General features: G+C 42.3%; 35 protein-coding genes and 4 pseudogenes (1 of these 39 cut by a window edge). 26 read left to right on the plus strand and 13 right to left on the minus strand.

The window, feature by feature from the left end:
* Together AB4180_RS19950 and AB4180_RS19955 are read right to left on the minus strand one after the other, a co-directional pair.
* A protein-coding gene (locus AB4180_RS19950) for a hypothetical protein (protein ID WP_017098259.1) crosses the window boundary here: on the minus strand, positions 1-1,088 show its 5' portion. It extends 2,752 nt beyond the left edge of the window; 1,088 of the gene's 3,840 nt are visible here — the first part of the coding sequence; the start codon lies at positions 1,086-1,088; its stop codon lies off the left edge, out of view.
* A 2-nt stretch (positions 1,089-1,090) separates the two neighbouring features.
* Complete coding sequence (locus tag AB4180_RS19955) at positions 1,091-2,452, minus strand: site-specific integrase (RefSeq protein ID WP_157936319.1); 1,362 nt, start codon at positions 2,450-2,452, stop codon at positions 1,091-1,093.
* A gap of 255 nt (positions 2,453-2,707) precedes the next feature.
* Between AB4180_RS19955 and nrdD the strand changes: the two are divergent.
* Positions 2,708-3,976 (plus strand): annotated as a pseudogene (gene nrdD, locus AB4180_RS19960) (anaerobic ribonucleoside-triphosphate reductase); the annotation flags it as partial.
* 155 nt (positions 3,977-4,131) lie between these two features.
* Positions 4,132-4,602: an anaerobic ribonucleoside-triphosphate reductase-activating protein gene (nrdG, locus tag AB4180_RS19965; protein WP_012600613.1), complete on the plus strand. Its 471-nt coding sequence runs from the start codon at positions 4,132-4,134 to the stop codon at positions 4,600-4,602.
* Positions 4,603-4,716: 114 nt separating this feature from the next.
* Here the strand turns inward: nrdG and AB4180_RS19970 are convergent, their stop codons facing one another.
* Positions 4,717-6,144, minus strand: a complete 1,428-nt coding sequence (locus tag AB4180_RS19970; RefSeq protein WP_102249600.1) for an MATE family efflux transporter — start codon at positions 6,142-6,144, stop codon at positions 4,717-4,719.
* 90 nt (positions 6,145-6,234) lie between these two features.
* Between AB4180_RS19970 and AB4180_RS19975 the strand changes: the two genes are divergently transcribed.
* From AB4180_RS19975 to AB4180_RS19990, 4 genes are all read left to right on the plus strand, one after another.
* The gene (locus AB4180_RS19975; protein ID WP_102249599.1) at positions 6,235-7,083 is read left to right on the plus strand and encodes an AraC family transcriptional regulator; all 849 of its coding nucleotides are present in this window, start codon (positions 6,235-6,237) and stop codon (positions 7,081-7,083) included.
* Positions 7,084-7,326: 243 nt separating this feature from the next.
* Entirely contained in the window at positions 7,327-8,511 is a 1,185-nt protein-coding gene (locus tag AB4180_RS19980; RefSeq protein ID WP_102249598.1) for an amino acid aminotransferase, read from the plus strand.
* An 11-nt stretch (positions 8,512-8,522) separates the two neighbouring features.
* Positions 8,523-9,209, plus strand: a complete 687-nt coding sequence (locus tag AB4180_RS19985; RefSeq protein WP_102249597.1) for a RimK/LysX family protein — start codon at positions 8,523-8,525, stop codon at positions 9,207-9,209.
* A gap of 292 nt (positions 9,210-9,501) precedes the next feature.
* Positions 9,502-11,109, plus strand: coding sequence for an ABC-F family ATPase (locus tag AB4180_RS19990; RefSeq protein ID WP_102249596.1), 1,608 nt, complete (start codon positions 9,502-9,504; stop codon positions 11,107-11,109).
* A 240-nt stretch (positions 11,110-11,349) separates the two neighbouring features.
* Here AB4180_RS19990 and AB4180_RS19995 read toward each other — a convergent pair whose 3' ends face one another.
* The 3 genes from AB4180_RS19995 to AB4180_RS20005 form a co-directional block, all read right to left on the minus strand.
* Entirely contained in the window at positions 11,350-13,236 is a 1,887-nt protein-coding gene (locus tag AB4180_RS19995; RefSeq protein ID WP_017101870.1) for a methyl-accepting chemotaxis protein, read from the minus strand.
* 290 nt (positions 13,237-13,526) lie between these two features.
* Entirely contained in the window at positions 13,527-14,051 is a 525-nt protein-coding gene (locus tag AB4180_RS20000; RefSeq protein WP_009845348.1) for a hypothetical protein, read from the minus strand.
* A 112-nt stretch (positions 14,052-14,163) separates the two neighbouring features.
* Complete coding sequence (locus AB4180_RS20005; protein WP_102249595.1) at positions 14,164-14,571, minus strand: YgiW/YdeI family stress tolerance OB fold protein; 408 nt, start codon at positions 14,569-14,571, stop codon at positions 14,164-14,166.
* Between the two features lie 262 nt (positions 14,572-14,833).
* Here AB4180_RS20005 and AB4180_RS20010 point away from each other — a divergent pair, with 262 nt between their 5' ends.
* From AB4180_RS20010 to modC, 4 genes are read left to right on the plus strand one after another with little or no spacing between them, the layout of a single operon-like run.
* Entirely contained in the window at positions 14,834-16,300 is a 1,467-nt protein-coding gene (locus AB4180_RS20010; protein ID WP_102249594.1) for a cobyric acid synthase, read from the plus strand.
* Between the two features lie 57 nt (positions 16,301-16,357).
* Entirely contained in the window at positions 16,358-17,116 is a 759-nt protein-coding gene (gene modA, locus AB4180_RS20015; RefSeq protein ID WP_017102125.1) for a molybdate ABC transporter substrate-binding protein, read from the plus strand.
* Complete coding sequence (modB, locus tag AB4180_RS20020) at positions 17,117-17,815, plus strand: molybdate ABC transporter permease subunit (RefSeq protein ID WP_102249593.1); 699 nt, start codon at positions 17,117-17,119, stop codon at positions 17,813-17,815.
* Between the two features lie 5 nt (positions 17,816-17,820).
* Positions 17,821-18,927 (plus strand): molybdenum ABC transporter ATP-binding protein ModC, encoded by a 1,107-nt coding sequence (gene modC, locus AB4180_RS20025; protein ID WP_102249628.1) that lies wholly within the window; start codon positions 17,821-17,823, stop codon positions 18,925-18,927.
* Between the two features lie 460 nt (positions 18,928-19,387).
* Here modC and AB4180_RS20030 read toward each other — a convergent pair whose 3' ends face one another.
* Entirely contained in the window at positions 19,388-19,825 is a 438-nt protein-coding gene (locus tag AB4180_RS20030; RefSeq protein ID WP_017098271.1) for a DUF3069 domain-containing protein, read from the minus strand.
* Positions 19,826-19,977: 152 nt separating this feature from the next.
* Here AB4180_RS20030 and AB4180_RS20035 point away from each other — a divergent pair, with 152 nt between their 5' ends.
* Both AB4180_RS20035 and AB4180_RS20040 read left to right on the plus strand, forming a co-directional pair.
* The gene (locus AB4180_RS20035) at positions 19,978-20,928 is read left to right on the plus strand and encodes a diguanylate cyclase (protein WP_102249592.1); all 951 of its coding nucleotides are present in this window, start codon (positions 19,978-19,980) and stop codon (positions 20,926-20,928) included.
* Positions 20,929-21,029: 101 nt separating this feature from the next.
* Positions 21,030-22,016, plus strand: coding sequence for a Solitary outer membrane autotransporter beta-barrel domain (locus AB4180_RS20040; RefSeq protein ID WP_371694879.1), 987 nt, complete (start codon positions 21,030-21,032; stop codon positions 22,014-22,016).
* Positions 22,017-22,095: 79 nt separating this feature from the next.
* On the opposite strand, the gene AB4180_RS20045 is transcribed toward AB4180_RS20040, so the two are convergent.
* Positions 22,096-23,337: a GGDEF domain-containing protein gene (locus AB4180_RS20045; protein ID WP_012600626.1), complete on the minus strand. Its 1,242-nt coding sequence runs from the start codon at positions 23,335-23,337 to the stop codon at positions 22,096-22,098.
* A gap of 392 nt (positions 23,338-23,729) precedes the next feature.
* On the opposite strand from AB4180_RS20045, the gene AB4180_RS20050 reads away from it, so the two are divergent.
* From AB4180_RS20050 to AB4180_RS20090, 9 genes are all read left to right on the plus strand, one after another.
* Positions 23,730-24,098, plus strand: a complete 369-nt coding sequence (locus AB4180_RS20050; RefSeq protein WP_009845358.1) for a late competence development ComFB family protein — start codon at positions 23,730-23,732, stop codon at positions 24,096-24,098.
* 38 nt (positions 24,099-24,136) lie between these two features.
* The gene (locus AB4180_RS20055; protein WP_012600627.1) at positions 24,137-24,418 is read left to right on the plus strand and encodes an HlyU family transcriptional regulator; all 282 of its coding nucleotides are present in this window, start codon (positions 24,137-24,139) and stop codon (positions 24,416-24,418) included.
* A 299-nt stretch (positions 24,419-24,717) separates the two neighbouring features.
* Positions 24,718-26,265, plus strand: coding sequence for a Re/Si-specific NAD(P)(+) transhydrogenase subunit alpha (gene pntA, locus AB4180_RS20060; RefSeq protein ID WP_017101862.1), 1,548 nt, complete (start codon positions 24,718-24,720; stop codon positions 26,263-26,265).
* Between the two features lie 10 nt (positions 26,266-26,275).
* Positions 26,276-27,673: a Re/Si-specific NAD(P)(+) transhydrogenase subunit beta gene (gene pntB / locus AB4180_RS20065; RefSeq protein WP_009845361.1), complete on the plus strand. Its 1,398-nt coding sequence runs from the start codon at positions 26,276-26,278 to the stop codon at positions 27,671-27,673.
* Between the two features lie 346 nt (positions 27,674-28,019).
* Positions 28,020-29,492 (plus strand): sensor histidine kinase VxrA, encoded by a 1,473-nt coding sequence (vxrA, locus tag AB4180_RS20070; protein ID WP_017101861.1) that lies wholly within the window; start codon positions 28,020-28,022, stop codon positions 29,490-29,492.
* On the plus strand, positions 29,467-30,126 hold the full coding sequence (vxrB, locus tag AB4180_RS20075; protein WP_009845363.1) for a response regulator transcription factor VxrB: 660 nt from the start codon (positions 29,467-29,469) through the stop codon (positions 30,124-30,126). Before vxrA ends, vxrB begins: the two co-directional genes overlap by 26 nt.
* Positions 30,126-31,004 carry a DUF2861 family protein gene (locus tag AB4180_RS20080; protein ID WP_017098137.1) on the plus strand — a complete coding sequence of 293 codons (879 nt, stop codon included), beginning with the start codon at positions 30,126-30,128 and terminating at the stop codon, positions 31,002-31,004. Before vxrB ends, AB4180_RS20080 begins: the two co-directional genes overlap by 1 nt.
* Before the next feature lie 59 nt (positions 31,005-31,063).
* A complete protein-coding gene (locus tag AB4180_RS20085) occupies positions 31,064-32,221 on the plus strand; it encodes a conjugal transfer protein TraF (RefSeq protein WP_017101860.1) in 1,158 nt (385 codons plus the stop codon).
* Positions 32,222-32,262: 41 nt separating this feature from the next.
* Complete coding sequence (locus AB4180_RS20090; protein WP_004731009.1) at positions 32,263-32,415, plus strand: YoaH family protein; 153 nt, start codon at positions 32,263-32,265, stop codon at positions 32,413-32,415.
* A 764-nt stretch (positions 32,416-33,179) separates the two neighbouring features.
* Here AB4180_RS20090 and AB4180_RS20095 read toward each other — a convergent pair.
* Positions 33,180-34,460: a GGDEF domain-containing protein gene (locus tag AB4180_RS20095; protein ID WP_032499462.1), complete on the minus strand. Its 1,281-nt coding sequence runs from the start codon at positions 34,458-34,460 to the stop codon at positions 33,180-33,182.
* 501 nt (positions 34,461-34,961) lie between these two features.
* Here AB4180_RS20095 and AB4180_RS20100 point away from each other — a divergent pair.
* The 5 genes and pseudogenes from AB4180_RS20100 (at position 34,962) to AB4180_RS20120 (ending at position 37,801) form a co-directional block, all read left to right on the plus strand.
* Positions 34,962-35,156 (plus strand): annotated as a pseudogene (locus AB4180_RS20100) (hypothetical protein).
* A complete protein-coding gene (locus AB4180_RS20105) occupies positions 35,110-35,232 on the plus strand; it encodes a hypothetical protein (RefSeq protein ID WP_258186662.1) in 123 nt (40 codons plus the stop codon). The pseudogene AB4180_RS20100 and the gene AB4180_RS20105 overlap by 47 nt, the downstream one beginning before the upstream one ends.
* A 233-nt stretch (positions 35,233-35,465) precedes the next feature.
* Positions 35,466-36,452, plus strand: a complete 987-nt coding sequence (locus AB4180_RS20110) for a hypothetical protein (protein WP_102249591.1) — start codon at positions 35,466-35,468, stop codon at positions 36,450-36,452.
* Positions 36,453-36,543: 91 nt separating this feature from the next.
* Positions 36,544-37,290 (plus strand): KilA-N domain-containing protein, encoded by a 747-nt coding sequence (locus tag AB4180_RS20115; protein ID WP_102249590.1) that lies wholly within the window; start codon positions 36,544-36,546, stop codon positions 37,288-37,290.
* 145 nt (positions 37,291-37,435) lie between these two features.
* A complete protein-coding gene (locus AB4180_RS20120) occupies positions 37,436-37,801 on the plus strand; it encodes a hypothetical protein (RefSeq protein WP_102249589.1) in 366 nt (121 codons plus the stop codon).
* 110 nt (positions 37,802-37,911) lie between these two features.
* On the opposite strand, the gene AB4180_RS20125 is transcribed toward AB4180_RS20120, so the two are convergent.
* The 4 genes and pseudogenes from AB4180_RS20125 to AB4180_RS20140 form a co-directional block, all read right to left on the minus strand.
* Positions 37,912-38,967: an Abi family protein gene (locus AB4180_RS20125; protein ID WP_102249588.1), complete on the minus strand. Its 1,056-nt coding sequence runs from the start codon at positions 38,965-38,967 to the stop codon at positions 37,912-37,914.
* A gap of 447 nt (positions 38,968-39,414) precedes the next feature.
* Positions 39,415-39,591: a hypothetical protein gene (locus AB4180_RS20130; protein ID WP_167855760.1), complete on the minus strand. Its 177-nt coding sequence runs from the start codon at positions 39,589-39,591 to the stop codon at positions 39,415-39,417.
* Between the two features lie 24 nt (positions 39,592-39,615).
* Positions 39,616-39,900: pseudogene (locus tag AB4180_RS20135) on the minus strand (DUF3653 domain-containing protein); the annotation flags it as partial.
* 526 nt (positions 39,901-40,426) lie between these two features.
* Positions 40,427-40,819 (minus strand): annotated as a pseudogene (locus AB4180_RS20140) (transposase); the annotation flags it as partial.

Here is a 40,819-nt window from a genome sequence, read left to right on the forward strand (position 1 = left end):
TAGTCATTGTCAGCGAAGAACTCAAAAAGTGCTTCTTCATCCTGTTCGTACATAACCTCTTCAAGGTTGAATTGTGTAGCGGTGTTGAGTTGGAGCAGTTCAGATCTATAGGCATTAGTAATGGCGTGAGTATGACCAGATAGACTCTCCCGTTTATGACAGCCCAATCTTGAGGCGGCTGTTCTGAACTCATTAAACGCCGCTTTTGCACCTTTGAATGGCATTGTGTTGTTCGACAATTCCTTTAGTGTGTGTGCGTCACACGGCTTTTGGGAATCATACGTATCGTACAGACAGAATAGACGTGTTAGGTCGTCGTAGGAACTTACAGTTACGTCTTCTTGTGTGTGTAGTGTGCTACAGTAGAGGATGCCTGCTAATTTGTCATAGCACTTTCCATCCTCTCGTTCCAACAATGTTACTTCCAACGAAGGAGCATTACCTATGTCATTAATCAGTTCCGTAAACTCAAGTTGCAGATTTTCACAGTATTCGTCAGACGCGCCAAACATAGGGGGGCGAGAAAGATGGTTAAAAGATTTGAACTTACTAAACTCGCCAAACTTTTCGGAACTTAATTCCAAGTTGACAGTAATTGGAAGGACTACCAAGCCCTCTCTCCAAAGCTTAATAAGAATCAATCTGGAATATAGGATGACGGTTTGGTAGACACCTTTACTGATTTGTACCGACTCAATTCCTATTGATAGGAATAATTTTTCTATTTGATTAACGAACTCTACTGCTCCGTGATAACCCTTATAGTCAGGTTTTCGTGCATGGGCCTTTCTGGTAGTGAAATTGGCAGCGCTGGCTGTATGAGATGCAATATTCAGTAGAGTTTCTGTATCAGAGATGTTTGCTGCTATCTCACATATCACACAACGCACATCAGCCTTACCTATGCTGAGATTGGAGCTGCGATTCAGGATATCCATCTCTGGAACACAAAAATTTTTTTCAACACCTACATTGGAAAAAAACGTTGAGATCTGTCCCCCTAGTTGGAGGGCTATTTCAGTACAGCGTCTATCTGCTTTTTCTTTACCTGACGGGTAGTAGGCGGAACTAGTAGTGTTGAATATCATTATTAGTGTGCCTCCAATTTCATTAGCATCTCATTGACTTTTTTTGCTTTTTCGAGCAATGCATGATGTTCCGTTAACAACTTAGCCTTTTGATCGTCGAGGTTAAGGCGTGTGATATCACGAGATAATTTGTGTTGGCGACCCAGTTTCTCAGAGTCATCGCGTTTGTATTTTACGGTACTGGTGTAGTTGACATGACCTATCAGGTTACTGACATCTGGTATCTCATAACCAAATTCTAACTCTCCATCCTCGGTTAGACGTGGGCACTCTTTATGTAGATAGAAGACCAGAGCATGACGAGCGAAATGCGGCCCGTGAAGTGAGTTCTTTGAAATTCCAATTGCCATTAAGCCTTTTTTAAAACGCTTGACGATATTGGAGTGGCTACGTTTTTTGTCGGCACGTTGAGTCAGAAGATACGGCCGTCCCTTGTTTATGTTTTTTTCATAGGTGAACAAAAAATCGTGACTATAATCAGTGACCATATTCACTAGCAGCTTATCTAGTGATTTCCAAAATATCTCTTCAGCTACACCAAACAGGTGTACCTCATTGTTCAAAGTATTACGGCCTTTCCATGCTGAACATAGCATTTGTTCCTCTGTGGTTAGACCTCGCTTAGAAATATTTTTGGTCAAGAATATTCTTCGTTGCGTGAAATCGATGTGTTTGAGCTGGAGTATTAATGCCTCACTGATACGCAAGCCCCCTGCGAAAGCTAATGCGAATAGGGTGCGATCACGATCTGAAAGCGACTCCTGATTGAGAAATGACTCTATTTGCTCCTGTGTGATTGCGATCTTATCTCTGACAGGGGAGTCTTCAGAGGGCAGGCGCGAAAATACCTGACTTGTTTCACCATGCATATTTTGTAAACCTAGAATTCCTCCCAGTGCTGTGTATTTCTGCCAAAATAGCTTTTGTGCCTGTGATATCTCGGTAGAGTTCCAAACCTGTTTGAATATTGGTTGGTACTCAGACTCTGACGGTGAGATTCCCATGGATCGAATGAGTCTGTCATGTACCGCTCTGCCATACCGCTCAGAGATATTGATATAGTGCTCGATCGCATTTAAATGCACATTAACTGAATCATTCCCAAGCTTGGGGCGATATCCGTCCATCAGTGCTCTTATCGTCTGAAGCTCATGAGAGGCGTTAATTGGAACTGTTTTTTGAATGTATGCGGGATAGCTCGTGACCATCCTATGTGCATGATGCAGATTCAAGGGGGTGTCTGTTCCCATCACTCCTGCTTCATGTAAATAGTCGATAAATTTAATCACAGGATTTCGATACGTAGCTAGTGTGTTTGCACTCAGGTTTTGCTTTTTAGTGGTGGTCTCTGCTAGGCGATCCATTTCCTCCTCATATGCACGAAACTCATCGACCTCGGAACCGTTACTAACCCTATATAGGTGATGAGTAGTGGTCTCGATTAAACAAGAGTCTACAAAAGACTTTTGATGTTTAGTTTCGTATGTAAGATTCTTTAATTTCATGAGAGTTTGTATAACCCTTAAACTTGTATGTATATAACGTTAACTCACTGTAATTTAAAGATCAACTAAATGATTTTTTTATTAAATTCGTGAGAGCTACTTACTATAATACATAACGGACAAACACCATTCGTCACGTTTGGTTTCGGTCTTGGTGAAAGCTGGGGTTCAAAACTTATCCAGCAATCTATCTTGAAAAACCGCATCGCAGGTTTGGGTAAGAACCGCAAAACAGCCGTGTTCCCTAAACTGGTCTTTGCAATCAAAGATGGTTTGAACCACCAGAAACAAGATCCAAACTACGATATCAAGCAATTAGCGCTTGAGTGTGCATCTAAGCGTATGTACCCAGACATTCTTAACTACGGCAAAGTGGTAGAAGTGACAGGGTCATTTAAAACGCCTATGGGCTGCCGTAGCTTCTTGAATACTTACGAAGAAAACGGTGAGTTGATTCATGAAGGCCGTAACAACTTAGGTGTTGTTAGCTTGAACTTGCCACGTATTGCTATTAACGCAAAACAAGATATGGCTAAGTTCTACGAACTGCTTGATGAAAAATTGAAGCTAGCTCGTCGCGCTCTAGAAACTCGTATTTCGCGTCTAGAAAACGTGAAAGCGCGTGTTGCTCCAATCCTATACATGGAAGGTGCCTGTGGCGTTCGTTTGAAAGCAGACGATTCTATTGCCGATATCTTCAAGAATGGCCGTGCGTCTGTTTCTCTTGGTTACATTGGCATCCATGAAGCAATGACAGCACTTTACGGCACAGACGTTCACCTGTATGACGACGGCGAAATGCGTGCTAAAGCGCTTGAGCTGGTGGAGTACATGAAGCGTGAAGTGGAATCTTGGACAAAAGAGACAGGTTACGCGTTCAGCTTATACGGTACACCAAGTGAAAACCTATGCAGCCGTTTCTGTAGCATAGATACCAAAGAGTTTGGTGTAATTGATGGTGTAACTGACCGTGGCTACTACACAAACAGCTTCCACTTAGACGTACAGAAGAAAGTGAACCCATACGACAAGATCGATTTCGAGATGCCTTATCCAGAAATCTCTAGCGGTGGTTTCATCTGTTACGGCGAATTCCCGAACATGCAGAAGAACATCGAAGCGCTAGAAAACGTATGGGACTACAGCTACACACGTGTTCCTTACTACGGCACCAACACGCCAATTGATGAGTGCTACGAATGTGGCTACAACGGTGAGTTCGACTGTACAAGTAAAGGCTTTACGTGTCCTAAGTGTGGTAACCATGACTCAACCAAAGTGTCGGTAACGCGCCGCGTTTGTGGTTACCTTGGTAGCCCAGATGCACGACCATTTAACTTCGGTAAGCAAGAAGAAGTTAAACGCCGCGTGAAGCACCTTTAGTAAGCTCTAAGATCATTAGCTAGCTTACTAAGAAGAGCTACGTTTCAAGAAACAAGATTGGTATCGGCGCTATGTCGATACCAATTCTTTTATTTAAGATCTTACAGCATTTCGCTTCAAACTATTAAGCAATAACGAGTTTTCAAAACTGCTTTATGAACTACCATCAATATCACCCAATCGACGTTGTAAACGGCCCGGGAACACGCTGCACTTTGTTTGTGTCGGGTTGTGTGCACCAGTGTCGCGGGTGTTATAACCAATCGACGCAAAGGTTGGACTCAGGGCACTTGTTCACTCAAGAACTGCAAGACCACATTATCGCTGATCTGAACGATCCGCGAATCAAGCGTCGTGGCTTGTCGCTTTCTGGTGGTGATCCTCTGCATCCTGCAAACGTGTCTGAAGTGCTTAAGCTCGTTCAGCGTGTAAAAGCGGAGTGCGAAGGTAAAGATATCTGGATGTGGACGGGTTACGAGCTCGACGAACTGGATGAAAAGCAGAAGCAAGTGCTTGAATACGTCGATACTTTGATTGATGGTCGCTTTGAACAAGATAAAGCGGATCCAATGTTGGATTGGCGTGGCAGTTCAAACCAAATCATTCATCGATTTACTGACATATAACAGTCGTCGTGGCTTAGCACACTCGTAAAACGAAAAAGGGCGTCATGGTTAGCGCAATGCAACCAATCGGCCCTTGGGTGTGAGTTCTTTTCGTTTATTCGCTCAAACTACCATTCAAGCAACGACCTGATCTGGCTCTTCTATTAAGTTGTTGATCCATTTCTTAGAGTGAATCCGCTGGCTAGTTAAAGCTATCTTCGCTAACTCTTCCAGCAGCACAATCATCAAAACCCATTCTAGCGGCCAACCCAACACCAACGCAGTAAAGTAGGCAAGGGGAATACCGATTGCCCATTGGCCAAACAGGTCGATGAAGATGCTGTAGTTGATGTCTCCACCACTTTTCAGCACTCCGCCTATACCAACCATATTGAAGACTCTTAGTACCATACCGAGTGCCATTACTAAGGTAACGTTAACGGCCGTACCTTTGAGCTCTAAGTGAGTAAGACCGATCATGTATACGATCGCGGGTTTGGCGACAAAGCACATTAACGCCAGTAAAGCAGCAAGCCCACAACTCACTAACACATAGCCCCAAGCTGTATTCTCGACACGTTGATAGTTCTTCGCACCGATCTCGTTACCTAGAATGATGGAAGCCGCAACCGCAAACCCCAAAAAAGCAGAGATCAAAATGCTTTCGACAGGCGATAACAAGGAAATGATCGCAAGTTCTCCAACCCCCATTTGGCCAACGATAACGTTGTAAATAAGAATCCCGCCCGCCCACGCAGTGTCGTGAACCAACATAGGTATAGCCACCGTAAAGAACTTCTTTCTATGCTTCGGTAATATCGTATCTCGCCAATTGCTTAGTGTTGGAAATAGGTGGGTGTAGTGTCTCTTTGCCATAGCAAGCAGGGCAACCGTTTGAAAGAATCGAGACACCGTAGTACCAATTGCCGCACCAACCACACCCAGTTCTGGAAACCCAAACAAGCCGAAGATCAATAGGGCGTTGAGAATTGCATTGACGATAATTGCCGAGATACTGATTTTGGTGGGCAGCTTGGCTTCGCCAACAGAACGAAGTGCACTCTCTAGCGGCACAACTACGGCAGTACCAATAAGGCTGGCTCCTGTTATCCAAAGGTAATCCGTTGCCAATCGGACGTAATCAGGGTCTGAGGCCACCACAGACACCACTGATTCAGGAGCCAATGTATAGATGAATACAAAGGGGATTATGGCAAAGATCGAAAGTGCCCATGATTGCGTTAGTGTGCGTCGAATTCCGTTGAAATCACCGGCACCGAAATATTGCGAAGCTAGTACGCTCACGGCTCCACTAATCCCCGATACCATGATCAAGTTGAAGAAGAAGATACGGTTGCCAACACCAACAGCGGCGGTTGCAGAATCACCAAGCTGATTGACCATAAAAATATCGACCACGCCAAGCAGTGAAAACAACATGGTTTGCAACGAGACTGGTAAACCGATGTGTAATAGTTTTTGCCAAAATTCTTTGTCTAAATGACGATATGTCGAGAGCATCGCATTTCCCCGGTAGTGATTATGCGAGAAGTTTATCGGCATTTGTTTTCGCTGTATTCTTCAGACTCATCACAAACTTTTGCCAAACTATCCACTTTGATAAGTTGGCCAATTGAATGAGTTAGCAGTGATATGAGTGATAAACAAGAAAGGTATGAGATCTCTGAAAAGACGCACCAAGAGTTTGTCGATCAAAGCCATGTATTGGCATTTGAAGAGCTCGGTATCGTTCAGTGTGGTACGGCGTCGTGCCGCGATTTTTTTTCGGTGTATCGGAAAAACCAACAGAAACACATGTTGCTGTATACCGTGAGAGGTAAGGGATGGCTCGAAAGCGAAGGGTGTCGCTACATTTTAGAACCGGGTTCGTGCATTACTGTTCCAGCAGGAATAGAGAATGGTTTTGGTATTGAAGAAGAAACATGGCAGATCGCATGGATCTTTCTCTCGCCCAACAAGCTATGGGAAAATGTCGTCAATGATGAGGTGAGTTATACGCTGTCTCCGGCGGCAGAAGTCGTCTCGTCGTGCATTCATACTCTGTTGAGAAGTATTGCCTTACCCATAGATTTAGGTGGAGCGATTGCCACTCACAGCGTTGCCCAAATAGAGTTCATGATTAATGCGCCAGTGCCTCAGCAACAGTCGCGCAATTTGATCCGCTTAAGACGCGTTTTCGATAATGTACAAAAGCAGCTCCATAAAGAATGGAACGTTCATGAACTCGCGAGCTTATTCCCGTGCTCAGAGCCACACTTCCATCGTTTGTGTCAGCGCTATTACTCGCACAGCCCAATGACTCATATCATGCGTATGAGAATGGAATACGCTGCACGGCTACTTAGATCGAGTGATTGGTCGATTCAACACATTGGTGAGATAGTCGGATATCCAAATGCCGCTAACTTTAGCACTCGGTTTAAGGCGTGGTCAGGAATGACACCAAGACAATTCAAACAGAGTGCCCAAGAGCGATCTTAATAGGGAGCATAGAAACATAAGACACATCGAAGCATAAGATACCTAGACATACAGCGCTTTGAATTGTGCAATTGGTTATTAGGTGTTTGAAATTTGCACTGTTTATCCGTTTGAAATGACCAATCTCTGATTACTTCTAATTACTAATGGTAACTAAGCGCTTCTATTAAAAAATGTTTCTGATTTGTCTACGATAATGTTAACGTGAAACTCATACTTGAATTTCAAAGGGTTGTGACTTTCATGTTTTCACATCTACCAAAACCAACTTTAGATCCAATTCTATCTCTCTCTGTCGCTTACCGTGGCGATACTCGTACTGATAAAGTCGACTTAGGCATTGGCGTTTACAAAAACGACCAAGGTGAAACACCGATCATGAAAGCCGTCTCTAAGGCTCAAGATATCGTTGTTGAAACACAGAAAACCAAAGCTTATGTTGGCCTAGCAGGCTGTGAAGAGTTTAATCAGAGCATGGTTGATCTGTTGCTTAAAGGGACTTCTGCAATAGGTCGCGTTGCTGCGATTCAAACACCAGGTGCAAGTGGTGCACTTCGCATGTTGGGTGACTTGATGAAAGTCTCTCAACCAGACACAACGGTTTGGATTTCAAACCCAAGCTACGTTAACCATAAACCGGTGATGGAAGCGGCGGGCTTAAAAGTTCGATACTACAATTACTTCAGTCCTGAAACGAAGCAAGTTGATACTGCTAAAATGTTGGCCGACCTTTCAAAAGCGGGTCCATCAGACGTGGTACTTCTTCACGGTTGCTGTCATAACCCAACGGGTGCTGACATTGATTTTGAAGCGTGGCAGGAAATTACTAAGTTATCGCAAAAGAATGGTTTCTTACCGTTTGTTGATATTGCCTACCAAGGCTTTGGTGATGGCCTAGAAGAAGACGCAAAAGGTCTTCAACATATGGCGAACAACGTAGAAGAGATGTTGATTACGACGTCATGTTCGAAAAACTTCGGTTTGTACCGTGAAAGAACGGGTGCCGCGATTGTTATCGGTAAGAACAGTGAACACGTAGGCAATGCTAAAGGTAAGCTACTGACACTGGCTCGTTCAACTTACACAATGCCGCCAGATCATGGTGCCGCGTTGGTTAAAACAATTCTTCAGAATCAAGAACTAACGGCGATTTGGAAACAAGAGCTGAGTGAAATGCAGCAACGTTTGTTAAATCTGCGCCAAGGTTTATGTAATGAATTGCGAAATACTTACAACACGTCACAATTTGACTTCATCGAAAGCCATAAAGGCATGTTTAGTGTACTAGGCTTTAAAGAAACTCAAATGAATCAACTACGTGAAGAATATGGAGTCTATGGTGTTGGTGATGGACGCATCAATATCGCAGGCCTTTCTGAATCCCATATTCCTTATGTGGCTAAAGCGATAGCCAACGTTTCAAAATAGAAGGTGACTGAATGTATAATTGGAAAGCGATTGTAGTTTTAATGCTAAGTGGTGGCCTGTTTGCTTGTTCGACGACGACTCAAGTTCCTGTCGAGCCAGAGCAAAAGCCTCAAGTAGAACAACCTGTTGTCGATGACTCTTCTAAGACTGACGCAACGGAAGGCGAGAAAGTAACGGAACCTACAGAGAAGCCTCAAGAAGTAAAACCAACGGAACCAGAAGCGAAACCAAAGCCTGAACAAAAACCGACTGCAAAACCAACCAAGACAAGTGATGGCAAACTGATTCTTGGCGAAGAGGAGTGGGTGTTTGTTCCTGGTCTTAAAGAAGCGTTTAAAGCACGAGTTGATACAGGTGCAACAACATCATCAATCAGTGCCGTTGATATTGTTGATTTCGAACGTGACGGTAAAGATTGGGTTAAGTTCAAAATTGAACATGATGGCATCACAACTGAAGAGATCAGCTTGCCGGTAGAGCGTTGGGTTAAGATCAAGCAGTCGAGCGCGGAAGGTACACAACGACGTGCTGTTGTTGTCGCTTCAATTCAAATCGGCGATCTAAAAGATAAGACTGAATTTACGCTAGCAGATCGAACGCATCTTTCTTTCCCAATTCTGTTGGGGAGAAGCTTCTTTAGAGATGTTGCCGTTGTCGATGTTGGTCAAAAATACGTTCAGAAAAAAATAACTAAATAGCGTCAATCGGTATTTATTCGAATTAGAGTATGATGCTTTTATTGATGAGAAATGGAATCCCTACTAATGGAATTAGTGGGGATTTTTTCTTTTTATGATGTAATAAACGACGAAATACACTTTATTGTGCGTTGTTCTTCATTCGTTCACTGTTTAACCTCGACAATGTGATCCTGATCTCTATATAATCCGCGCTTCGTTTTATGTTTAATCCATACTTTCGTACTTCTTATTTTGGCTAATTGAAATAGCCAAATAATTATCTGTCAGTACACGCTTAGGAATTAGTTCTTTGATATCTACCGCGAACATCACAATGCAATTTGGCGCAGAGCCGCTGTTTGAAAACATCTCTGCTAAATTTGGTAACGGAAACCGTTATGGTTTGATCGGCGCCAATGGTTGCGGAAAATCAACGTTCATGAAAATCCTAAGTGGCGCATTGACGCCAAGCTCGGGCAACGTTTCGATCACTCCTGGAGAAAAACTGGGTGTGCTAAGCCAAGATCAGTTCGCTTTTGAACAGTACAGCGTTATCGATGTAGTGATCATGGGTGACAAAAAACTGTGGGAAGTAAAACAAGAACGTGACCGTATTTACTCTTTGCCAGAAATGAGCGAAGACGATGGTATGAAAGTCGCTGAGCTTGAAAGTGAATTCGCGGAAATGGATGGCTACACAGCAGAAAGCCGTGCTGGTGATATCCTAATTCAAGCGGGTATCGAAGAAGAGTTCCATTTCGGCCTAATGCAACAAGTTGCTCCGGGTTGGAAACTCCGTGTGCTATTGGCACAGGCACTGTTTGCAAACCCAGATATCCTGCTTCTTGATGAACCAACCAACAACTTGGACATTCATACGATTAACTGGCTTGCTGAAGAGCTAAACCTGCGTAAATGTACAATGATCATCATTTCGCACGATAGACACTTCCTTAACTCTGTATGTACGCATATGGCGGATATCGACTACGGCGAGCTACGTGTTTACCCGGGTAACTACGAGTACTTCTTAGAAGCGTCAGGTTTGATTCGAGATCAACTTCTAGCGAGCAACGCTAAGAAAGCGGCTGAGATCAGCGAGCTTCAAGATTTCGTAAACCGTTTTGGTGCTAACGCATCGAAAGCAAAGCAAGCAAGTTCACGTGCTAAGAAAATGGACAAGATCACGCTTGATGAAGTGAAGTCATCAAGCCGTATGAGCCCATCTATTGATTTTGGTGAAGGTAAGAAACTGCACCGTCAAGCGCTTGAACTTAAAGAGCTTGGTCACGGCTTCGATGGCGAAACACTGTTTGCTGGTGGTAACTTGCTGCTTGAAGCGGGTACACGTCTTGCTGTTATCGGTGAGAACGGTGTGGGTAAAACAACACTATTGAAATGCCTAGTTCAAGAGCTAGAGCAAAACGAAGGTATCGTTAAATGGTCTGAAAACGCATCAGTAGGCTACTGCCCACAAGATAGCTCGTCTGACTTTGATAACGACCTGAGTATCTTCGATTGGATCTCACAATGGCGCACAGTGAAGCACGATGACCTTATGGTACGTGGTATTCTAGGTCGTCTATTGTTTACTGCTGATGATGCGAACAAGAAAGCTCGTAACTGTTCTGGTGGAGAGAAAAACCGTCTGTTATTCGGCAAGCTAATGATGCAAGACATCAACGTGCTTGTGATGGACGAACCAACGAACCACATGGACATGGAAGCAATCCAAGCCCTGAACGACGCATTGAAGGTTTACACGGGGACGCTTATCTTTGTAAGCCATGACCGTGAGTTCGTTTCTTCGCTAGCAACACACATCATTGATGTAAAAGACCAACAATTAGTGAGCTTCCAAGGTACTTATGAAGAGTACTTGGATCATCAGAAAAAGATGCTAATGGTTAGCTTATAACAGTCTTAGTTGGTCTATAACTGTATTGGTTGACCTATAGTTGCATTAGTAATTAGGTAAACGGCTAGCAGCTAACTGTTTATTTGCTAACTATAATAAGAAAGCAATGAGAATAAGAAAGCCCCCGAACACAATAGTGGTCGGGGGCTTTTTGTCGTTCTGATGTTGGTTCTAATTTTAAACGCGGTTAAACAACATTGTTTAACCGCGCTCAAGAGCTAGAACGAATTATCCGTACGTCTAGTATTTAAACAATTGAACTTGAGTATTCAACTGTTGAGCAATACCGCGCAACTCTTCAGACAAGTGACGAGAGTTATCAGCCTCAGTAGACATGTTTTCTGATACATCATTAACCAACTGAATATTCTTACTGACTTCACCAGTAACCGATCTTTGCTCAGAAGCAGCATTCGAGATATGTGAAGCCATCTCTGAGATCTGTTGAATCGATGTCGCGATCTCTTCCAGTGCAATCGTCGCATTGTTTGCATCATCGACACTTGATTGCGCCAAGTCTTGGCTACGTTGCATTGATTCAACCGCACTGACGCTGTTTTTCTGAAGAGTCTCGATCATTTCGCGAATCTCGTCTGTAGAGCTGTGAGTACGTTGAGAAAGAACACGAACTTCATCTGCCACAACCGCAAAACCGCGACCTTGCTCACCCGCACGTGCCGCTTCAATCGCTGCGTTTAAGGCAAGTAGGTTAGTTTGTTCTGCAATATCAGAAATGGTTGATAGAATAGTGTTGATGTCTAACGCATTTTTCTCAACTTCTTGAATGATTCCTGAAGCGTTCTCAACTTGTTGAGCAAGGCTAGTGATCGAATCTTGGTTGCGGATGATGACTTGCTTACCTTGTTCACAATTCTCTGTTGAACTGATCGCTGAATCAGCCGTCATTTGCGCGTTGTTTGCTACTTCTTCTGCTGTTGCCGACATTTCATGTACGGCTGTGGCAATCTGAGAAATTTCGTGAAGTTGGACTGATAGACCTTCACTTGTTTGACGAGCGACATTGGTACTAATTTCAGATTGCTGATTAAGCTGGTTTGAAGAGCCCGCAATATCACGCACTATCTCTTGAAGTTTTGCTATGAATGCGTTGACGTGATGCGCTAGAGTGCCAATCTCGTCTTTACTATGAACAGTCATACGCTGTGTTAAGTCGCCGTCACCTTTGGACAATGCTTCCATTGCCGAGCTTAGTGTCGTTAATGGCGATAGTGCTTTCTTGATGATAAACATCGCAACAAATGCGATTACAGCAAGTTGTATTAGACCAAATATTACCGACTGACGAACTAATGAATAGTAAGAAGCAAAAGAGTGATCTTTATCTATAACAACAGTGAAGTACCAGTCTGTATGAGGAACTTTCTGAGCAGAAAGAAGGGAGTCGGTACCTTTAATGGTTAACTCTTCAAATTCTGGATTTTGCGCAAGTGATTTGATTTTCTGAGCAGAAAGGTTGTTTGAAATATTAGAAACAGGCTTTAGCGTTAGGCCACGGTCTCTATGGGCAACAATGTTACCTTTACCATCGACAAGAAAAGCGTAAACACCAGGTTGCTCGATACTTACAATATCATTAATGAGGGTGTTTAAGTTCAGGTCTGCACCAATAACACCAGAGAAACCGTTGGTATTGAATGGGCTTGCAATTGTTACCACTAGGTCATTCGTAGCTACATCAACATAGGGTTCAGTGACGACTGTTTGACCTGCCGCCATAGGCGCTTTGTACCAATCTCGAGTACGTGGGTCGTAGTCTTGCGGTACTGGCAAATCACCACCTAGAAGAAAGCGACCGTCAGAAAGCCCTGCGTAGGCAATTTGAAACTTACCGGCACTTGTACTTTGAGTTAAATAGCTGGTTGGGTCATCGGTAAAAGTAAATGAATTTTTCGCTGCATTTACAACGTTAATTCGGCCTTCAATCCATTTTTCTATACCCGATACCGTTGTATCAGTTAGTGTATTTGAATATTGCTGAATGGAACGATAGGTTTCGTTAAGAAGTTGCTTACCTGTTACATAAGTCTGAATCATAGTCATTGCGAAAATAATGACAACAAACATCAATGTTAATTTGTTCTTGATTGAAATATTGCTAACACCCATTTACGGTACTTCACTCTATTAGAAATTTGGAAGAGAGTAGCAGTACGCCGTATTACCGTAAAGATATTTTATTACTGATTTTTATCAATAAATGAATAGTATAAAAATGAGTTATAAACGGAAGTGACGAGAAAGGGTGATTTTCGAGGATTTTAAGCTAAATGTTTAGTTTTTAGTTGCAAAATCAGACATTAAGGCCAATAGGTCACGAGACTATTAGCCTTTAAGTTACCGTTTAAACAATCGAATTTAACATTTGCTCACTGATGGATCATAAGTGTTGAATAGACTTAAAAGCCAAATCGAGCTGACATTAAGAATTGGTGGCCGTAAGTACCGTTATTTCGAAGGTCAATACCTACTGAAAGCTGTTCTGTTGAGTGGAAGCGAGCCCCTACACCGACAATTGAACTCGTGTCGTCGCTGTCGACGAGTTGACCAAGGCGGGCGTTAACTTCAATGTTTGCCAGCAACCAAGCTCTTAAACCAATATTGATTTCAGTTTTAATGTGGTTACCATCATTACGTTCGATGTTGTGCAGTAACATCTGTCCAGTAATATCAGCCAACTGATTAATTGGGCCGTTGAACCCCATACCTACAGCCGCATCCCAATCCCCTTCAAATTCAGAATCGATTCGAGCAACAAAGTGTGAGTTTTGAGTGAACATTGTTGTGACTTCGCCACCAAATGTACTAGGGCTAATACCTGTGCGCAGCTCAAATGTATTGTAGTTAAAGTTGTTTGCATACGCAGAGAATGAACACAGTGTAACCAACCCCAAAAGGACCGTCTTGTTTGCGCTACCTAGCATGGTGACTCCATATTAATTATATTTTTCGGCATTATAATGCAAAAAAGCCTGCAATATGCAGGCCATTTGTTATAAATCATGTCTTAGAAGTCGACGGTACGGAGATCGTATCTTACAAAACTTGAATATGATCTACTTCGATCTCTGGCGTTTTACCACCTTCGTATTCGCCAAATATACGAACTTTTGTATCTGCGGTGAGCGGTTGCGCTAGAAGGATATCGTCATCCAGTTCGATTTGAATTTCACTCTGACCATCAGAGAATACGAACGTATCGTTCTTTAGTTGACGAACAATCTTGCCATCTACGATTGCCTCTTGCTCTGCGAACATGCTGGTGTCTGCTAGTAGAGTCGCAACTGAAACGGTTTCAATCGGTCCCGTGTACGCAATAGCGCTCTGATGCTTGTGGTTACTGTCGCTATTGTTGTGATTACTGTCGCTGTGATGGTCACTAGCCATTGCGAAAGTAGGAGCGAGGATAATAGTAGATGCGATAGCTAATACAGTTTTTTTCATGGTGAATCCCTTAATGTTGTTTTTAGTAGAAACGTTTTTCTGAATTTGAAACGTTTCTTTTCGTTAGTGTGCTTATTTTGTTTGTAAGCTTCGTTTCGATGGAGCTATTAAACAACACTGGGGTTGAATCCAGAGTGAGTAACACATTCATTTTCCATTCATTTTATTGAGCATCTACACGACAATGACGTTAAGATGGGGGCAGAGAAATATTGCCCACAGCTATAAATTGAAAATTAAGAAATAAAGGATTTAAGTACAGATGCGATCACCGTTAAACGCCCTTATGGTTCAAGGGACAACGTCAGATGCCGGAAAAAGTGTTTTGGTGGCAGGTTTATGCCGTGTTTTGGCAAGGAAAGGCATCAAAGTGGCACCTTTTAAGCCACAAAATATGGCGCTAAATAGCGCAGTGACAAAAGATGGTGGCGAAATTGGTCGTGCTCAAGCGGTTCAGGCACAAGCTTGTAATATTGAGCCTACAGTTCATATGAACCCTGTATTGCTAAAACCCAATTCAGATACGGGTGCGCAAGTGATTCTACAAGGAAGAGCACTGACGAATATGGAAGCGACCGGATATCACGACTACAAGAAAGTTGCGATGAATTCGGTTATTGATTCGTTTGATCGACTTTCCGAAGAATACCAAAGCGTGATGATTGAAGGTGCGGGCAGTCCCGCAGAGATCAATCTTCGAGAAAACGATATCGCGAACATGGGCTTTGCTGAAAAGGCAGACATCCCAGTGATCATCGTTGCTGATATTGATCGTGGCGGCGTTTTTGCACACCTCTACGGCACATTAGCTCTATTATCTGAATCTGAACAAGCGCGCGTAAAAGGCTTTGTGATAAACCGTTTTAGAGGCGATATTGCGTTACTTCAATCTGGTTTAGATTGGCTAGAAGAGAAAACAGGTAAGCCTGTGATAGGGGTTTTGCCTTATCTGCATGGTTTTAACTTAGAAGCGGAAGATGCCATTACCTCAGCCCAAGAGTCTAATGGAGAAGCTAAACTCAAGGTTGTGGTGCCAGTACTAACTCGAATCAGTAACCATACAGACTTTGACGCTCTGCGACTTAACCCGTCGATTGATTTACGTTACGTAGGCAAAGGCGAGCGCCTGAACAACGCTGATTTGATTGTATTGCCGGGAACAAAATCGGTAAGAGCCGATTTGGAATACCTAAAACAGCAAGGTTGGGATAAAGATATTCAGCGTCATCTTCGCTTGGGCGGGAAAGTGATGGGTATTTGTGGCGGTTATCAGATGCTAGGGAATATCATCCACGACCCAGATGGCGTTGAAGGGAAACCTGGAAGCAGTGAAGGGTTGGGGTATCTTGATACTGAAACGACACTAACACAGCAGAAAACTTTAACCAATGTGTGTGGAACCATGACACTTGATGGCAAAACTGCACAAGTAAAAGGGTATGAAATCCACGTAGGTAGGACTGATGTCAATGAAACGGTATTACCGGTTCAGTTAGAATCTGGCAGTGTTGATGGTGCTGTGAATCAAGATAACTCAATTTTTGGTACTTACCTGCATGGCGTATTCGATAACAGTGATGCATTGTCGCTTATTTGCGAATGGGCAGGCGCCAATGATGTGACAGCGATTGACCATGAACAGCTTAAAGAGTTGGGTATCAATCGAATCGCTGATGCCATCGAAGATCACTTGAACCTTGACCTGCTTTGGCCTGAATTAACAGCTTAGGCCGCAACTTAGAAGTTAGCTCAAGAATTTAAACGAACAATAGATTAAATGAGAATAATGAAAAAACGAGTCATCCTTTTAACTATCGTCTTAGTTTCAGCACTGAGTTCTACTCATCTTTTGGCTGCTGAAAAACTACGAGTTTATGCTGCATCGTCGATGACGAACGCGGTTAACTTGTTGGTTGAAGAGTTTGAGAAAGATCATTCTGTCGATGTTATTCCAGTGTATGCGAGCACGTCGTCTTTGGTACGCCAAATTGAACGAGGTGCGCCAGCAGACATTTTTATCTCGGCAAACGAAAAATGGATGACGCATTTAGTCGATCGCCAATTGGTTGCTAGTGACAATGTCACAAACTTGTGCGAAAACGAACTCGTGTTAATTTCCCCGAAAGAGACGCCAATATCTTTGGACCTCTCAAGCGGTGACCAATGGGCTAAACTTCTAATGAATGAAAGACTTGCAGTTGGCAACACCATGTCGGTTCCTGCGGGTATCTATGCGAAAGAAGCGCTAGAAACGTTAGGTGTATGGGACGATGTGAAGACTCGATTGGCACCAAGTAACAATGTACGTATGGCATTGGCTTTGGTAGAGCGTAGTGAAGCTAAGCTTGGCATTGTTTACAAAACAGATGCATTGCTATCTAAAGAAGTGAACCTAGTGTCGACGTTCCCATCAGATTTACATACGTCAATACGTTACCCTGTAGCGAAATTGAGCGATAAAGTCGTCGCAGAACAGTTCTATACTTTCCTAAAGAGCGAAAAAGCGAAGGACACCTTGAACAGTTTTGGATTTGAAGTGCGTTAAATGATGTATCTATCGGAATACGAATACCAAGCCTTAATGCTGAGCTTGAAAGTCGCTGGTTTTGCCATCTTGTGGCTTATTCCAATCAGCATCGGCTTGGCATGGTTACTTGCTAAGAAACAATTTGTGGGCAAAAGCATTGTAGAAAGTATTGTCCATTTGCCTTTGGTGCTTCCACCCGTGGTTATCGGTTATTTGTTGCTAGTGATGATGGGCAGACAAGGCGTTATTGGCTCTTGGCTTAATGACGTGTTTGGTATTGTATTCAGCTTTAGTTGGAAGGGCGCTGCTCTAGCGTGTGTGGTCGTAGCGTTGCCTCTGATGGTACGTTCTATACGACTGAGCTTAGAAACCGTAGACAGTAAACTTGAAGAGGCCGCAGCTACATTGGGCGCTTCACCTCTTCGTGTGTTCTTCACTATTACATTACCGCTGATGATCCCAGGGATCATTACTGGCACCATGCTTTCATTCGCAAGAAGTCTGGGTGAATTTGGTGCGACCATCAGCTTCGTTTCAAATATTCCCGGTGAAACTCAAACCATCCCTTTAGCCATGTATACCTTTATTGAAACCCCAGGAGCAGAAATGGAAGCCGCACGTTTGTGTGTCATTTCTATTGTGATCGCACTGAGTTCACTGATGCTTTCTGAATGGCTCAACAAAAAGTCAGCAAAACGTTTGGGGGGCAACGCATGAGTCGCATGAGCGCTTTAGTCCTCCAATATCAGCAACAGCTTGGTGAAACGTTTTTTGATATTGACTTAGAATTGCCAAGTACTGGTATTACGGCAATTTTCGGTCGTTCTGGTGCAGGTAAAACTTCACTTATCAATGCCATTAGTGGTCTCAAACAACCAGATAGTGGCTTGATCAGCGTATCTGGAACCATTCTGTTCGATAGTGAAAATGGCATCAACTTACCAACGCACAAACGCAACGTCGGCTATGTATTCCAAGAATCGCGATTGTTCCCACACATGAAAGTCGCGGCGAATCTTAAGTACGGCATGAAAGGTGCTGACAAAGCGCACTTTGAGCAAATAGTCTCGTTGCTATCGTTGGGCTCGCTGCTTGATCGCTATCCAGCCCGTCTGTCTGGCGGTGAGAAGCAACGTGTTGCGATTGGCCGCGCACTGTTGTCTAAGCCCAGCATTCTATTGATGGATGAGCCATTGGCGTCTCTGGACTTACCTCGTAAGCGTGAAGTAATGCCGTTTCTTGAAAACTTATCTGAAACCGTTCAAATACCGATTATCTATGTCACTCATAGCCTCAATGAAATATTACGCTTGGCAAATCACCTTGTGATCATTGAGCAAGGCACAGTTATTTCATCGGGGATGACGGAAGAGGTATGGGCATCGAGAGCCATGCAACCGTGGCAATCTTTTTCAGAGCAAAGTTCGTTGTTTGAAGCGACATTAGCGGAACATAATGATGATTATGCGTTGTCACGTCTAACGTTAGGTAAATCAACGTCACTTTGGGTTCAAAAGGTGTCGAGCGAGCTTGGCACTACGGTAAGGCTGCAAGTGAGGGCAAATGATGTCTCTATCACGCTACAGCAGCCGCAAGGCACTTCGATACGTAATATCCTTCCTGTCACTATTAAAAGGGTAGAGACGCACCAGCAAGGCTCGAATAAGCAGAGTGTCGCTGTCGAGTTAGAACTTGAGGCCGGATGCTACCTATGGGCAACCATTACATTGTGGGCGCTGGATGAGCTGAATTTAGAAATTGGGCAACGTGTCTACGCACAAATTAAAGGCGTGAGTGTCGCGCAAAGAGATATTGCGATAACGCACTAAACTTATGCACTAAGTTCATGCAGCAAGCTCATGCAGCAAGCTCATGCGATAAGATATTCAGATCTAGCGGTAATACATTAAGGCCCCACGACGTACTTGGTTTCTGGTTTCATTTTAGAACGGGTAAAACTCGAACTTGATTCTGTGACTCGATCTTGATTCCATAAATGACTACATGCGTCATTTTTATACGGTATAACTGCCAGTTCTGCGTCATACTATATGAGTGTGTATGTATACTTTCGTGCGATGAGAAAAGTTAGAATTCTAAGAGCCACAATGAGAATCCCTGCACTAACAAGAACCCAGACGTTACATTCGAATAATAGAAGAAGCGAGCAGAAAAAGAACGTATAGAAAAAGCTGCTGGTACAAAAAAGCCGCATGTTTTAAATAACATACGGCTTAATCATTAAGTTTTCCTTAAGCATTCAACCTAAATTTAGGTGCTCTGAATAGCTTAGCGGATGAAAACTTCTTTGAAATCACGCTTCAAGATAGCATCACGGCGCGCTTTCTTGATTTGCTTAGCCATGTCTTTTACACAGTTATGTAAAATTTGGTCAAGCAGTTGAGCTCGGTACTCTTCTTTTTCTTCATCAGTCATGCCTTCTGGAAGTTTAAGAGTAGGGAACTCCTCCATCATGTTTACGCCAGCGAAAGCTTGGCTAACAGAGATTAGAGCGTGGAATTGCTCAAAGTTGTCCAAAACATTTTGTGCGCTTGCTGGAAGGCTGCTCCAAGTTTCACGCACTGCTTCTTCAGACACTTCGTGAATAGAAGTAACCATGTTGTGCATCTCTTTAGGCACTTCATCAAATTCGATAACTTGGCGAAGCTCTGGTGAGATAGTGGTTAAATCGATTTCTTGTACTTCGTTGTTTGTAGCGTCTGACATAGTATTTCTCTTTAAAAAGAAACAATGCTAAAAAGATCTGTAAAAAAGTCAATATAATATAAAGATTAGGGCATGATTTAAGCCCAAATTTGAGCTACTTTGAATATTCAACACTAGATAAAGGTGATGTGATGATAGAAAAGGGATCTTCGATGCGCATATTGCTAGTTGATGACGTTCAACTGGATAGAATGCAACTCGCTATTCGACTCAAGCAACTGGGTCATGTTGTAGAAGCTGTTGGTAGCGGAAAAGAAGCCCTGAATGTTTATTCTGATTTTGATCCTGAACTCGTGTTATTGGATATCAGCATGCCAGACATGGATGGTTTTGAGGTCGCTAACGAAGTTCGTCGGCAATTCCCAGAATGGGTTCCGATCATCTTTTTGAGCGGTCATGAAGAGCCTGAAATGATCGCAAAAGCGATAGATGCCGGCGGCGATGATTATTTGATCAAACCGGTAAACAAAGTTGTTTTGAACTCTAAGTTGATTGCGATGCAGCGTATTGCGCACATGAGACGAGAGTTAAAACAGAGTACCGCCAAACTCGAAGAACTGAATATTTTACTGCAACAACAAGCCAACGAAGACGGCCTAACCAAATTGTACAACCGACGATATATGGATACTAAGCTTGAAGAGATCATTGCGTGGCACGGACGACGTAATATATCCATGACCGTCATACTACTCGATGTTGACTTCTTTAAGCCTTACAACGATAACTATGGCCATATTCAAGGGGATAAGTGCCTGCAAGGGCTTGCCAATACTTTGAAAGAGCTCTTTGTTCGAGCTGGAGAGTTTGTTGGACGTTACGGCGGTGAAGAGTTCGTCATCATTCTGAGTGATACCGATAGCTTAGGGGCTAATTTACAGGCCAATCGTGTAAAAGAAGCACTGCATCAAATGAACTACGTCCACGACTACTCAGCAGTGTCTGACAGAGTGACAGCGTCACAAGGCGTATTGTCATTCGTGCCTGAAGGTGGTGAGGCTATCGCTTCTATTTACGAAAAGGTTGACCAAGCACTGTATCAGGCCAAGCAAAGCGGAAGAAATACCTACATACAACGCGATATTATGGAGCTTGAGCAATAGTTGACGAGCTTCGGTAGTAACCTGAATTATACTTCTAGTAGCTTATAAGCCAGGAAGTGACTTAAGTGATAAAAGAAATGCAGCATTCCAAGTCATTCGTCATGACTAACTCAAACAAAGGTCTTGTATTAACTCTGTTTGTTTCCGTGTCTCCAACCGCTGTTAACGCAGCTTCACTCTCTGAACTGGTCAGGAAAGACATTGAACAAACCTTCGCAACGAGTGTTTTGCTCAATGATACGGATGTGTTTACCTTTGGCATAAATAATTTTGATCCCAACAAAGTCTTTAGTTTGGACAATGAAGATATTGGCTCTAATGACTCAGTAAGTCGCCGACAAAATATCGCGTCCCTCAGCCTTCCTTATACCTTTGAAGTGCCAAGTTATATTGAAGACAACCATCAAGAAGTAACACTTCGTTTATCTGCGTTGCGGATAGAGAAGGATGTTCAATATGCCAGTTCAACGATAAGCGACTTTCAAAAAGAGTCTGTGGTTTCTGGTTACGTTGAATATGCGAACGTATCCCAGTTAAACGAATACTGGAGTTTTAGTTCTGCAATTGGTAACCATATTTCCTATTATCGAAACGATTTTGAATATCGTTCTTCGTTGCTTGCACCAATTCAAGGTCGCCTGGATGGTCTTTATCTGAACACGGATGCTTGGGCATACATAATAGAGCCTAAGATAAAGTTGATGTTTGAAGATAAGAATGACTGGGGTAAATATAAACTCAGTACCAGTTGGCATTACTTTAATGGTATAGGTTGGGGAGAAGCCAATAACGGTAACATTGGTCACCCAGAAGGTTGGTACATAGCAAATGAAGCTAAGATCTTCTATGACTTAGTTCGTTGGGACAAAAACATCACATCTATGTATTCGAGTATAAGAAGAATAGATATTGGTGGTGATACTGTCGCGTCTATGGGCACTACAGCTTACTACGAAGGTAGTGTAGGTTGGTTGCTTAACCCAAATCTGTTTAATGACTGGGTCGACAATGTAGGAATAGGGTTTACTATCAATTACGGAAGTAGTTTGAAAGGAGGGAGCTTAGTCATCTTCTTTAACCAAGACTAGTCTAAGCACCAACGCTTTCGATGTTCACACCGTTAAATTACGATGTTCAGAGCTTTACATTCCAAGACTTTCAACGTCTTTAACTATCGACACACAGCTTGTTTCGGCCAGTTTCTTTTGCTTTGTACAGTGCGTTATCGGCAAGTTTCAAGACTTCTACGGGTTGTTTAGTGGTTCTACTATCAGACAGCCCAATGCTCACCGTTACGTTTACGACTTCAGTTGATTTGTTGCTCTGACCACGTTTTTTAATGCCGACTTCATGGTCGTCAGGGCGATCGTTGCTATTTCGAATCGTCATATCGTAGTTTTGTACTTCCGAAATGAGAACTTGAAGGTGCTCTTTAACCTGTTCCGAGTATTTGCCTTTAAAAATAATCGTAAACTCTTCACCACCATAGCGATAAGCTTTTGCACCACCGGTTGTTTCACTCAATATACGTGCTACCAACTTCAACACATCGTCGCCAATGTCATGCCCGTAGGTATCGTTAAATTTCTTGAAGTGGTCGATATCAACCATCGCCATTGAGTATTTTCGCCCTAAGTGCTTCATATCCACTTCTAGTGCGTGTCTACCTGGAATGTTAGTTAAACGGTCATTAAAGGCCATATCGTGGCTAGCAGAGACGACATAGATAATGAATAACGTACCAGACAGCGAGAACATCGTACTAGAGATGTATTGCACATCAAAAAATATGAATGTACTAGTAGAAAGTAAAATTGCGCTGTATACGACAACATCAATCGCGCGGTTGTATACCAGAACTAAAATCGAAGTGAGGCCAAGTAAACAAAGGCTATACAGCACTAAAACGAAAGGCAGCCTCGAGAATCCGTTAACGATAAACAGGATACCTTCGCTCCATGACTCAAATCCGCCTGACTGGAAGTGAGAAACAATTAATTGTGCCCATACCGTAAACAGAACGAGAACCAAAGCATATAGGAACATGGATTTCGAGTTAACGCCGTTATCTGGGAAGGCATACACCAGTAAGCATGTTACAGGAACTAAAGCGGTTAACAGAGACAGTTCTAATAGAGTGGTGCCTGTGTTGAGTGGCGTTTGTAAACGAACTTGAATGATGAGGTATGCGACGAGCATGGTTAAGGACACCATGGCCATACGACCTTGCTTAAATGTGTGGCACAGCAAAACCGCAACGCTCAATAGAATGTATGGGAGGTTGCTAGCAAACCCTAAGTTTGAATCCGTCACTAGGATGACGTTGTTCATACCTGCAAGTAATATTGCTAATAGAAGTAAGGGAAAGCAAAATCGAAATATGCTCGACGTGACGAAAGAAGATGTCATTTATGTGGTGAGCCTAACTATAATGATGATCTTATATTTTAATTTTATACGTAGGATACGGGTAAACAAGCAATTGCCAAGCTTTTTCATTAAATTATAGCAAAAACATGATCATAGCTCGCTAATTGTACAATTAAATTTATATGTGTTTCAGTTGCTATTAACCTAAGAACGAGCTAAACAGTATATATGATAAATGAAACAGCCGTTATTGATACTTAACTAAATTAAGATGGTTTGTGCTTAAGAGTTAGGTGGTTACCTAAGTAGCAATGAACAGATGTTATACGACTAGCTGCAGAAGCGGTTAGCAACAACGGCTATTAGTCACAACAATGATTAGCTGCAACAACGATTAAACTAGAAATAACCGCTCAACATGGAGGTGTATTATGCAAATCAGTGTCGATGTCCATAATTATATGGAAACTTTGGTGGGAAATGTATTAGCTACAGAAGAGTATGTTTCTGGCTATACCAACGAGCAGTTAGCCGATCTTGCGTGTTTGGCTTTAGGTCAGCTTAAACCCATCTATATTCGCTTCGATGTCGATTTTCTATCGGCATTGCCAGAGGATAAATTGGTGCTGTATAAACGAAATAGTGAGATCGCGGTCAAAAATGCAGAAAGTATGATCATTGACGACAGAAGACGAGAGCGTGACGACAATGTACCCGTAATCTTTAGTCAACATAATTTTGATGATGACGTTGAATTACAATGGTATGAAAAGCCATTGTTGAGCGGTAAACAGTCATGATAGTTTACGGTTAATGCGGTCATTTAAGGAGTAAAAACGTGGGATTCTTTTCTAGATTATTTAGTGGCAAAGAAAAAACCGAACAAAAAGTAGAAATTGAGCCAGTCGAATACAAAGGCTTCAATATCTATCAAGATGCCATTGCTGAATCTGGTCAATACCGTGTAGCTGGGCGAATCGAGAAAGAATTTGATGGTGAAATCAAAACCCATCGTTTTATTCGTTCAGATGTTGTTTCAAACAAACAAGATGCCGATGAACTGATGCTTAAAAAATCGCAGATGTTCATCGACCAAATGGGCGATAGCATTTTTAGCTAACCAAATAGGGTTAGAATTGATGTTGGTCATAATTTAGAGAGCTTTCAGTGTATATGCTGAAAGCTCTTTTTAGTTTTAGGAACAAAGAACAGCTAGTAGGTTGTTATTTAAAGGAATATTTGCAAGTGGTTTGACCTCTTGGCTCAAAAGAGGCGTCATTTCTTCAAATGAAGTGCTCCAATTCCATCCAAATCGTTATAAGTAATAACTTTTCCTGTTCTTTGAATAAAACGCTTGAAGTATTAGTTCTCGTTAGATACAAACGAATAAGTCATTGTGCCAATAGTCAAGGAATAGCTATGCAAATTGGTGTACCAAGAGAAACACTCGCAGGTGAAACGCGAGTCGCTGCTTCGCCGAAATCGGTAGAACAGCTTCTAAAATTAGGATTTGAAGTTTGTGTTGAATCACAAGCAGGTGCGTTAGCAAGTTTTGAAGATGCAGTTTATGAACAAGCTGGAGCAAAAATTGTCACCGCAGATGAAGCTTGGAAATCCGATATTATTTTTAAAGTTAACGCTCCGATCGTTGACGAAACTACAAATGAAATTGATCTTCTTAAAGATGGCGCAACATTGGTCAGCTTTATTTGGCCAGCTCAGAACCCAGAATTAATGGAACAATTGTCCACTCGTAATATTAACGTGATGGCGATGGATTCTGTACCTCGTATTTCAAGAGCTCAAGCGTTAGATGCATTGAGTTCTATGGCTAACATCGCGGGTTACCGTGCTGTTGTTGAGGCGGCGCATGAGTTTGGTCGATTCTTCACAGGTCAAATTACGGCGGCAGGCAAAGTTCCACCAGCGAAGGTACTGGTTGCTGGTGCGGGTGTTGCTGGCCTAGCAGCAATTGGCGCTGCGGGTAGTTTGGGTGCGATCGTTCGTTCGTTCGATGTTCGTCCTGAAGTAAAAGAGCAAGTCGAGTCTATGGGCGCTGAATTCTTGGAAGTGGATTTCAAGGAAGATACCAGCGCGGGCGACGGCTACGCAAAAGAGATGTCTGAAGCATTCAATAAGAAAGCTGAAGAACTGTATGCAGCTCAAGCTAAAGATGTCGATATCATCATTACAACGGCACTGATCCCAGGTCGTCCGGCACCTAAGCTGATTACCAAAGAGATGGTAGACAGCATGAGTGCTGGTAGTGTGATTGTTGACCTTGCGGCAGCCAATGGCGGCAACTGTGAATATACCGTTGCGGATCAAGTTATTACAACGGCTAACGGCGTGAAAGTGGTAGGTTACACAGATATGGTTGGTCGACTACCGACTCAATCATCTCAACTGTATGCAACGAACCTCGTTAACTTGCTGAAACTGCTTTGCAAAGAGAAAGATGGCAACATCAATATTGACTTTGAAGATGTTGTGCTACGCGGTGTTACTGTGGTTAAAGAGGGTGAAGTCACTTGGCCTGCACCGCCAATTCAAGTTTCAGCTCAACCACAACAAGCTAAGCCCAAAGCGGTTAAACCAGAGCCAAAAGTTGAAGAGCCGGTTTCTCCAATTAAGAAAGTGGCAGGCATGGCGGTTGCTGTAGGTGCATTTGCTTGGGTAGCTTCGGTTGCTCCTGCTGCGTTCTTATCTCACTTTACCGTTTTTGTACTCGCTTGTGTGGTGGGTTATTACGTCGTTTGGAATGTAAGCCATTCTCTGCATACGCCTTTGATGTCCGTAACTAACGCGATTTCAGGAATCATTGTAGTCGGTGCACTGTTACAGATAGGACAAGGAAGTGGCGTTGTCACGTTCTTATCATTTATTGCCGTATTAATTGCAAGTATCAATATCTTTGGTGGCTTTACCGTAACCAAACGTATGCTTGAAATGTTCCGTAAAGACTAAGGAGTGACAGATGTCTGAAGGATTAGTACAAGCAGCTTATATTGTGGCTGCTGTATTCTTTATTATGAGCTTGGCTGGGTTGTCGAAACAGGAATCTGCGCGCGCAGGTAACTATTACGGTATCACGGGTATGGCAATCGCGTTGATCGCGACGATCTTTGGCCCACATTCTGCAGGTATTGTATGGATCATCATTGCTATGGTGATCGGTGGTGGTATTGGTATCCACTACGCAAGAAAAGTAGAAATGACTGAAATGCCTGAGCTGGTGGCAATTCTGCACAGCTTCGTAGGTATGGCAGCAGTACTTGTAGGTTACAACAGTTACATTGACCCACCTGCTACCGTTTCTATCAACCCTGCTGATATTCATGCAGAGCACGTGATCCACCTAGTGGAAGTGTTCCTTGGCGTGTTTATCGGTGCGGTGACGTTCACGGGTTCTATTGTTGCGTTTGGTAAGCTTCGCGGCGTTATCTCTTCGTCTGCATTGAACATCCCTCATAAGCATAAGTGGAACCTAGCGGCGATCGTAGTTTCTACACTACTGATGATTATGTTCGTTAAAGCGGACGGCAGCATGTTCGCGCTAATGGTGATGACTCTTATCGCATTCGCATTCGGTTACCACCTAGTGGCATCGATTGGTGGCGCAGATATGCCAGTGGTTGTCTCTATGCTGAACTCATATTCTGGTTGGGCAGCAGCAGCGGCAGGTTTCATGCTTGCGAACGATCTGCTTATCGTAACCGGTGCATTGGTTGGTTCGTCAGGTGCAATTCTTTCTTACATCATGTGTAAGGCGATGAATCGCTCTTTCATCAGCGTTATTGCTGGTGGATTCGGCCAAGATGTGGTTGTGTCTGATGGTGATGAAGAGCAAGGTGAACACCGCGAAACATCAGCTGAAGACGTGGCTGACATGCTGAAAAATTCAAAGTCAGTCATCATCACTCCTGGATATGGCATGGCAGTAGCTCAAGCTCAATATCCAGTGCATGAAATCACTGAGAAGCTACGAGCGCAGGGCATCAATGTTCGATTTGGTATCCACCCAGTTGCTGGTAGGTTACCGGGTCACATGAATGTGTTACTTGCTGAAGCAAAAGTACCTTACGATATCGTTCTTGAAATGGATGAACTCAACGATGACTTCAATGAGACCGATACTGTTTTGGTTATCGGTGCAAACGACACTGTGAACCCAGCAGCACTTGAAGATCCAAACAGCCCAATCGCTGGCATGCCAGTACTTGAAGTTTGGAATGCTCAGAACGTTATCGTATTCAAACGTTCGATGAACACAGGTTACGCAGGTGTGCAAAACCCACTGTTCTTCAAAGAGAATACGCAGATGTTGTTTGGTGATGCGAAACAGAGCTGTCTCGGTATTCTAGAGCATCTATAGGAAACACTTTTTAAGTATTTTCTAAGCAAAAGCATTAAGTCGTAACTAAATAAGGAGCTCATTAGAGCTCCTTTTTTTTGTTCATCTGAAAGTCGCTGTATCCTAAAGCAACAATCTATGACCCATAAGCAGCAATCTATGGCCTATAAGCAATAAGCACAGTCCGATAGATGGCCGTAAAACTCATTTGAATGAAGTTATAACGACTCAAACGATTAGCGAGTACAGCTGTGCAACATAGCCCTAATATGATCGAATTTGTCGCTATAACTCGTCATTAGCACGGTTTTTCATGCGGTTATAAATTTATCTTTGATAACGAATGGTATATATTTGATTGATCTATATGAATTTGCGTTGGTTTGTGATCATCAAAAGAACATTTACTCTGCTTATCGCTACATTATCCGTTTCAGTGAACGCGTTTGCTGACTCTTTACCTGAGCGTATCGATAACTTCACTAAACTTTTTGATCATGAAATGGCAATTGAATCTTATGATATTCGACTGCTTCAGGCTGATTACCCGACTCGCTTGATCATGCCGTCCTCTATGCTGCCGCAAACTGCTGAATACCCACTAAAAGACATCCAACGCTTATACCGGTTATCAAAAACATGCAGCGGAAAGTTGCCTTTAAGCCCTCTAATCACAGAGCCTTTGGTCTTTACTCGTGCAATGTGTAAAGGAACTAAACTTTCTGATCGTTGGTTTACTCGAAGTGGTTTGATTCATCCCGGTGGCGGTTCATATGCCGCACGCTACGTTGAGTTATACCCAGAGAAATTTGACTCGTTGAAGCGCTACATGCACATTCAAGAGCGACCGAACACCGAACACGATGAACTACTGTCTCGTCTACAGAAGATGGACAATGAAGCCATAACAGCTTTGCTAGCGGGTGCGAGTATGTTTGTTGAGCTTGATGAAATGTGGGTCAAGCGCGGTGATAGATATTACCTGTATAAAGAATCAGTTTGGAACGAAAACGCTACGCTCGCGGGTTTAGCCTTTAGTTTGTCCTCAGAAGGCAACAGCTGTTTTGTCCAACGCGGCAATGTATGTTGGGAAATAGAAGATCATTCAGAGCTTCTGCAGATCGCCATGTTTATTTTGGTGATTGCCAATATCCTACTCGTGTTGGGGTGGGCGGTTTACCGTTGGAACAGTAAAAAACAAGAGATGAAGAGCCGCATGCTGGTTCTTCAAATTCTAACGCATGAATTAAGAACACCGATTGCGAGTTTGTCATTGACGGTTGAAGGGTTTAGGCGAGAGTTCGAACACTTGCCAGAATCGGTATATGATGAATTTCGTAGGTTGTGTGAAGATACACGCCGTTTAAGGCAGTTGGCAGAAGCAAGTAAAGACTATTTGCAATCAGACAACCAACCGCTTGCAACAGAGTGGGTGCCAAGTGTTGAAGAGTGGCTTCAATACAAAGTTGAAGAAGACTTTGCTCCGGGCATTGAACTCCGCGTAAACAAAGATATTGCTGCAAAAGTAAACGTATATTGGTTAGGAACGTGTATCGATAACCTGATCAGAAATGCCGTGAAATACGGTGTTGCCCCAGTGATACTAGAACTGAATACTTCTGACAAGAAGCTGACATTCAAAGTTATAGATAATGGAGACTTGTCTCGCAAAGATTGGGGGCAACTAAGAAAGCCATTCGTAAGTAAGAGTGGACTCGGTTTAGGTCTGACGATAGTAGAATCTATGGTCGGAAAAATGGGCGGTCACATGACGCTTATCGGCCCCCCAACAACATTTATTTTGGAGATACCTTGTGAAACAGACATTGCTTCTCGTTGAAGACGATAAAAATTTAGCTGACGGTTTATTAGTTAGCCTTGAGCAAGCTGGATATGAATGTTTACATGCCGAGCTGATCTCTGAAGTTGAAGGCTATTGGGAACAAGCGGATCTTGTGATCCTAGACCGTCAACTTCCTGATGGTGACTCAGTAGATTCACTTCCAGGTTGGAAGAAAAAGAAAGACATCCCAGTTATTTTGCTAACGGCTCTCGTAACAGTAAAAGACAAAGTAGCCGGCCTAGACTCAGGTGCGAATGATTACCTAACGAAACCATTTGCAGAAGCTGAACTGTTTGCTCGAATCCGTGCACAACTACGCCTACCTGATGCTGAAGATCAAGATGCATCAAAAGTAATGGCTCAAAACCTTGTAATTGACAAAGCAACACGTGAAGTGTTTTTTAACGAACTGGAAGTCACGTTAACGCGTACGGAATTTGATCTATTATTATTCTTGGCAAGTAATCTTGGTCGAGTGTTTACTCGTGATGAGCTACTAGACCACGTTTGGGGTTACAACCACTTCCCAACAACTCGTACTGTAGACACGCACGTTCTGCAACTAAGACAGAAGTTGCCAGGTTTAGAAATTGAAACCTTACGTGGCGTTGGCTACAAGATGAAAGCGTAATGAAAAAAGCCTTACTTCCACTACTCATTTTATCAAGCGTCATCAATACTGCACACGCAGCCGATTGGTTTAAGGACAGTGATGCGCTGACACAAGTGCACAAGCACCTGCTAGATAATGATTTAGCATTGATGTTTGATTCACTAGTGGAAGTTTGGCAAATCAACGCTTCGCAATCTCGCGAAGATCATCTCAATCAGCTGTTCGAGCAAGCATTGAACAAAGATTGTGGGAAAACGCTCACCAAAAACACTTTACCGGACTGGATAAGCTCGGTCGTCGTGAAAAGACACATTATCCAAAGCCCAGGCAGGGAAACATTCCGTGTGGCGATTGACGTTGAATCGGAAAGCAACATCCAAGACATCACCTTTGAGAAGTGGGTCGACAAGGTCGTTTCGTCTGATAGTGAGTTCACCAAAGGTAACCCTGTAATCAATAACACTTCAGTGAGTGTATACAGCAAACGTTATAGCTTAGCGTCTCAACTTGATTCCGGACTTTATCGCCTGACTGTAAAAGGAAATAGCGGTAACTCCTGGAGCACTTGGGTCATTCTTGGTGAAGTGGTTATGCGTCAACAAGTTCGTTGGGCATCTAAAGACTCTTGGTTGATCGATAAAAAAGCACTGCTGAACCCATACTGCCCATTACCAAAGCTAGACGTAGGTTTGTACGATTATGTCGATGAACGATATAAGCAGGTGTGGGGTAAAAGTTATGAATCCGATTATCCGACCAATTTAACGGGTGAAGAACTGCCCAATGATCGTTATGTTTTAGCTGTATCAATGGTACATTCGCGCTGGCAAGGTGACATAGCGATAGAGCAAGCACAAACTATCAGTAAAACTTATGATATTTCTAGCGAAGAGTAGCTAAAGTAATTTAGAATTGAGCCGTTAATAATGTAAGGGATCTAACAAAGATAAACGGCATGAAAAATACAACTAAACTACTCGCAGCATCAATTGCATTCGCCAGTCTTCCTCTTTCAGCAGCAAACTACGCCATTGAAGCGCGTGGTGATGCGATGGGTGGTGTTGGTGTTGTTTCAGCAAACTTCCTAACAGCTCCATTCTATAACCCAGCACTTGTTGCTATTTATCGTCGTAACGATGATATGGGTATGATCACGCCAAGTTTTGGTGGTAGTTATAATGACCCCCAAGACATGAAATCAAATATTGATTCCGCTCTGGCTGCGACAAACACTGCAGATTTAGATGCAGCTCTTAAAAAACTCGATGGTAACCAAGCTAATGTTGAACTTGGTGGTGTTGTCGCATTCGCTATCCCAAATCAATTTATAGCGGCTAACCTATTCGGCAAAGCCTATACAGAATCGTTTGCTACACCAAATGTTTACAATGAAGCGTCAGCGACAGATGCCGATAAACTTGAGTTGTCGACGGTAGAAGCCGTTGCTATTGGTGTTACCGAAGTTGGATTAACTCTCGCTAAATATCAAACCTTTATGGGGCAGCATATTTCATTTGGTATCACGCCTAAACTTCAACGTATTTACACATACAACTACGTTGCTTCTGTTAAGAGCTACGATTTGTCTGATGTAAGAGACAATGGTGAAGGTGAAACTTCTTTTAATATGGATGCTGGCGCGCTTTGGTTCACAGGTCCATTTCGAGTTGGCTTTTCGGCTACCAACTTAATATCTAGAGATATCAATACCAAAGATACATCTCAAACTTTAACGAGTACGACGACCAGCGATGTGACACACAAAGTCGGTGGCCAATACGCATACAAACTAGAGCCAGTATATACCGTAGGTGCTGGTATCGTAGCGGACTACTTCACGCTTAGTGTCGACTATGACTTAAATGAAACCGAAAAGTTTACTTCGTTCAAAGATAATGAACAGATGATTCGCGTTGGTACAGAAGTTGATGTTTTACGTCAGCTTCAGCTAAGGGCAGGGTACTACAAGAATTTGGCATACTCTGGTTCAGAAGGTACAGTCACTGCAGGTATTGGTTTGTCGCCACTCAATTTGTTCCAGTTAGATTTAAGTGCTAACTACACAAATGAAAATGCAATGGGTGCATCAATCAATTTCCTTGCTAGTTACTAACAGTCCTTATATAGTTCTGCTCCTAAATAAAGGAGCAGACTATGCTAAACGACTTACCAACCCTTTCTCACGAAGAACAACAGAAAGCTGTTGAACGAATTCAAGAAATGATGACCCAGGGCATCAGCACAGCACAAGCTATCAAAATCGTTGCTGAGCAAATTCGTGAAGAAATGAGTAATAAAGAAGAGTAGGGCATTAGCCCTTCTTTTTTAACACCTTAGCGCACTATAACTAAATATATTACCCTCTAGTATATTATCTCGTACATACCAACTCTTTAGTTACCCTAAACCCCGAACTATTCAAAACCATTAAATGCCGTTTATTCAGTAAGTTACGTTGGAGTAATCCACTTATCAGGCTTTTCTTGGCTCCTATTTGTAATTAAATTACAGCAAGCTCTGAAAACAATACAACTATCATTTTGGGTGTCAGCATTTATGTCACCATGTCTAAGTAGTTAAATCTATGGCGTTTTTTAAGGATAGTGACGTTGTGACTTCCATTTTTAGTGGGTCAGAGTGCGTGATTAGAAGCGTGACGGGAGCAGAATAATAAGGATTTCCTCGAAGAGCAGCGCGAGATAAGTAACGACGGTAATGTTCAAAACCGATACCGCGAGTGACTTACGACTGCTTAGAGAAAGCTTTTACTAGCCAGATATGTGCGGTTTAGAACAAGTAGTTAGGAAGCTTAGAAACGATACATCTCAACCTGAGAATGCGATTAATGGCGTTACTACAGAATGTGTTATTACCGATGGTGAGAGCGCGCTTAGAGGCGTACATATCGATTAGAACCCTAATGAGACAGTAAAGCTTTTGGCTTCTTTAGTCTGCGTTGAAAATCTAACGGCGGCTTAAATGGACAGTAGATATCGACAGGGTATTAATGGCGTCTTGATTGGGTATTGGCAGAGAGTTGAATGTGTAACTGCAGTCTAGTCAAGCGAGCTTTAGTACAACTTTGCGACTTGGTTTCGTCCGTTGTCTTTCGCTTGGTAGAGTGCCTTGTCTGCACGTTTAATTGCAGAACGTATCGATTCATGTTGCTTAAGCTGTGTTACTCCAGTCGAAGTCGTTACTTTAAGCGCTTTAGGCCAAACGCTTTGGTCGATTGCTAGGTATAGATTATTGATAGATTCGTTACACTGTAGCGCAGTTTGCTCCAGGCAAACTAAAAGGAACTCCTCACCACCCCAGCGATAAAGTAAATATTGCTCACCAAGACTCTCGTTCGCCGTTGCGACAAACTGAATAAGTACTTTGTCACCCACTTCATGGCCATGTTGATCATTGATTTGCTTAAAATGGTCTAAATCAAACAAAGCGATGTGAATTGTTTTTCCTTGCTGGGCTAACCATTCAAAATCATAGAAAGCATCTAAAGCTTCAGTTCTGTTCCTACAGCCGGTTAACGGATCGGTTGTAGCCTTTATCTTTAGCTCTTCAATTTCTTGAGTCAACAAACGTTGTTGCTGTGCGGCATCTGTTCTTGTTCTTCTGGCTAGATATAACGCACAAGATATATAGTAAATCGCATACAGCACCCATAAACTAATTAAGAGTTTTCCTAGTACAAACTTGTCGATCGTCTTGCCGTGAAAAACGATGCTTTGTACTGTCAGTTTATGGTGCCCATCAAGTGTGCTAGCACCAAGCCCTAACTCAACCGACACTGCGTTGGTAACGTCTACGGCGCTATTAGTAATAGGGTGGTTGTAATAGTCGATCCACCATAAAGGGACATTGAAATAATCTAAGTCGATGTGTTTTCTATCGGGTAACGAGAAATCTAAACGATTGAACTTATTAGACATAGCGTCACCTTGAACGCTGTAATTCTCGTCGTAATTTCGAATGTAAAAGCGAAACCTTGGCTGTTCTTGGCCTTCGTAATCCATATTGATGGTCACTGAGTCATACACTGAGAGATCCAGACCTTTACCTTCCGTAGAGATAACGAACTCAATCTCACAGAATGGCGAGCTATAGGTACGCTTAAAGTCACACTGTAACTCAATGGTGTCTTCTGACTTATACAGCACCCCTTTGGTGCCACCATTATGTTCTTGGTCAGTGTTAACGAGTGTAGGGAATCTATCTGGAGTGATAACGTAGTTTTGATCCATGATCATATGGTAAGAGATAAACGACAGTAGAGTGGCAGCGAGGCAAAAAACCGAAAGGAATATATTGATTTGCCTGAATACGTTGTCGCTCAAAATGTTAATCATCCATACATGTAACTTTGTGGTTATGCGTGATGTCACCGCAAACAGAGATTCTATCGAGTATTCACATTCGAACCCAATAGTTAAAATTGAATTGAAGATTATACAGAAAAGTTAATGATTAAACTGATTTTTAGAACAAATTCTGTACGCATGGCGTTGGTTTTGAATGCTATTCACTCGATAAGTGTGGTTTTTGCGGGGGTATCAATTTAACTGCATATTTATACAGTTAAATTTACTGTGGTTCGGTTTGTCGTAATCAGAGTTATGTGTGCGAGTTTTATGGCTTGCTGTGACAACGAGTCACGAGGCCACTGTTACTGTTCGTCAATTAAAGTGGAGGGTAGTTATGTTGCAGTGTCACTTTTTAAGCTCAATTTTATCAAAACACTTTGTTGTTTATTAGAGCGTTCGTTTCATTCATTTTGTCTTTTATTCCCAATTACGCGCCATGGTGCGATACCTACTTGAATATTACGGATCTCGATGGAAAACGAAGTGATGGCGTTTCTTGATGCGTTGGTCATTGCATTTATTACAGGTTGAGTCTCAAGCCTCGGCACGATTGCGGCTTTGAAAACAGACATCAACTGGATAAAGCGAGTGCAACAAGACCAAGAGCAACGGATACGAAAACTGGAGAACCCCAATGAAAGGACACAAGTGCAAAGGTCGTCGACCAAACGGCCAACTTAAGAAAGGTTACACGCTCAAGAACGGGCGTGTGGTAAGGGCGAATACCACACGAAAACGCTACAAAAAACGCCGATAATTCACACCAATCAAAAGAGTCACTTTTGTTATAGAAGTGGCTCTTTTTTTATCCTCTCTATAAGAGACTGAGCTATCAGCACCTAGTTTTAGAGCTAATGATTTAAATCACTGTTATAACTAGGGTTAATGGGTATAATCACTTCCTAAAATCAACTCAGACAGAAAAGTCCTTTTTCTAAGTGTAAAATTTCCCGTCTGATGGCGCTATATGGTTAGGCTCTGAGGGTCACAATGTATATTGAGTCACAAGAAAAAATTTACTATAGCAATAAAGAGCCAATACCATTAGATGATGTTATTGGATCATTACAAGGGTATTCCGAGCTAATCAAAATGCTCCCAACTGTACTTGAACATCTTGATGATAACCTTGTGATCGAAGACATTAAGGTTTTCGTTGATGAAGTCAGCAAAGGAAGTCTTTGGGAAGTTTTAGTAATTGGTTTAGCTTTTGGTAGTCAGCAATCGTTAGACTGCCATTTAACCGGTGTAAACGAATGGACCCATGAAAAGCTTATGAATGCTGGAATCACTAACAAAAATATTCGTAAGGGATTGATCGTTCTGGTAGCAATACTAGCCGTAACAGGAGCTTCGATGGCTCTTGATCATATGAAAAAGTTGCTTGGTGGTCGAGATGAGAGTACTGCAACAATTCAAGCCAATAATAATATATTCATCAATATAGGTGCAGAGGCATACAGTACAACTCCAGATGCTATTCAGTCTGCAATTGCCCATGCAATCGAAGTCCATGGGCAAAAAAAAGTAGCTAGAGAAGCAAGAAAAATCATTGCACCAGCTAAATTGGAGCAGGGAGCTGAAGTTAAGTTTTTCTCAGGTGCAAATAAATCTGATACTCCAATAGTTACTTTTGATACCGAGTTAGTAGAGGCTTTGCCAAGTTATGACTTCAACGAAGGTGATGTAACAATCCCTAAAAATAACGTCGATGTTTATATTACTAGTATGGACTTAGAACGTCATAAAACAGGTTGGGCAGCTCATATCCCCTCAATTTCAGAGAGCAAAAGGATTCCAATTAGCTTTAACTCAGATGAGAACCTTGAACAAATTGCTCTTGACCGAAATTATAAAGCTAACATTACGATTGTATATGGGCGTGATACAAAGTCCGGTGACCTAAAACCAAAGCGCGCGCTGATCATTTCTCTTGGCCAGAAGCTAGAAAAAGGCTTTAAAGGCACAAGAATATAATGTTTCAAGCAAACCACTCAAAGTTGGTGGTTTTAGTTTGGTGTCGTAGTGGATAACAAATCAATAACTTTTTACAATTAGGAGATGTAAGTTGGAACAATTAGCATTAATTCCTCGAGTTGAGGAAGGAGAGATCATTCCTCAAAGACTAGCTGATGGTTATATTAGCGCGACAGCTCTATGTCAATCAGTAGGGAAGCGATTCACTGATTACCGAACTCTAAAAGGTACACAAGAATTTATTAATGAGTTGTCAGCACAAACTAAATTAAGTGAAGAGCAATTAATTCATGTGATTCGCGGGGGCGATCCTAAATCTCAGGGGACATGGGTTCATCCTTATTTAGCTATAAATTTAGGTCAGTGGCTCTCTGCAAAATTCGCGGTTAAAGTTTCACAATGGGTAACGGAGTGGCAACAAGGGGGAGCAAAGGCAGTAATGCCTGCTCATATTGATCGGTATATTCAAAATCGAAGTAAAGTACCTTATGACCGATTTTCTATGTTAAATGAGTTGACCTTGAACCTCATCGCTCCTCTTGAGCAAGCTGGCTACACTCTTCCTGAGAATATGGTTCCTGATATATCTGAAGGTAGAATGTTTTGTAAATGGCTGAGAGACAACAAGGGAATTGAGCCGAATGATTTCGATATGTATCAACATAAGTACCCTGATGGGCGTATAGTTCCTGCCAAACTATACCCTATTGAACTATATGAGGATTTTCGAAGACATTTCAATGAAATTTGGTTACCAGTTCAAGCACCTAAGTATTTTGGAAAGAGAGATCAGGCTGCACTAGCCCATGTCCAGACCCTTTTATTGACCGCGCAATAAAAGTTAACAACTGTTTACTATTGATTCCCAATACCTTGGTGCTCTTACCGTAGGTTGGCTTAGTGGATAGGGGGCACAAGGCTAAAACCTTAAAGAGCGTTCAGTAATATCAAAAATCAACGTTAGAAAAAATAAGTAGGTAAAAATGAATCTAAGTGCTTTAGACGAAATCATCACAAATAGTCCAGAAATCCTTGAGCAATCAGCTCGCGATAACAACGCAGATGAAGGTGTTGTTTTAGGAATTGCTAGATTTGCTATCGGTAATGGGTACGATGCATTATCATCAAACCAGAAGTACCATTTTGAAAACTCTATTCGTCATTTAATCGAAGATGTTCAATGCTCTGGTTATACACATGAATTAGAAGAGTATCATAGTGAATGCGATAATGTTTTAGATGATGATGACTTAGTTGAATACTATCAAGAGCAAGGTGGTTACTGTGAAAGTTGCCAAGCTCAAGCAGACGCTGACACACATAGTAAAGCTACTTTTATGGCAGACTAGACCGCAAAGAAAGTCATTCTGCTAAGCATGAGATCATAGCGTCAAGAGTTTAACTTTTGGCGTTATCTGGATCCTACATACATCGTCGCTTAACATCGAGCTTCTGACTTTTACAACTGTCTGTGGGGTTGCTGGATTACACCAAGCGTCGCCATCTTTGATTCTTTGACAACTATAAACTTATTCCTTTTCTTGTTGAAGATTTTCTTTGTATGTGCGTAACTTTCGTGTTCGCTGCACTCAATGTAATTCTTATTTAGTTGGTTAGTTCTTATCACCATATCTAGAGTGTGATCTTGTAACTCAAGCATTAAATCTTGGTTATCTTTTTTTGATAATAGGTACTTTCCTATATCTGTCATTGTAATGATGATTCCTTTATCTTCACAAATAATAAAAGTCTCATTGGGTAATAAATCTAATGTTAAGGTACTTGAAACTGAAGCAAAATCATCATCAGCTTTGGCGCCTAGTAATGGTTGAGGGTTTCCTGTAGGGGCCGGTTTAGTACGAAGAATCACTGGTACAGTAGTGTGTTCTTTAGTCCATCTATATATTTCAAAAGAAAGCCACTGAATGGCAGTTAAAATCTCTGTATGGATACTTGAACAGTCTAATCTTAAAATAGGTTCATGGTGAGCAATACGGTTTCTCAAGTCATTTGCTTCATTAATTCTAGTTTTAAATTGTCGGAATTTAGGCCCATTAATATTTAGCTTAGAGTAATTACTACGCCAAAACGCTTCGTAATTAGATCTAAAAAGGAAGTTAGACCAAAAATCAAACGAAAGAGCAGCTACTATGTCCTCGGTACTTCGATTGTTTACTTTTTGCCTTGCTTTGTTCAATGAGTTCGAACTATGTTGATTTAACATAGCTTGAAAAGCAGGATCATTAGGCCAGTTATCATTGAAAACTGAGCAAAATAGTTCATGTAACTTATTCCTCAAAGCCACTTCTAATATATGAAGTGGGTACAAGAAAGCTTTTGATAACCGTGCATTATATAGGTACAGGTTGAAAGCGATATGCCAATCGTGTTTACCGTCATTAAAGTATGGCAATAGTCTTTCGTTAGATAGATCTACTTCTATCTGTTCAGCTCTACTTTTTGTTGTATTTACGATAATGTCTTTGTATGGGTATGCTTCTTGACTTTCCGCCATTATTACCTATAATCCTTTTTATAGCAGTTGTTAGGCCCCACTGATTATTCAAGCGCCTGCAGCAATCTATATGAAAACCCGAGACAGACTACAAGATAGTCCCTCTCGGGTTTTTGCTTTCCGCCTATAATAAGTGCTTTCAGATCAAAAGCATACCTCAAAGTTACTAGTTCTAAGTATTGTTTATCAAAATTAGGCGGTTTCTTCTTATTTTTCCGTCTGTTTTTTCGTAACGCTTCGAGTATTGCATTCATGCGCTCAGGTGTCGCTTTGGCGCGTTTGGTGCCGGCGCTGTGCGGTTTGTAGAGTGAGGAAGTTGTGCTGCCATATTGTCGCTCTCCATTGGTGCTAAAACTTTTAATCTCGACTGCTAAAGATTGAGTTCACATCCATACTTTTATGTAAATCTCCGTGCTTGCGCTAAATCAATGAAAGCGGGTAGGTGAGTCATGTCTTTTTACGACCACTTTGTATCAGCCTTAGTGAGCCAAGGGATTTGGTTTCCATGAATTGACCCATTTCTGCCCAATGGGCGATTTTTTGGGACGGCGTCATTCCAGAGCCTTTGGCGGCTTTGAGTGCTTGGTTGAACAGCGCTTGATCGATATAGACACTCACTTTCATCGCTAATCCTATTTATCTTGATTATTATTTGAATTTGGCTGGGATCCAGGGCTTAGGCGGCATACGACGACCACCACGAAATGGCAAGGGATGCTCCTTAGCTGAATAGTATTTCGGGGACTCAATTTTGCCGTGTCGTTCAACCAGTTGCCGGTGCTCGTCACGCCAGTACGCAAAACTGAGCAATTCCTTGGGATTGAATTCCCGATCTTCAGAGGTAATGAGGATCGCGCGATCAACGTTAATTCGAAATCCGTTCCAACGATGATCTAAGGGCAAATAACCGCGAGCGTGAATATTTGTGAGTTTCGGTAAAGTGACTTAACCGATGTGAACATGTCTGTTCGTGACATTACGTAGATCTGAAGAACACAGAGTAATCCAATCGTCTAACCAACAAACACAAACTTTAGAGCGAGCTGTAAAAACTGAGCATGGAAACTTACAGACGAGCTCGTGTGAGAAAACTTAACTGGCTTACTGGATAACACAAAACAGAATTCAACGAGTGTAGCCAACAAGAAACACGGTGGCGTGTGTAAAATCTGAAAAAGAAACGACAGCAATGCCCACAAGGTTTACACACAGCGCGGTGAATCATTAGTACAAGAAGATGTAAGTTAGACAGACGGAACAATAATGATTGGGTTAAAAGAGCATTTAGAGAATGCTGGTGAACTCAATATGCTTGAGGCACCAGTTGTATTAAGGGTTTAAGAGGAAACGATGACAAGAATAACTTTGGAAAATAGTGACATTACTATCTGGGGCTTACATACTCTGTCAATCCCATTTTAAAATGTCCTTATTTGTCCCCAATAGAAATGTCCCCTTGTTAAGTCTTTCGACTGGAAGCTTTGAAGGGGTCGGTGAGGACAGGGTTGATGGCTCGAGGCGCGGTTTGTAGGGCTCTTTGTTGTGCACGGCGCTTGGGGGCTTTCTTACTGCGGGTTCGTTGCTGTTGTTGTTCGAATTTTTCTTGTTGTTGCTGAGCAAATTTTAAAACTTGGCCGAGGCGTTTGTTGTCGACGATTTGGGTTTGTTGAACGTGCTCGAGTTTGTCGAAGGTTTTGAATTCGAGTTTTCGATGCCCGTATTGGATGGCGATTTCACCGTTTGGGTAGTCGAGTATCTTGACATGTTCGTGCGCTAGTCGGCTGTTTTCTTCAGTAGGTTCAATGAGATAAATCACTTTATCGTATTGAAATGTCAGCGACTTTGAGAGCTT

Source organism: Vibrio sp. 10N.286.49.C3, assembly GCF_041469545.1.
Classification (GTDB): domain Bacteria; phylum Pseudomonadota; class Gammaproteobacteria; order Enterobacterales; family Vibrionaceae; genus Vibrio; species Vibrio tasmaniensis_A.

Excerpts from the sequence above, each read along its gene's own strand:
- AB4180_RS19980 (WP_102249598.1), top strand. The coding sequence starts at position 7,327 with ATGTTTTCACATCTACCAAAACCAACTTTAGATCCAATTCTATCTCTC.
- AB4180_RS20095 (WP_032499462.1), bottom strand. The coding sequence starts at position 34,460 with ATGATTAACATTTTGAGCGACAACGTATTCAGGCAAATCAATATATTC.
- modC (WP_102249628.1), top strand. The coding sequence starts at position 17,821 with ATGAGCGCTTTAGTCCTCCAATATCAGCAACAGCTTGGTGAAACGTTT.
- AB4180_RS20010 (WP_102249594.1), top strand. The coding sequence starts at position 14,834 with ATGCGATCACCGTTAAACGCCCTTATGGTTCAAGGGACAACGTCAGAT.
- AB4180_RS20105 (WP_258186662.1), top strand. The coding sequence starts at position 35,110 with ATGAAAGGACACAAGTGCAAAGGTCGTCGACCAAACGGCCAACTTAAG.
- AB4180_RS19955 (WP_157936319.1), bottom strand. The coding sequence starts at position 2,452 with ATGGATCGCCTAGCAGAGACCACCACTAAAAAGCAAAACCTGAGTGCA.
- pntA (WP_017101862.1), top strand. The coding sequence starts at position 24,718 with ATGCAAATTGGTGTACCAAGAGAAACACTCGCAGGTGAAACGCGAGTC.
- AB4180_RS20035 (WP_102249592.1), top strand. The coding sequence starts at position 19,978 with ATGCGCATATTGCTAGTTGATGACGTTCAACTGGATAGAATGCAACTC.
- AB4180_RS20080 (WP_017098137.1), top strand. The coding sequence starts at position 30,126 with ATGAAAAAAGCCTTACTTCCACTACTCATTTTATCAAGCGTCATCAAT.
- AB4180_RS20110 (WP_102249591.1), top strand. The coding sequence starts at position 35,466 with ATGTATATTGAGTCACAAGAAAAAATTTACTATAGCAATAAAGAGCCA.
- AB4180_RS20090 (WP_004731009.1), top strand. The coding sequence starts at position 32,263 with ATGCTAAACGACTTACCAACCCTTTCTCACGAAGAACAACAGAAAGCT.
- AB4180_RS19970 (WP_102249600.1), bottom strand. The coding sequence starts at position 6,144 with ATGCCGATAAACTTCTCGCATAATCACTACCGGGGAAATGCGATGCTC.
- vxrA (WP_017101861.1), top strand. The coding sequence starts at position 28,020 with ATGAATTTGCGTTGGTTTGTGATCATCAAAAGAACATTTACTCTGCTT.
- AB4180_RS20000 (WP_009845348.1), bottom strand. The coding sequence starts at position 14,051 with ATGCTAGGTAGCGCAAACAAGACGGTCCTTTTGGGGTTGGTTACACTG.
- AB4180_RS20130 (WP_167855760.1), bottom strand. The coding sequence starts at position 39,591 with ATGAAAGTGAGTGTCTATATCGATCAAGCGCTGTTCAACCAAGCACTC.
- AB4180_RS20030 (WP_017098271.1), bottom strand. The coding sequence starts at position 19,825 with ATGTCAGACGCTACAAACAACGAAGTACAAGAAATCGATTTAACCACT.
- AB4180_RS20005 (WP_102249595.1), bottom strand. The coding sequence starts at position 14,571 with ATGAAAAAAACTGTATTAGCTATCGCATCTACTATTATCCTCGCTCCT.
- modB (WP_102249593.1), top strand. The coding sequence starts at position 17,117 with ATGATGTATCTATCGGAATACGAATACCAAGCCTTAATGCTGAGCTTG.
- AB4180_RS19975 (WP_102249599.1), top strand. The coding sequence starts at position 6,235 with ATGAGTGATAAACAAGAAAGGTATGAGATCTCTGAAAAGACGCACCAA.
- AB4180_RS20040 (WP_371694879.1), top strand. The coding sequence starts at position 21,030 with ATGACTAACTCAAACAAAGGTCTTGTATTAACTCTGTTTGTTTCCGTG.
- AB4180_RS20050 (WP_009845358.1), top strand. The coding sequence starts at position 23,730 with ATGCAAATCAGTGTCGATGTCCATAATTATATGGAAACTTTGGTGGGA.
- modA (WP_017102125.1), top strand. The coding sequence starts at position 16,358 with ATGAAAAAACGAGTCATCCTTTTAACTATCGTCTTAGTTTCAGCACTG.
- AB4180_RS20085 (WP_017101860.1), top strand. The coding sequence starts at position 31,064 with ATGAAAAATACAACTAAACTACTCGCAGCATCAATTGCATTCGCCAGT.
- nrdG (WP_012600613.1), top strand. The coding sequence starts at position 4,132 with ATGAACTACCATCAATATCACCCAATCGACGTTGTAAACGGCCCGGGA.
- AB4180_RS20120 (WP_102249589.1), top strand. The coding sequence starts at position 37,436 with ATGAATCTAAGTGCTTTAGACGAAATCATCACAAATAGTCCAGAAATC.
- AB4180_RS20045 (WP_012600626.1), bottom strand. The coding sequence starts at position 23,337 with ATGACATCTTCTTTCGTCACGTCGAGCATATTTCGATTTTGCTTTCCC.
- pntB (WP_009845361.1), top strand. The coding sequence starts at position 26,276 with ATGTCTGAAGGATTAGTACAAGCAGCTTATATTGTGGCTGCTGTATTC.
- AB4180_RS19985 (WP_102249597.1), top strand. The coding sequence starts at position 8,523 with ATGTATAATTGGAAAGCGATTGTAGTTTTAATGCTAAGTGGTGGCCTG.
- AB4180_RS20125 (WP_102249588.1), bottom strand. The coding sequence starts at position 38,967 with ATGGCGGAAAGTCAAGAAGCATACCCATACAAAGACATTATCGTAAAT.
- AB4180_RS19995 (WP_017101870.1), bottom strand. The coding sequence starts at position 13,236 with ATGGGTGTTAGCAATATTTCAATCAAGAACAAATTAACATTGATGTTT.